Genomic DNA, 55620 nt, shown 5'->3' with positions numbered 1-55620 from the left:
CGATGGCGCTGACACCGCTCAGTTCCGCGCTTGCGAAGCGGCTGGTGAAGGGTGACACGCAGGAGGAGCTGGACGAGGATTTCGAGGGCGCCGGCTCCGACGTGCTGATGATCGGCTTTTCGCGTTTCGGCCAGATCGCCGCGCAGATCCTGCTCGCCAGCGGCCGCGACGTCACCGTCATCGACTTCTCCGCCGACCGCATCCGCCAGGCGTCGAGCTTCGGCTTCCGCATCTATTTCGGCGACGGAACCCGCAAGGACGTGCTGCGCTCCGCCGGCATCGATCGCGCCAAGATCGTCGTCGTCAGCACGCATCAGCGTGAGGTGACCGACAAGATCGTCGAGCTCGTGCAGACGGACTACCCGCATGCGCGCATCTTCGTGCGCTCGTACGACCGCATCCATTCGATCGACCTGCGCCGCAAGGGCGTGGACTACGAGCTGCGCGAGACGCTGGAATCCGGTCTGCTGTTCGGCCGCCGCACCTTGGAGGCGCTCGGTGTCGGCGAGGCGCAGGCCTACGAGATCGGCGAGGATATTCGCAAGCGCGACGAGCAGCGGCTGGTGCTGCAGGTGAGCGAAGGGCTGCAGGCCGGCACCGACATGCTCTATTCGCGACCGGTCAAGCCGGAACCGCTGGTCAAGCCGAAGCGATCGGCCGAGACCTACAGCGACGCCGACGATCTCGTTGCCCTGCCACAGGAAGAGCCCGAGCGGGTATGATCCCGATCGGTCCTACGGCCCGATGCGAAAGCCGCACGTCTGCTGTCCCGGGATTGTCTAGTTTCTTGCCGTGATGACGCGGTCGAGGGCGAATTTCAGCTCGTCCTTGACGCCGGCCGACATGGCGAGAATGTCGCGCGCCTTGAGGAAATCGAGCACGCCCGTGCGACCGACGGCCGGGCGCAGGAAGATCTGCGGCGCCTGCAGCCGCAGCTTGAGCGCGATGTTGGACTGCATGGTGAGCTGGCCGGCGCCGAACAGGCTCTCGATCCGGTTCGGAATGTGCCGGCCGTCGCCTTCCGGACCGCCGACGACATCGATGCCGATGATGACGTCGGCAAGCCCGGCAAGATGTTCGTAGGGAACCGGGTTCATGATGCCGCCGTCGATCATCACGCGATTTCCGAGCTTGACGGGCATGAAGACCGCAGGGATGGCGGCCGATGCGGCGAGCACCGGATAAAGCTCGCCCTTTTCGATCACGACCTCGGCCTGATCGTAGTAGTCGGTCGTCACCACTTTCAGCGGGATATGCAGGTCCGCGAAATTCTCCGGAATGGCCGGCGGCAGGAAGGTGCGCAGGATGCGTTCGAGGTTGAACTGGCCGAAGCGAATGCTGCGCATGCTGACGGGCCGCAAGCTCCAGATCTTGTTGAGGACGGCCGGGCGATTGCCGACTGTCGCGAGCGTATGGTCGCGAATTTCCGCGCCGCTCATGCCGCCTGCCATGGCCGCGCCCATGATCGAGCCGATCGATGCGCCCGCTATGGCGACCGGGCGGATGCCGAGTTCGTCCAACGCCTCGATGATGTGGATATGGGCGAGACCGCGTGCGCCGCCGCAGCCGAACGCCACCGCGACGCTCGGCATGCCGGAGGCGGCAAGCGGATAGTCGCTGCCGACGAAATCAGCATAGTCGCCCATATATATGCCTCTCCGTCCTCCGTCAGGCCGTCCGCGGCTGATAACGGAAGAAATGCATCTTGCTGTCGCCGAAGGTCCGTTCCTCCAGAAACAGGAAATCCGATGGTGCGGCAACCGTTACGTCGGCGCGCTCCTCGATGATCGCCAGGGCACCCGGCACCAGCCAGCCACCGGCAGCGGCGGCGGCAAACGCCTTCTCGCCCAAACCCTTGCCATAGGGCGGATCGGCGAAGAGAAAATCGAAAGGCTCGAGATTGCCGACGCTGCCGAGATCCGTCGCATCCCGCCGCAGCATGCGCGTACGGCCATGAAGGCCGAGCGCATCGATGTTTTCCCAGAGAAGACCCCTGCCCTCGACGCTGCTTTCCACGAAGAGCACATGACGGCAGCCGCGCGAGGCCGCCTCCAGCCCGACAGCGCCGGTGCCGGCAAACACGTCCATCATCCGGGTGCCGTCGATGGCTTCCGGATAGGCGTGGCTCAGGATGTTGAACAGGCTCTCGCGCGTGCGATCCGCCGTCGGACGAATATCGTTCGACTTCGGCGTTGCAAGCGAGCGACCGCGAAACTCACCGCCGACGATCCTCACCGCGCGTCAACCCCTGCCGCCCTTGGGGCCGCCCCTGCCCGGACCACCTCGGCCGGAACCACCGCGCGGACCGCCGGACGGGCGGCCTGCGCCGCCAGGCTTGCCACCGAAGCCACGCGAGCCGCCGGGCTTTCCACCCGGCTTGCCGCCGAAGGATTTGCCGCCGCCCGGCTTCTTGCCAAAGGGCTTGCCGGCCGGACGATCACCAAAGGAACGTTCGCCTTGCGGGCGATCGCCGAAGGGCCGGTCACCACGCGGCGGACGATCACCGAACGGGCGGTCGCCGCGGGGACGCTCCGAGCGCTGTTCGCCATCGAAAGATCTGGCGCGAGGACGCTCGTCCCCTTCGGCGCGGGGCCGGCGATCACCATAGGGACGATCGCCACGGGGCTTGTCATTGAAAGGCCTGTCGCCACGCGGCGGACGATCGCCGAACGGGCGATCGCCACGGGGACGTTCGGAACGGGCCTCGGCATCGAAAGACTTGGCGCGAGGGCGATCACCGCCCGCCGGCCGCGCACCGCGAGGCTTGTCGCCATAGGGACGATCACTGCGGGGCTTGTCGCCAAAAGGCCGGTCGCCGCGTGGAGGACGATCGCCGAACGGCCGGTCGCCACGGGGGCGATCGGAACGCTTGCGGTCGGACCCCTGGTCATCGCCGCGCGCCTTGCGCGGTGCTTCCTCGCTCGAACGGATCCATTCGCCATCCGCCTCGTCGACGCGATTGACGCGAACGCGGGGGCCTTCGTCAGCACGGTCGAAGCCGCCGCCGCGCTGCGGACGGTCGGTCTCGCCGCGCCTCGTGGCTGTCTTTGCGTTCTTGGCAGCCTTCAGTGCCGCCTTTTCCCCAAGCGGACGGGCGCCGGGCGCCATCCAGACATTGGCGTTGCGGCGCGCGCCGAGCGGCGGGCGCTTCGGCCGGTCATCCTCTTTGCGGCCACCTTCGCGGCGTCCCTCGTCACGACGATCGTCGCGCTTGGTGTCGAGACGGCTCAAGGCGCGCTCGCGCTTGTCCTCGGGGCGCTCGCGGTCGCGCCTCGGGCGCACTTCCTTAGCCACCTGAGCTGGTTTGGCATCCGCCTCTTCGGCGTCGGCAACGGCCGGGGCATTATAGAGCGGTGCATCGAAATTCGCCTTGGCATCTTCGACCAGGCGCGGGCCGAGCTGATCGCGCAGCGTGCGGCCGCGCACTTCCAGGACGTGACCTTCCGGCAGCTCTCCAAGCTGGAACGGGCCGTAGGAGATGCGGATCAGTCGATTGACCTCCAGGCCGAGCGCGCCGAGCACGTTCTTGATTTCGCGGTTCTTGCCCTCGCGCAGGCCCATGGTGATCCAGACGTTGGACCCTTGCGTGCGGTCGAGCGTCGCCTCGATCGAGCCGTAGAGCACGCCGTCGACGGCAATGCCTTCCTTCAGCTTGTCGAGCGCTTCCTGATCGATCTCGCCATGGGCGCGGACGCGATAGCGGCGCAGCCAGCCGGTCGTCGGCAGCTCCAGAACGCGTGCCAGGCCGCCGTCGTTGGTCAGCAGCAGCAAACCTTCGGTGTTGATGTCGAGACGGCCGATCGACATGACGCGCGGCAGCTCTTCCGGCAGATTGTCGAAAACGGTCGGGCGCCCTTCCGGATCGGCATTGGTGGTCACCAGGCCGGCCGGCTTGTGATAGAGCCACATGCGCGTACGCTCGATGCCGCGGATCGGCATGCCGTCGACTTCGATCTTGTCGGAAAGGGTCACGTTGACCACGGGCGTATCGAGCAGCACGCCGTTCAGCTTGACGCGGCCATCCATGATCATGCGCTCGATATCGCGGCGCGAAGCCACGCCGGCGCGCGCCATCACCTTGGAAATGCGCTCGGCCTTTCCATCCTCGACCGCGGATTCCCCCGCAGCTTTGACCGCCGCGGCCTTCGCAGGCTTGGCGTCATCGCGTTTCGTCGTCTGCTTGTCGCGAGCAAAGGGTTTAGACCCAGGCCGCGTGGGCTTGTCATTCATCGTCATTTGTTGTTTGCCTGAATTTTTAACGCGTGTTCCTATCAGGTCACGCCCTTGCGGTTAAGTGGAAATCTCGAATGGCGGCTACAAATCAATTCATGGAGCTTGCTTTGACCGAAGCACGCCGCGCCGGAGAGCGCGGCGAAGTGCCGATCGGCGCCGTTCTCGTGTTCGACGGCAAGGTCATCGCCACATCAGGCAACCGCACCCGCGAACTCAACGACGTCACTGCCCATGCCGAAATCGTCGCCATCCGCCTGGCCTGCGAGGAACTGGGGCAGGAGCGTCTTGCAGGCGCCGATCTCTACGTCACGCTGGAACCCTGTACCATGTGCGCCGCGGCCATTTCGTTCGCGCGCATCCGCCGTCTCTACTATGGCGCCGAGGATCCGAAAGGCGGCGGTGTCGACAACGGCGTGCGCTTCTATCGTCAACCGACCTGTCATCATGCGCCGGAGGTCTATTCCGGCTTCGGCGAGACCGCATCCGCCGACATCCTCAGAGGCTTCTTTCAAGCGAAACGCTCCGAGGATTGAAAAAGCGGCGGTTGGGACCGCCGCTTCGAAAACTTCTTATTGGAAGGGCTTCCACCAGCTGCTGTTGTTGGACTGCTGCGCAGCCTCCGCATCCTTCTTGCGCTTCTTTTCCTTCTTCGACTCGGGGGTGCCGAGATCGTTCAAGGCGTTCGGATCGGACACCTGGCGATATCCCTGCGGCGGATCGATGAGGTAGCGGCGCTGGTCGATATAGGTGCCTGCCTGATCCTGGCGCGCGGCGCGATATGCTGCCGTCTGCTGCGCTTCGGTCGTGCGGTTTCTGCTGCTGTCGGCCTGCGCCAGCGGCGAACGATAGTTGACGTCGTTCTTCTTCTGGTCGGCTTCATCGGCGAGGCGCTTGCGCGCGTCTTCCGGCGATTCGAGCCAGGCCGGATTGTCCTTGTTTGCCAGGGACTGCTGCGGCGACGTCAGATTTTCGCGATCCTTGTCGGCGGGCAAGACGAGGCCCGGACGGCTCGGATACTTCACACCCTTTTCCTTCGGCGTCATGGCCGAAACGGAAGCGATATCGCCAAGGTCATCCAGAAGCTGCACGCCTGCCGTCTTGTCGGTGCCGTAAGTCGGGCTGCTAAGGCAACCGGACATCGCGCCGCAGCCAACCACAAGTGCCGCCAAGCTGACGCCGACACGAACCTTATGCATCGCTCTCATGAATACCCTTCCCAGCCATGCCGGAACAAACGTAACAGGACCCCATTTCACGGCAACTGCCGTAAAAATCAGGCCATTTTCAGGCAGCTTTTACCGGATGAACGCCACAAAGGCAATTCACCCGGTAACTTTCTTCAGTTGACAGCCGTCAGTTCGCGCAATGCGGCTGCATCGCGCGCCGAGACGTCGGGGTATTCCGGATCCGCGCCGACATCGGTCGTGATGCGCCAGGACCGGGCACATTTACGGCCTTCGGCAAGCTTCGGAACCACGCTGACCTTGGCGTCGTCGTCGAGGCGGAAGGCATCGACAGGGCCTTGCTCGCCCAGAACGGTGATATCGGAGGTGATGCAGATCTCGGCGAGATCCTGTCCTTCGAGCACCTTCAGCAACTCCGGATCGGCGACGTAAACCACCGGCGCGGCCTCCAGCGAGGAGCCGATGCGCTTGTCCTTGCGTTCGATTTCCAGGGCGCCGGTGACGACGCTGCGCACGGAGCGGATCTTCTTCCACTTTTCGGCCAAGGCTTCGTTCTTCCATTCCGTCGGAACGGTGACGAACTGCTCGAGATGAACCGAAACCGCGGACGGATTGCGCGACAGCCATGCCTCTTCCGTGGTGAACGGCAACATCGGCGCCAGCCACGTCACCATGCAATCGAAGATCGAGCGGATGACGGCAAGCGAAGCGCGGCGGCGCAGGCTCGACGGTGCATCGCAGTAAAGCGCATCCTTGCGGACGTCGAAGTAGAAGGCCGAAAGCTCGACATTGGCGAAATCGATGAGGGCGCGGGCGATGCGCTTGAAATCGAAGGCGTCGTAGCTTTCGCGCACCAGCTCGTCGAGCTCGGCGAGACGATGCAGCATCAGCCGCTCCAGCTCCGGCATATCGGCATAGGCGATGACCTCGCCCTTGTCATGGGCCAGCGTGCCAAGCATCCAGCGGATGGTGTTGCGCAGCTTGCGGTAGGCGTCGACATTGGTCTGGATGATGGCCTTGCCGAGGCGCTGGTCTTCCCAATAGTCCGTGGTCATGACCCAGAGGCGCAGGATATCGGCGCCGGCGTCCTTCATCACGTCCTGCGGGGCGACGACGTTGCCGAGCGACTTCGACTGCTTGCGGCCCTGCTCATCCATGGTGAAGCCATGGGTGACGACCGTGTCGTAGGGCGCGCGGCCACGCGTCGCCGCACTTTCGAGCAGCGACGAATGGAACCAGCCGCGATGCTGGTCGGAGCCCTCGAGATAGACGTCGGCCGGCCACTTCAGGTCCGGGCGGTCCTCCAGCGTGAAGGAATGGGTCGAACCGGAATCGAACCACACGTCGAGAATATCCATGACCTGCGTCCAGGGCTCGTTGGCCTTGTCGCCCAGGAAGCGCTCGCGTGCGCCCTCAGCAAACCAGGCGTCGGCGCCCTCCTGCTCGAAAGCATCGAGGATGCGGGCGTTCACGCCATCATCCTGCAGGATGTTGCCCTGCTCGTCGACGAAGATGCAGATCGGCACGCCCCAGGCGCGCTGGCGCGACAGGACCCAATCCGGGCGCTGCTCGATCATGGCGCGCAGGCGGTTCTGGCCGGCAGCAGGCACGAAGCGTGTATCGTCGATCGCCTTCAGGGCGCGAGACCGCAGCGTCGAGCCATCCGCAAAGTCCTTGTCCATGTAGACGAACCACTGCGGCGTGTTGCGGAAGATGACCGGCTTCTTCGAGCGCCAGGAATGCGGATAGGAATGCTTCAGCCTTCCGCGCGCGAACAGCGTGTTCGTCTCGATTAGCGCCTTGATGACGAGGTCGTTGGCGTTGCCCTTCTTGCCGTTGTCGTCCATGACGCGGCCACCTTCGAAACCGGGGGCATCGGCGGTGTAGAAGCCGGCGTCGTCAACCGGGAACGGGATGGTCGACGAGATTCCGCGCGTTTCGAGCGCGCGGGCATGCGACATCCAGGCGTCAAAGTCCTCGCGGCCGTGGCTGGGCGCGGTGTGCACGAAGCCCGTACCGGCGTCGTCGGTGACGTGATCGCCATCGAGCAGCGGCACCTTGAAGCCGTAGCCGAGCGAAGCCAGCGGATGGGCGCAGGTGAGCGCGGCCAGATCATCGGACGTAACGTCGCCGAGGCGCTTGTACTGAAGCTTCGCCTTGGCGAAGGATTCTTCCGCAAGCTTGTCGGCGAAGATCAGCTTCTCGCCGGGGCGCGGGCCGAAATCGTTGGCGGCTTCCGTCACTTCGTAAAGGCCATAGGCGACGCGCGACGAATAGGCGATCGCGCGGTTGCCGGGGATCGTCCAGGGCGTCGTCGTCCAGATGACGACAAAGGTTCCGGCCAATGCAGCCGGACCTTCGGAGACCGGGAACTTCACCCAGATCATGTCGCTTTCGACATCGGCATATTCGACTTCGGCTTCGGCGAGCGCCGTGCGCTCGACCACCGACCACATGACCGGCTTGGAGCCGCGGTAGAGCTGGCCGGTGCGGGCGATCTTCAACAGCTCGCCGGCGATGCGGGATTCCGCATGGAAGTTCATCGTCAGATAGGGATTGTCGAAATCGCCGGTGATGCCGAGGCGCTTGAATTCCTCGGACTGGATCTTGATCCAGCCGGCGGCAAAGTCACGGCATTCCTGGCGAAACTCGTTCACCGGAACCTCGTCCTTGTTCTTGCCCTTCTCGCGGTATTTTTCCTCGATCTTCCATTCGATCGGCAGGCCGTGGCAGTCCCAGCCCGGAACATAGTTGCTGTCATAGCCGCGCATCTGGAACGAGCGAGTGATGACGTCCTTGAGGATCTTGTTGAGGGCATGGCCGATGTGGATGTGGCCGTTGGCGTAGGGAGGCCCGTCATGCAGCACGAACTTGTCGCGGCCGGCGGCGGAGGCGCGCAGCTTCTTGTAGAGATCCATCTCCTGCCAGCGGCTCACCAGCTCCGGCTCCTTCTGCGGCAACCCGGCGCGCATCGGGAAATCGGTTTCCGGCAGGTAAAGGGTCTTGGAGTAGTCCATCTTTTCAGCGGTATCGGTCATAGTTCTGACAATTGCCTCGGTGTCTCGGGCGTCTTGCGCCGAAGGGGCGCAGCCATATGGGGATTTTTCGGCGGCGGAAAGCGCCTCGGGAACGGGCGCCAAAAACCCGGACCTTCCGGCAGCTTACAGCGCGCGGAAGGCCGGGCCAATAATTCGTATCGATGGGCTCAGCCGAAATTGGGTCATGGTCGCCGGTTCATAGGCGTTTTTTCCAAGGAAAGGAAGAGGAAACAATCCCGGCAAGGCACAGAAAAGCCGCGGACGTTTCCATCCGCGGCCAAAGGTGTTCGGCGGGATCAGGTCCTGGCGACAGCTCTGGCGGGCACCACCAGATTGACGACGACGGCGACGACGATATTGGCGATCAGGGCCAATATGCCGATGTAGACCGTGAACGGCGCTCCGCCCAGGCTGATCGCGTGCAACGGCTTCAGCCCATTGAGCCAGACCAGATAGGTGCCGCCGAAGAAGCCGACGATCCAGCCCGCCAGCAGGCCCGGCGCCTTGAACCAGTTGGAATAAAGGCCGAAGACCAGCGCCGGCAGCGTCTGCAGGATCCAGATGCCGCCGAGCAGCTGCAGATCGAGCGCGAACTGCGTCGGCAGCAGGATGATGACCAGCAGCGCGCCGATCTTGACGACCAGCGACGTCCTCTTGGCCACCTTGTATTCACCTTCGTCGGTCACGTTCGGATTGACGTAGGCCTTCCAGAAATTGCGGGTGAAAAGATTGGCGGCGCCAATGCTCATCACCGCGGCCGGAACCAGCGCGCCGATGGCGATCGCGGCAAAGGCGAAGCCGGCAAACCAGCTCGGGAACAAGGTCTGGAACAGGGCCGGCACCACGTCGTTGGCGCTGTCGAGCTTCAGATGGGCGGCATGACCCATATAGCCGAGCAGGGCCAGAAGGCCGAGCAGCAGCGTATAGGCCGGCAGCAGAATGGCGTTCTTGCGGATTGTGTTGCCGCTGCTGGAGGCGAAGATGCCGGTCAGCGTATGCGGATACATGAAGGCGGCCAGCGCCGAGCCGAGCGCCAGCGTCGCATAGGCGACATACTGATTGCCGGCAAGCACCAGGCTTCCTGCTCCCTTGGCCTGGAAATCCGCATCGGCCGCGGCAAAGACGTTGGCATAGCCGCCGAGCTTCGTCGGAATGAGGGCGATGGCGGCAATCACCACGATATAGATCATGATGTCCTTGACGAAGGCGATCAGAGCCGGAGCGCGCAGACCGGCCGAGTAGGTATAGAGCGCCAGGATGATGAAGGCGACCGCCAGCGGCAGCTCCCCATGCAGGCCGAGGGACTTGAAAACGGCCGTCATGCCGACGAGCTGGAGCGCGATATAGGGCATGGTGGCGATGACGCCGGTCAGCGCGATCGCCAGTTCCAGCGCGCGGGAACCATACTGGCCATGCACGACGTCGGCCGCGGTCACGTAGCCATTCTCCTTCGCCCGCTTCCAGAGCACCGGCATGACCATGAAGACGAAGGGATAGACCACGATCGTATAGGGCAGCGCGAAGAAGCCGTAGGCGCCGACCGTATAGACCAGGGCCGGCACGGCGATCACGGTATAGGCCGTGTAGAAATCGCCGCCGACGAGGAACCAGGTGATCCAGGTGCCGAACTTGCGGCCTCCAAGGCCCCATTCGTCGATATGGGCGAGGTTTTCCGGCCGGCGCCAGCGCGCGGCGACGAACCCCATCACCGTGACGAGGGCAAAGAAGAAGATGAAAATGGCAAGGGCTGTCGGATCGATCTCAGTCGTCATGGCGCATGCTCCGATAGGCGATCCACGTCAGGATGGCTGTGATCGGCACCCAGGCCAGCTGATACCAGTAGAAGAATGGAAATCCGAGCAAGACCGGATCGTGGCTGTTATAAAAGGGGACCCAAAGCAAACCAATATAAGGAATGACGAGCAGCCAGCAGGCCGCCGTTCCGAAACGTTTATCCATCTCGTGCGCCTTTCGGAAAGCGGGCGCGGCGACTCGCGCCCTGCCATATGAGCATTGCAGCATCCTTCTACCCGCTCAAGGCAAAAAGATACTGCACTGCCGCAATCCCTGCGCGCAGTCCGGCTGATAAAATCAGGTGAAGGCGATGACGCGGTCGAGCTCGCCGAGCGGCTGGACGCCGGCGAGCAGCGCGCGCGCCTCATCCTCGTCCTTGCGGATCTGCGCAACCAGCGGATCGAGACCATCGAACTTCAGTTCGGGGCGGAGATAGCCGAAGAAGGAAACCGAACAGATCTGGCCATAGAGATCGCCGCTGAAATCGAAGACGAAGGTCTCGAGCAGCGGGGCTCCATTGTCGGTCACCGTCGGACGACGGCCGTAGCTGGCGACCGCGTCCCGGATGGCACCATCGGCCGTGCGGAAGCGCACGGCATAGATGCCGGCCCTCAGCGATATTTCCGGCGGAAGCTGCATGTTTGCCGTGGGGAAGCCGAGCGTGCGGCCGAGCTTTTCGCCGCCGATGACCGGAGCCTGAACGGTATAGCGATAGCCGAGCAGGCCGGCGGCCTGCGCCACCTCGCCTTCGGCCAGCAGCGAGCGGATACGGCTCGACGAGATGACCTCGGTGTTTTCGTCGCGGAAGGCATCGATCAGCGTTACGCCGAAGCCATTGTGGCTGCCGGCATTCATGAGGAAGGCCGGGCCGCCCTGGCGATCGTGACCGAAATGGAAATCGAAGCCGGTGACGACTTCGGAGGCATGCAGCCAGTCGATTAGGATCGAATGGACGAATTCATCCGCCGAACGCTGCGAGAAGGCGCGGTCAAAGGGATATTCGATGACGGCGTTGAAACCGAGCGCTTCCAGCAAGCGTGCGCGCAGCGGCGCGGGAGTGAGGCGGAAGACCGGTTGATCCGGCTTGAATACGGTGCGCGGATGCGGCTCGAAGGTCAGCACCAGAGCGGGAACGCCGCGTTCCCTGGCGATCTCCAATGCACGCTTCAATACGGACTGATGGCCGCGATGCACGCCGTCGAAATTGCCGATGGCGACCACGCCGCCCTTCAGGGCATCGGGAAGCGGTTCGCGGGTTTCGTTGCGATGGAAAACGGTCATCGTCTACCACTCTCCTCAGACAAGGCGGGGCATCCACCACTTCGGCGAAGCCTGCTCGCGTGCCAGGAAGGCGCCGAGCGCGGCTTCATCCGTATGCCCTTCGACGACATATTCGCGAGCGTGGATGCCATGGCTGATATAAAGAAGATCGAGGCCATAATCGAGCGCACCGCGCACATCGGTCGGCATGCCGTCGCCGATCGCCACCACGCGCGACAGGGGAAATTCGCTCTTCACCTCGCGCGCTGCGGCAAGTGCGGCATCATAGATCGGCTGGTGCGGCTTGCCGGCGATGCGCGTCTGACCGCCGAGGCGTTCGTAGTAAGCGGCCATGGCGCCGGCGCAGGGGATCATGCGGTGGCCGCGCTCGACCACGAGATCGGGATTGGCACAGATCAGCGGCACGTTGCGGGCCGACCAGGCTGTCAGCATATCGGTATAGTCTTCGGGCGTTTCGGTCTCGTCATCGAAGAAACCGGTGCAGACGATGCTTTCCGCCTCGCCGGCTTCTACACGCTGCACGTCGAGCCCCTCGAGGATGCCGATGTCGCGCTCCGGGCCGAGCAGGAAGACCTTCTTCGGCCCCTCGGCGATCAGCCTGCGCGTCACATCGCCCGAGGTGATGATGCGATCATAGACGCTATCGGGAACTCCGATCGCCCGCAGCTGCTCGACAACCTTCGGCGCGACGCGCGGGGAGTTGGTGATGAGGACGACGGCCACGCCTTCGGCGCGGGCCGCCTCAAGGGCGATCGAGGCTTCCTCATAGGCAGTGACGCCGTTGTGAAGCACGCCCCAGACGTCGCAGAGCGCCACATCATAAAGTCCGCCGATCTCGCGAAAGCTTTCGATCCGTTTGCCCATGCCGTCCTCGCATCAAATAAATCACGGGCTGACATCGCAAACCGGCCGGCAAATTACAAGAGCGGCGGCCAAGGTTTTTGCGGCGCACAAGGCTCAACCGGCAAGTCGCAGCAACGAGCCGACGGCGGCAGATACGGCGAGCACGGTGGCAACGCCGGCGCGCTGGCGAAAGACGAGCACCGCCGCCAGCAGGAAGAGCAGGAAGGCCGAGACGTCGAGGCTGCTCCAGTCCGGCCACGCCATGCCGGCGATCGGCAAATCGACGAATTCGCCGCCTTGCAGCCCGACACGACGGCTCAGCAGCACCAGCCGCTCGACATTCGCGAACAGCACATGCAGCCCGAACCAGATCGACAGATTGGCCATGACGCCGACGATGGCTGCGGTTATGGCGGCGAGCGCCGCGGAAAGTCCGGCGTGGCCACGCAGTCTTTCGATATAGGGCGCACCGGCGAAGATAAACAGGAAGCTCGGCACGAAGGTTGCCCATGCCGCCAGGCTTGCCCCGACAACGCCGCCGAACAGCGGAGCGAAACCGAACGGATTGCGGAAGCCCGCCATGAAGCCGACGAAGCACAGGACCAGAACGAGCGGCCCGGGCGTCGTCTCGGCAAGCGCGAGGCCATCCAGCATCTCGCCCGGCTTCAGCCATGCATAGTGCTGCACCGCCGTCTGCGCCACATAGGCGAGAACGGCATAGGCGCCGCCGAAGGTCACGACAGCCATGCGCGAGAAGAAGGAGAAGATGGCGCCGAACACGCTCGCCTGCCCGCTGAGCGTTTCCGCCACGATATCCGGCGGACCACGCAAGCCATGCACCAACAGCAACGGCGCCTGCCAGATCAGTATCCAGCCCAGGATCGTCAGGACGGACCTGCGAAGCCGAGGGCTCGCAAGCCAGCCGAAGCGAAGCTCCGATGCCGGCTGGAGCGACAATCGCGGCCGCCATCGCTCCCGGTGCCATGCCCGATGGAGAACCTGCCCGTAGCCCGCCAGACCGGCCAGCAAGACGACCAGCGGGAACGGCAGGTCGAAAACGAAGAGACAAACGAAGCTGGCAATCGCCATCCCTATGTGAAACCGGCTCCTGAGCGCGCGATTGCTCAACCGGATCAAAGCCTGAAGCACGATCGCCAGCACACCCACCTTGATACCGAAGAAGACGGTGGCGAGCAGGCCGGTATCATGGAAAAGCGCATAGAAGGCGGAAAGCGCGAGAATGACGGCGAAGCCCGGCAGGATGAAGAGCAGACCCGCGATCAATCCGCCACGCCAGCCATGCAGCAGCCAGCCTATATAGGTCGCGAGCTGCTGCGCTTCGGGACCGGGCAGAAGCATGCAATAGCTCAAGGCATGAAGAAAACGCTCTTCGTCGACCCAGCGCTTCTCCTCCACGATCATTCGATGCATGAGAGCGATCTGCCCGGCCGGGCCGCCGAAGCTCAGCAAGCCTATCCTGGTCCAGACACCCGTGGCTTCGGAAAGCGACGGTTTTCCGGCAAGATCGAAGGCCGAAACGGAACCGTCCTGCCCGTTTCCTTCCTCTGCGATCCGCAAAGCTGCCACTCCCCATGCTTGTCGGCGGATCGCGCCGGACATAATCTTGTCGCTTCCCTGCTCTAAGCCAGCTGCGAGCGATATCGGCCGACGATATGCCCAGGCCAGGCCCGCGGCCATTAATCATCTGCGAAACAAGCGGATGGGCGCCGCAAAAAATTCACAGTGCCGTCCTTGACTCGTCCTGAAGCCACCCCTAAATCACGGTCGCTGGCACTCGCCGAGGCTGAGTGCTAACAATAGCCCATACGGATCCCCCGCAGATCCGTGAATGTCATTTGATCGAGGGATTAGACAATGGCAAGCACCAATTTCCGCCCCCTTCATGACCGTGTCGTCGTTCGTCGCGTCGAGTCGGAAGAAAAGACCAAGGGTGGCATCATCATTCCCGATACCGCCAAGGAAAAGCCGCAGGAAGGCGAAATCGTCGCCGTCGGTTCCGGCGCTCGCGATGAATCCGGCAAGGTCGTGGCACTCGACGTCAAGGTTGGCGATCGCGTTCTGTTCGGCAAGTGGTCCGGCACCGAAGTAAAGCTCAACGGCGAAGACCTTCTGATCATGAAGGAAGCCGACATCATGGGCATCATCGGCTAATTTAGCCGGTTCCCTTTCCGATACAGCTGACGGGCCTTAAAGCCCGGAAAACGCGAATTCAGGAGTTTCAAACATGGCAGCTAAAGAAGTAAAATTCGGCCGCAGCGCCCGCGAAAAGATGCTTCGTGGCGTCGACATCCTCGCTGACGCAGTGAAGGTCACGCTCGGCCCGAAGGGTCGTAATGTCGTTATCGACAAGTCCTTCGGCGCTCCGCGCATCACCAAGGACGGCGTCACCGTCGCCAAGGAAATCGAACTCGAAGACAAGTTCGAAAACATGGGCGCCCAGATGGTCCGCGAAGTTGCTTCGAAGACCAACGACATCGCCGGCGACGGCACCACGACCGCAACGGTTCTCGCCCAGGCCATCGTTCGCGAAGGCGCCAAGGCTGTTGCAGCCGGCATGAACCCGATGGACCTGAAGCGCGGCATCGATCTCGCCGTTGCCGAAGTCGTCAAGGATCTCCAGGCCAAGGCCAAGAAGATCAACACGTCGGAAGAAGTCGCTCAGGTCGGCACGATCTCGGCAAACGGCGAAAAGCAGATCGGTCTCGATATTGCTGAAGCCATGCAGAAGGTCGGCAACGAAGGCGTCATCACGGTTGAAGAAGCCAAGACCGCCGAAACCGAACTCGAAGTCGTCGAAGGCATGCAGTTCGACCGCGGCTACCTCAGCCCCTACTTCGTGACCAACCCGGAAAAGATGATCGCCGACCTCGAAGACGCGTTCATCCTGCTCCACGAGAAGAAGCTCTCGAACCTGCAGGCCATGCTTCCGGTTCTCGAAGCCGTCGTTCAGACCGGCAAGCCGCTCCTCATCATCGCTGAAGACGTCGAAGGCGAAGCTCTTGCTACGCTCGTCGTCAACAAGCTGCGCGGCGGCCTGAAGATCGCTGCCGTCAAGGCTCCGGGCTTCGGCGATCGCCGCAAGGCCATGCTGGAAGACATCGCCATCCTGACGGGCGGCACTGTCATCTCCGAAGACCTCGGCATCAAGCTCGAGTCGGTTACGCTCGACATGCTCGGCCGTTCCAAGAAGGTTTCGATCTCCAAGGAAAACACCACGATCGTCGACGGCGCCGGCGCCAAGTCCGACATCGAAGGCCGCGTTGCCCAGATCAAGGCCCAGATCGAAGAAACCACTTCCGACTACGACCGCGAGAAGCTGCAGGAACGTCTTGCCAAGCTCGCTGGCGGCGTTGCCGTTATCCGCGTTGGCGGCTCGACGGAAGTCGAAGTGAAGGAAAAGAAGGACCGCATCGACGACGCTCTCAACGCGACGCGCGCTGCTGTTCAGGAAGGCATCGTACCGGGCGGCGGTACCGCTCTGCTGCGTTCTTCCACGAAGATCACCGTCAAGGGTGAGAACGACGACCAGGAAGCCGGTGTCAACATCGTTCGCCGCGCTCTGCAGGCTCCTTGCCGCCAGATCGCTGAAAACGCTGGTGATGAAGCCTCCATCGTTGTCGGCAAGATCCTCGACAAGAACGAAGACAACTGGGGCTACAACGCTCAGACGGGCGTCTACGGCGACATGATCGCCATGGGCATCGTCGACCCGGTCAAGGTCGTTCGCACGGCTCTGCAGGACGCAGCTTCGGTTGCCTCGCTGCTGATCACCACCGAAGCCATGATCGCCGAGCTGCCGAAGAAGGACGCTCCGGCTATGCCGGGCGGCATGGGCGGCATGGGCGGCATGGACATGATGTGATAGGGCCTTAGCCTTATTACGACTGTTCAATCCGGCATCCGGAATTGATGAAGGGCGGCCCTCGGGCCGCCCTTTTTAATTGTGCAGAAATGGTACAACCGCAACTGCACGCAAGTTTTCGTGATGTTGCAAATTTTGCAACTTGCCCATTGCTGTTTTCAAAAAAGCCCCTATAACTCCCAGCGCAGCGATTTTGGAGAGTTAGCTGCAATACACGTAATTTTTACTTCTTTTGGACACGCTTAACCTGCGGCTTGGCATGATCATGACCTTGGGCATCGGCGCTATCCGGATTTATTACTTGAAATGACTTCATAGACTGGAGCGCCACCCCGAAAGCATCGTCGACAGCGGATCAGCAGAGCTACGGCTCCGCGTTTTCGTGGCGGCGGAACATGCAGGGAGACCTTCCATCCGAAGATATAAGGAATTCGAGTGAAGCGCGCGGGGGGGCCATGCGCTCATGTGGGGATTATCTTGTTCAAGATTGCCAAGGCCAATTTTTCCGTACCCTTCGCACCCGGCTCGCTGGAGTTCGACGGCAATGATCCCGACTTCCTGGCGCAGTTCTGCATTTCCGAGGGTTGGACCGGCGATCTTTCCAGCGGCATCATCAAGCTCGGACGTGGAGCACGATGCTGCATGGCCTGAATGCGTCGGAATGCGGCCTATTGAGCCTGATGCATTGTTACGACATGCACGATCGGGTGCGTATTCTCGATCTTTTCGAACAGGCGGCGGCCGCCAATTCCTGCTTTTGCTATTCCACGACGACGCTTGGCGCCAACGGCCACCGCCAGCCGATCGTTTGCGTCGGTGAATCCGTTGCCGCCGACAAGCAGCACGTCGGCAGCATGGTCGGCGTCTTCCTGTTTCCCCGCTTCAAGCTGGAACCGGGCAGCCAGATCGCCATCCGGCAGTAGGCCGAACCGCGATAACGGCGGCCCGAGCCGCCGCCAACACGCCATGGCACCTTCAATCACGCTTCGGAATATTGAGGCCGCGCTGGCTTGCCGGGCGCGCCAGAGCACGGTCCAGCCAGGCCATGACTAAGGGGAAGCTTTCGAGTTCGAGAGCCTCCCTGCCGCCATAGAAGACGTCGACACCGCGGACCCAGGGGAACGTCGTGATGTCGGCAATGGTATACTCTTCTCCCATGATCCACTGACGCCCCGCCAGGCGGCTTTCGAGCACGCTCAACAAGCGCTTGGCTTCGTCGCGATAGCGCTCGACCGGATAGGGGTTGTTGGCGACCTTCTCGGCAGCGAATTTGAAGAAATGACCGAACTGGCCGAACATCGGCCCGACGCCGGCCATCTGGAAAAAGACCCATTCCAGCGTCTCGTAACGCCCGGCGGCATCGCCGGGAATGAGCTTGCCGGTCTTCTCCGCGAGATAGACCAGGATCGCGCCCGATTCGAACAGGCCGATCGGCTTCCCATCGGGGCCGTTGGGATCGATGATCGCCGGGATGCGGCCGTTCGGATTGAGCGAAACGAATTCGGGCGATTTCTGATCGTTGGTGCCGAAGGAGATCAGGTGCGGCTCGTAGGGCAGACCGAGTTCTTCCAGCGCGATCGATACTTTCACGCCGTTCGGCGTCGGCAGCGAATAGAGCTGGATGATGTCAGGATTGCTGGCGGGCCAGCGTTGCGTGATCGGAAAGGACGACAGATCGGCCATGGTCTTGCTCCTGAAGGCTATGATTTGGCGATTGAATTGGCGTCACCATAACCGATACGGCCCATATGGGAAGAGCGATCGCAGCGCATCACTGTTCAATATTTGTGAACTAATTGTGCGCAGTTGTTTATCTTTTCAATTGCCTGAAAATCACGAATATCTGGCTCCAGAAATTGTCGCCACTCGATCCGAACCGAATTCACTGGAGATCGTCATGTCCAATACCAATAATGTCATCATCCTTGTGGCGCGCATCCTGCTCGCCTTCATGTTCATCTTCGCCGGCTTCGGCAAGCTGACCGACCCGGCAAGCACCGCCGGCATGATCGCCGGCGCCGGCCTGCCCGCCTCGACGCTGCTGACCTACGCCGCCGGCGCTTTTGAGTTCATCACCGGCGTCTGCGTGCTGATCGGCTTCCAGGTCCGCATCGTCGGCTGGCTGCTTGCCGCATTCTGCGTCTTCACCGGCGTCGTCTTCCACCTGCCGACCGTCAACGTTCCGGACTTCCCGGCTGCGGCCAACGGCTGGATCAACGGCCTGAACTTCGTCAACTTCCTGAAGAACATCACGCTTGCCGGCGCCTACATCATGCTCGCCATCAACGGCGCAGGCGTCTACTCGGTCGACGCACGCCGCGGCGCTTACGCAGCCGCCTGATCGACGGATACCCCCGAAGGCAAAAGGCCCGCCGATATCCCGGCGGGCCTTTTTGCGTGAATAACGGAACCGAGAAATCAGAGCGCGTTGCGCACGGCCGAAACGATGCGCTGGACCATCGGGTCGCCGTCGTGGCTCTGCTTGCGGGCGCGCACCAGGCAAGCTTCCGAGCGCAGGATGATGCCATCCGACAGGATCTTCAGATGGTTCGCCCGCAGGGTCGAGCCGGTGGAGGTGATGTCGACGATGATATCGGCGGAGCCCGCAGCCGGCGCCCCTTCGGTGGCGCCGAGGCTTTCGACGATGCGATAGAGCTGGATGCCGTGCTGGCTGGAGAAGAACTGCTGCGTCAGCCGCCAGTATTTCGTGGCGACGGTCAGTCTGTGGCCATGACGGGTGCGAAAATCGGCAGCGACGTCGCCGAGGTCGGCCATGGTATCGACATCGAGCCAGATCTCCGGCACCGCGACGACGACATCGGCATGGCCGAAGCCGAGCCTTGCGCAGAATTCGACGCGGCGGTCGGCCTCCGCCATGCCCTCGCGCACGAGGTCTTCGCCGGTAATGCCGAAATCGACGCTGCCATTGCCGATCTCGCGCGAGATTTCCGAGGCCGACAGGAAAGCAATCTCGACGCCATCCCAGCCTTCGACGCGGCCGCGATAGGAGCGGTCATTGCCGACGGCGACGATGGGCATGCCGGCCCGCTCGAAGACGGCCGCGCAATCGTCCTTCATCCGGCCCTTGGAGGGCAGCGCTATGGTGATGGTCATCGGGCAGCCCTCGCGGTTTCGATGCGATCGAGCCAGAGCGCGAAGCCGACGGCAGGAATACGGTCCCTGGCGCCGAGCAGGGTCATCAGCCGGTCGAAGCGGCCGCCGCCGGCCAGCACCGCGCTCGATCCTTCCACCGTCACCTCGAAGACGAGGCCGGTATAATAGTCGAGCGGGCGGCCGAAGGCGGCGCGATAGTCGATCTTGGAGGCATCGACGCCGGCTTTGGCCAATGCCGCGACCCGCGCATCGAAGCTTTCCAGGGCGCTGCCCAGCTTCAGGCCCGCGGCATCGGCAAAGCCTGCCAGTGCGGCAGAGGCGTCCGCCAGGGGCACGCTCAGGGACAGAAACTCCTCCAGCACGAGGAAGGCGGCGTCATCGAGCCGCGTTTCCGACAGGACCAGCTTCTCGCGGAGACGACGGGCGATTTCCTGCGGCGAGCGGCTGGCGTTGGTGGAATAGCCAGTTGCCTGCATGGTGGCGTCGATGTGCTTGACCAGCCCCTGTTCGTCGCCGCGGTTGAGAAAATCAAGAACATGCGCATCGAGGCCGGTGACCGGCTGCGGGCTTGCCAGACGCGCCAGAAGGGTTTCGAGCTGCATCATGTTGCCGAAGGCGTGGATCAGCCGCTTCTGCCAGCCGGACGGCAGCCCCAGTGCCTGGACGACTGCTTCGAACACGGCCTGATCGCCCAGCGTCACGGAAAGCGGTTTTCCCGGGACGAGCCGGTTCAGGATGCCGATGGCGTCGCCGATGGCGCGGGCGTCGGCGCTTGCCGTATCGCCGTCGCCCAGATCCTCGATGCCGGCCTGATAGAACTCATGGCCTCCTTCGCGGCGCTGGCGAAAGATCTCGCCGAGATAGGAATAGCGCTTCGGCGTGCCGGTGGCGGTTTCGATATGGCGCAGGCAGACCGGGATGGTGAATTCCGGGCGCAGGCAGAGGCTGGCGCCGGTCTCGCTTTCGGTCATGAAGATGCGGCGGCGAAGATCCTCGCCGGCCATGTCGAGAAAGGGCTCGGCCGGCTGGATGATGGGCGTATCCACCCTCTCCGTCCGGCGGCCGATAAACTCGTCCAGCAGATCGCCGGCAAAATCCGGGAGGTTGATCAGGGGCATGGGATCAGACCTCTACCAGAGTCCCTCATCCGGCCTGTCGGCCACCTTCTCCCCGTTTGGACGGGGAGAAGGGGATGGGCGCGCTTTCCGTCATCCCGAACCTTTGCGAGAATCGATGGGCTACGGCGAAAAAGGTCGTTCCCACTCCCCGCCAGCGGGGAGTGGGCTAGGGTGAGGGGCAAAGCCACGCACTCAGACATTCCCGAGCGCCCTCTTCCGGTCTTCCGCCTGTGCCGCCAGTATTTCCAGTACCTTGGCGACCAATTCTGCCTCCGGCACGACATCCTGCGCAACGCGGGCCTCGCGCCAGCTGGCATTGTCCTCGATCTCGCCGGAGAGGCGCTTGCCCTCGATCAGGTCCTTGAGCTGGACGACACCTTGGGCGCGCTCGTCGCCACCCTGGATGATGGCGATCGGGCAGCCGCGGCGATCGGCATATTTCAGCTGGTTGCCGAACTTCTTCCAGTTGCCCTGGAACATTTCCGCACGGATGCCGGCAGCGCGCAATTGCTGCGTGAAGCGCTGGTAGCGCCCCATGGCGTCGACATCGCCGTCCATGACGGTGACGAGGACCGGCTCGATCACCTCTTCCACGCCAAGCTTGCCGAGGTTCTTCAGCGCCGTCATCAGGCGCGAGACGCCGATGGAGAAGCCGGTGGCCGGCACAGGCTGGCCCATGAAGCGCGAGACGAGCCCGTCGTAACGACCGCCGCCGCCGACCGAGCCGAAGACGACCTTTTCGCCCTTCTCGTTGGTGACGTCGAACAGCAGTTCCGCCTCGTAGACCGGGCCGGTGTAATATTCGAGGCCACGCACGACCGACGGATCGATCTTGATGCGATCCGCCTGGTAGCCGGCGCTGGTGACGAGGCTGCCGATGAAATTCAGCTCGTCGACGCCCTCGACACCCTTGGACGTGCCGGCAACCAGCTCGGCGAGCCGGACGGCATTTTCGGCATAGTCCTTGATGCCGACGAGGAAGAGCACCTTGTCGATCTGATCGGCGTCGAGGCCGGCGCCCTTGGTGAAGTCGCCGGACTCGTCCTTGCGGCCGGGGCCGAGCAGCAGCGCCACCCCTTGCGGACCGAACTTATCGAGCTTGTCGATGGCGCGCAGCACGTTGAGCCGCTGGGCGGCCTTGTCATCGCCGCCGAGGCCGATCGCCTCCAGAACGCCGTCGAGAACCTTGCGGTTGTTGACGCGGATCACATAGTCGCCGCGCTTGATGCCGAGGGCTTCAAGCGTATCGGCCATCATCATGCACATCTCGGCATCGGCCTGCACGCCCGGCGCGCCGACGGTATCGGCATCGAACTGCATGAACTGGCGGAAGCGGCCCGGGCCCGGCTTCTCGTTGCGGAAGACGTAGCCGGCGCGATAGGTGCGGTAGGGTAGCTGGATCTCGTTGAAATTCTCGGCGACATGGCGGGCCAGCGGCGCCGTCAGATCGTAGCGCAGCGACATCCACTGCTCGTCGTCGTCCTGAAGCGAGAACACGCCTTCGTTCGGCCGGTCGCTGTCGGGCAGGAACTTGCCGAGCGCATCGGTATATTCGAACAGCGGCGTTTCGACGGGATCGAAACCATAATGCTCATAAACTGCCCGGATCTTTGCGGTCATCTCGTTGACGGCGCGAATATCGCTGGCCGAACGATCGACAAAGCCACGCGGCAGGCGGGCCTTGAGCTTCTGCGGTTTCTTTTGTTTGTCGCTCATCTGTAGGGTAATCCGGTACGGGAACAGTGGCGGTTAACTAGCGGATTGGGCGGAATGCGGCAAGGATTGTTATATGTTAGCGACCGACAAAACCGACAAAAGCCAGCGAAGGCGGCATAGAGACCATGCCATATGCGATCGTTTTGAAATGCACTGATAGCAGCGCCGCTCCGGTTTTGAATCTCTGGCAGGAGGCCAGCAGGTTCGAAACCTCTCCGTCGATGCAGGCTTTGAACTATCCGCCGCATCTGACGCTGGCCGTCTATCAGGACATCGCCTTGCCCTCACTGTTCGCCGCGGCACGGAACGTCTTCGACAAGATGCCGCCCCTGTCGATCGAATTTTCCGGTATCGGCCATTTTCCAAACGAGATGCTGGTGCTTTGGGCACGCCCCGCGAACGATCGCGTCTTGAGGCGGATACACAGCGCCATTCACGATGAGATCGACCCTGCCCTTTGCCACGAGCATTCCCGTCCGGATCGCTGGCAGCCGCATTGCACCATTGCAATGAAAATTCCCGCCGGCGCCACGGAGGAGGCGTTGAAATGGGCGGCGGGAACGCCGGCGCGATTTACGCTCGCCTTCGACGCGGTGGATTGCCTGAGCTTTCCTCCGGTTGAAATCTTGCAAGAAGTCAAACTGCTGCCCTGATCGGCCGCCAGTGTCCAGACGACGCAGTTTGCACTTGCCTTCGCGGGCTGCGCGGCTAGGTTTCTTTTCATGCGCTTGCTTGCGATCCTGACAATGCTGGTTGCCTGGTTGCTCTACGGTGCCATGCCGGCGCTGGCGAATTGTCCTGTCTGCGATTCCGCCGCGGCGATGCCTGCGACTGCGACCATGAACATGCATCAAGGCATGGCGGATATGCCCGGAATGGCTGGCCATGGCGATATGGCCGAACATCGGGGGAAGAAGCCGGAAAACCCCTGTGCCGGCGGGATGGCGCATGTGGCCTCCTGCGCTGCCTGTCTCGCCTTGACGCCGGCACTTACTGCGGCAGGCGGCAAGCAAACATTCTCCTATCCGGCGCCCATGCAGGGGCAACATCTTGCCGGCTCGCGTCCGCAGCCGATGGCACCCCCTCCCCGTTTCGCCTGAGGATTATTTGCATCCATCCAGCGAGCGGCCTCCCGCTCGGATTCAGATACCGTCCAGAAATGGAAAGGATACCCATGTCTAGTTCTAAATCGCTGATCATCGCCGGCCTATTTGCCTTCAGCCTCACCCTTCCTGCCTTGGCCGACGACATGTCGGGCATGGATATGAGCAAGCCGATGGGCGACCAGGGCGCTTCGAGCAAGGCTTACAACGATGCCATGAGCAAGATGCACAAGGACATGATGCTCACCTACAGCGGCGATGCCGACGCCGATTTCGTCCGCGGCATGATCCCGCACCATCAAGGCGCGATCGACATGGCCAAGATCGAGCTGAAATATGGCAAGGACCCCGAACTGCGCAAACTGGCCCAAGGCGTCATCACCGCGCAGGAAGCCGAGATCAAGGAGATGAAAGCCTGGCTGAAGAAGCACGGCAAGTAATTCATCGAAAGACGAGAGGCGGCGTCTGCGTCGCCTCTCTCACCGCCCGGAAACGGCCGGGAGAAGAGCCTGTCCTGCCGGTCTGAAACGGCGCTGTATTGGCAAGGCAGAGCCGTGTATTCGCCGAGGCGCCCGCATCCGGGACGGCCCCAATTGTCATACGCTCAATCCATGACCTCGGGCAGGCGCGCGGCCAGCAGGTCGATCACTGCGCGCATCTTCAATGAAAGCTGCGGCGTCTGCGGCCAGACGGCATAGACGTTGACCTCGCGGCTGGAAACAGTCTTCAGCGCCGGCGCGAGCGTGCCGGCGGCCACGTAGTCGCGCACCAGCCAGCAGGGCAGCCACGCGATTCCCATTCCCGATGCCGCCGCGTCCGCGATGACCTCCAGATCGTCAAGGCGCAGCCGCGTCTCCGGAAAATAATCGACCGCCGTGCCGTCATTCTCCAGCAGAGCCCATCTCTTCGTCTCGCCCGATCTCGCATAGACGATCAGGTCGTGACCATCGAGATCGGCAATGGTTCGCGGCGCACCTCTCGCGGCAAGATAATCCAGCGATGCGCACAGCATCATGCGATGAATGGCGATCTTGCGCGCGGCGAGGCCGGCTTCGTCGCGCAGCACGCCGTTGCGGATGGCAAGATCGAAACCTTCGTCGAAAAGATCGACCACGCGATCGCTGAAGGAGAGATCCAGTTCGAGCTTGGGGTGCATGCGGGCAAGCTCCAGCAGCAGCGGCGCCGCGCAGCGCCGGCCGAAGAGCACAGGCATGGAGATGCGCAGGCGTCCCGTAACCTCGCGTTTGCCCGATTCCAGCATGGCCTCGCCCGATTGTATCTCGTCCAGCGCCCGGCGGCAGCGCTCGTAGAAGGCCTGACCTTCGTCCGTCAGGCTCTGCATGCGGGTGGTGCGGTGAAACAGGCGCACGTTCAGACGCCTCTCCAGCTTCGCGATGGTCTTGCCGATCGCCGAGCGCGACAGGTTCAGGCGTGCCGCCGCCGACGAAAAACCGCCGGCCTCGACCGCCTCTACAAATTCCGGAATGCCGCTGAACATGTCATTCATGACGATTGCTTCCTTCGGGGAACCAGTTAGCGGAAATAATATCGCCACTGGCGATGCGGAGGCAACGATATAGTGGGCCCATTGCTTCCTATTCCTCTCAGGAGATCATGATGACGCAAACCATGAAGCGTTGGACCCTCGATACGATCGCCGTCGGCGCTCCCTTGAACCTTACGGAAACGGCGGTTCCCACGCCTGCGCGCGGCGAAGTCCTCGTGCGGGTCAAGGCCGCCTCGCTGAATTATCGCGACAAGCTCGTTCGCGAGACCGGCATGGGGCTGCCGATCCAGTTTCCCTTCGTTCCGGCCTCCGACATGGCAGGCCTGGTCGAAGCGGTGGGAGACGATGTCACCAGATTTTCGGTCGGCGATCGGGTCATTTCCACTTTCCATCCCGGCTGGATCGACGGCAAGCCGCTCGGCGACGCTCGAAACCCTCCCTACAAGACGCTAGGCGGGATCTATCCGGGCGTGCTCTCCGAATATATCGCCATGCCGCAGGATTGGTTCGTGCCGGCGCCGAAGAGCCTCGATTATGCCGAGGCAAGCACGCTGCCCTGCGCCGGCCTGACGGCATGGTTCGCGCTGGTCGAGCGCGGCAAGATCAAGCCAGGTGACAGCGTATTGGTGCAGGGAACCGGCGGCGTGGCGCTGTTCGGCCTGCAGATCGCCGCCGCGCAGGGAGCCGAGGTCTTCGTAACCTCATCGGGACCGGAAAAGCTTGCGCGGGCCAAGGCGCTCGGTGCCCATCACGGCATCGACCGCAACAAAAGCGACTGGGTGGAGGAGGTCTATCGCCTTACCAACGATCGCGGCATCGACCACATTTTCGAAATCGCCGGCGGGCCGAACTTCGCCCAGTCGCTGAAGGCGGTGGCGCCTCATGGCCGGATTTCCGTCATCGGTGTCCTCGAGGGCTTCGACATCACCGGCCCGTCGGCGCCGCTGCTGCTGAAATCGCCGGTCGTGCAGGGCATCGGCGTCGGCCATCGCCGCGCGCTGGAAGATTTCGTACACGCGGTCGACGGCATCGGCCTGAAGCCCGTCATCGACCACCGCTATGCGCTCGACGAGGTTCCGGCGGCCTTCGACCATCTCGATCGCGGCCCCTTCGGCAAGATCGTCATCGAGCTCTGATAGCAGCCGGGCCGCCACGACGAGCGGCGGCCCGGCCTTTGCATGACATCAGGCCTTCGGCTCGAACGGCTGCGGCACACGCTGGGCGCCCTGGCGGGCCAGCATCCAGCCGGGATATTCGGCCGGAAGCGCGCTGACCTGATCCAGCTTCGCGATGTCGTCGCCATCGAGCTTCAGCTTGACGGCGGCGAGATTCTGATCGAGCTGGTCGAGACGCTTGGCGCCGATGATGATGCTGGTGACGAAGGGCTTCGCCAGGATCCAGGCCAGCGCCACGGTGGCGACGTTTGAGCCGTGCTTTTCCGCCACTTCGCGCATGGCCGCGACGCAGGCCCACGCACGGTCCTTATCGACGGGCGGGAAATCGAAGCTCGCGCGACGACCCTCGCCATTGCCGGGTGCGCCCGGACCGTACTTGCCAGACAGCAGGCCGCCGGCGAGCGGCGACCAGACCATGAGGCCGAGCTTTTCCTCCGCCATCAGCGGCACGATATCGCGTTCCAGATCGCGGCCGGCGATGGAGTAATAGGCCTGCACCGTTTCGAAGCGGGCAAAGCCGCGGCGTTCGGAAATGCCCAGCGCCTTGGCGATGCGCCAGGCCTGCCAGTTGGAAACGCCAACATAGCGCACCAGACCGCGCGAAACGAGATCGTCCATGGCCCGCAGCGTCTCTTCGATGGGCGTTACGGTGTCCGTGGCATGGATCTGATAAAGGTCGATATGATCGGTCTGCAGGCGATCGAGGCTTGCCTGCACGGAGTCCATGATATGGCCGCGAGACGCGCCGCGGTCGTTCGGCTTGTCGCCCATGACGCCATAGACCTTGGTGGCGATGACGACATCCTTGCGGGGAACGCCGAGGTTCTTCAGGGCCTGGCCGAGCAGCTTTTCGGAGTTGCCGAAGGAATAGACGTCGGCGGTGTCGATGAAGTTGACGCCGGCGGCAAGCGAGCTTTCGACGATCTTATCGGCCGTGGCCTGGTCGACGTCGGCGATGGCCCCCCATGGGCTGCCGGGATTGGCTTCGCCGAAGGTCATCGTGCCCAGGCAGAGTTCGGAAACGAACAGGCCGGTATTGCCGAGTTGATTGTAACGCATAGGAAAAATTCCCTTTTGGTCAGCCGGAAGAATGCTTCCGGCCGGTGGACTCTTATTCTCTTGGCTATAATTTGGCCTCGGCACGGCAGCCGCTGTCGGCGCCACCGCGGAGAGGTCATAAGACAGTCGTCGAGACGCGGCTCTGGCTCCGCGTCGATCGAGACAACAACGACATAATGCACCGAAATCCGATTTCAACGCGAGACCCATGATCGATCACGATGCGGTTACCGGTGCCTGCTCTTGCTTCCGCTTCGTTGCGGGATAGACTCGGGGCTTTATGTCATGCGCAGAACGGACATACCGATGACGCAACGCCCCCTGACCACGATCGGCTTCGACGCCGACGACACGCTATGGCAGAACGAGCAATTCTACCGGCTGACGGAACTGCAGTTTACCACCCTTCTCACCGATCACGCCGCCAGCGACGTCATTACCGCGCGGCTGCTGGAGGCGGAGAAACGCAACCTCCGCCACTATGGCTTCGGCATCAAAGGCTTCACGCTCTCGATGATCGAGACGGCCATCGAGATCACCGAAGGAAACGTGCCTGCCAACGTCATCGCGCAGATTCTCGATATAGGCCGCGATCTTCTCGCCCATCCCGTCGAAACCCTGCCGCACGTCCGCCAGACGCTGGAGGCGCTCTCGGGCAAATACCTGCTGGTGCTGATTACCAAGGGCGATCTCTTCGACCAGGAGCGCAAGCTTGCCCAGTCCGGGCTCGGCGATCTCTTCGATGCGGTCGAAATCGTCTCGGACAAGAACGCCTCCACCTATCGCCGCATCTTCTCCAAGGTGGGCGATGGGCCGGAACGGGCGATGATGATCGGTAATTCGCTGAAATCGGACATCGTGCCGGCGCTGGCCGCCGGAAGCTACGGCGTCTTCGTGCCGCACGAGCTGACCTGGTCGTTCGAACATGTCGAGGAGCCGACCGAAGCGCCGCGTTTCCGCAATATCGGCCATCTCGGCGAGCTGTACAGCGTGATCGAGGCGCTCTCGTAAGCCCTATTGCCCCTGCTTCGAACGCGGCGGGAAGAGCATCGGCCCCTGGTCCTTCTGCTGGTCGGCAGGCGCCTGCTGCGCGGCCGGCGGATTGGGGTCGATAAGGATCTCGTAAGGGGCGCCGAGACCGCGGCGACGGGTGACGCGCGAATAATACGGCTTGATCAGCCAGGTCGTATCCTCGTTGACGGTGACATCGGCCGTATTGCCATCCTCATCCGTGCCGAAGAAGGATTCGTCATCGTTCGAGGAAAGATCGAAGATCGCCATATAGGCGTATTTGCTTTTGGAGCTGAAGGTGACCCGCACATGCTGGCCCTTCTTGAGCGGCAGCGTATAGACCTTGCCCTTGCCGAACTTCGTCCAGCCCGTCAGCTTCTCGAGAACGGCCGGAAAGCCGATCTTCTCGATTTTCTCGCCGCGGTCGAGCTGCGGCAGCTGCTGTTGCTGTGTGTCGCTTTGAGCCTGGGCGGCCGCGGTGCCGAACAGTACGAGCGTCGCCAATGAAAAGCCGAGAAGCGCGCCTCTCATGGCCGCACCAATGCGCAGCGCATCGCCTCCACCTCTTTCCGGCAATAGCAGCCTTCGATGTGATCGTTGACGAGGCCCATGGCCTGCATGAATGCATAGACGGTGGTCGGGCCGACGAACGTCCAGCCGCGCTTCTTCAAATCCTTCGAGATCCGCACGGAGACGGGCGTCGTCGGGTTGGCGCGCAGATGCGCAAGGTCGAGGATCTCGGGCCGTTCGGCAGCAGCCGGCTCATAGCTCCAGAAATAGCGGGCAAGCGATCCGAATTCGTCACGCAGCGCGATAGCCCTCCGGGCATTGTTGATGGTCGAGACGATCTTGCCGCGATGGCGGATGATGCCGGCGTCGCCGACACAGCGCTCGATATCCGCCTCATCGAACCTGGCGACCTTCTCGAAATCGAAGCCGGCAAAGGCGGCGCGGAAATTCTCGCGCTTGCGCAGGATGGTCAGCCAGGAGAGGCCCGACTGAAAGCCCTCCAGGCAGATCTTCTCGAAGAGCCTGATGTCGTCGACGACCGGACGGCCCCATTCCTCGTCATGGTAGCGCTGGTATTCCGGCAGGTTGCCGTGCCAGAAGCAACGGTCCCTGCCGTCTTCCCCGGTGATGATGCCCGTTTCGGCCATTTTTGCGATTCGTCCCCTATTTCGGCGTGCGCTACCGGAAACCGGTATGCAGATATCGGATAAAACCAGATCAATCAAACGCTTAAAATCATAGGCGCATTTGGGCGATCGCGCATTCCGATTCCAGATTTACCACTTGCAAACCATCTTTCCAAACCAGGCGGTAACCCTGACAAAGCTTTATCGGCTTCGCGGCATTTTGATGAATAGATGTTTACCATTCGCTCGCGTGCAAGTGGCACCATGGTTTCGACCGGGTGCTGTCGCACCCATCCTCGGCCCATGTGTAGAGAGTTTGTCCGATGATGAAACATGCCATTTTCTGTGCCGCCGGCGCTCTGAGCCTGCTTGCCTCCACCGCCTTTGCCAACGACCGCTATCAGTCGCGGCCGCCCGTCATCGTCAGCCCCGACTTGACCGCTCCCTGGGTGACGCAGCTTGGCGGCGGCAGCGTACAGCCGGTCGTCTACCCCCGCCCGATGGCGCGGCGCGTGGCCGATCCCAGAATGGAACAGCAGGCCAATCCGCAAGTGCGCCAGGTGGTTCAGCCGCGCGGCCTGTTTTCGCGCCCGATCGTTCAGCAGGTCGCCGTCGTCCGTCCGCAATATCCGGCCATCCGCGGCCAGCTCGATCCGCAGTTCCTGCCTCAGGTGGTCGACTACCAGACCAAGGAAAAGCCCGGCACCATCGTCATCGATACCAACAACCGCTTCCTCTATCTGGTGATGGACGGCGGCAAGGCGCGGCGCTATGGTGTCGGCGTCGGCAAGCCCGGTTTCGAATGGGCCGGTGCCCATACCGTGACCCGCAAGCAGGAATGGCCGGACTGGACGCCACCTGCCGAAATGGTCTCCCGCGAAGCCGCCAAGGGTCACTATCTCCCGGCTCACATGGAAGGCGGCGAAGCCAATCCGCTCGGCGCCCGCGCCATGTATCTCGGCTCCACGCTCTATCGCATCCACGGCACCAACGCGCCCTGGACGATCGGCAACGCCGTCTCCTCCGGCTGCATCCGCCTGCGCAACGAGGATGTCACCGACCTCTACAACCGCGTAAAGGTCGGCACCCGCGTCATCGTGATGTGATTTGCAAGCAAATCGAAAGAGGCGCGGCGAGCATTGGCGATCAAAGCCTACGAGCCGCCGCGCCTTCGATTGGACGCTCAGCGTAAGCAGTAAGGCTCAAGCATAAATTTGAGGACAGGCTTATATCTAGCGAGTATAGATAAGTTGAACGTAGGCGGCCGATGTCCACCGCCGACGCCGGATAACAGAACTCAAGCTCCAGATCATCGGAAAGAGTTGCGCCCCAGCGAGAGCAATTTTCCCTGCGACTCGGCTACCTGGGGCTGTACTCAACCTTCCGTTTCGTTGACGTATGGGCTCGACGCGGTCGCGAAAACCGATGCCCCGTGAGAGGTCATACGCATTTCCGCGACCTTCAGCAGACTGCTACAGTCAAACCCGTAAAACGCATATCGGATGGTAGGCTGAATACTCACCCTGCAAACTTACATTACAGTATAATTGTTAACTTTACAGTGCCAACGCGGAAGCGGTAGTGTCGCTACATGTTAACAATGGCGAGTTCATCATTTGATGATGGTGTCGAATAGCTTGCAAAAATACCTCCTTACTTTCCTCATCGCGCTGATTTTCAGTGTTTCCTATGCAAGAGCCGGAACGATCGGCGCTGACAACCGGCGCGCTATCGATAACTATGCTGCTTCGCATGGCATGTCGTCGGATGAGGCTCGCAAGAAGTTTGGTGCGAGCGGTCGGATTATGTGCCCATTCAATGAGGCCAGTGCCTTCCTTCTCTACAAGTCAAATATCGTTGTCACGGCGCGGCATGCTCTTTATCCCAAAAACAGCATGATAAAATATGCAGGGGCAATGTCGATTATGCGATGTGCGTTTGAAGTGAGCGACGGCAAGGGATCGACCTGGCACAAAGTCGATGTCGAGTCTTTCGTTCATCCCAGCGAGAGTCGCGCGTCTTGGGACGATCCGTTCGATTGGGTGGTGATGCGCCTATCTGAACCGGTGACCGAGTTTGAGCCATATCATTTGCCTTCAAAACCGGCTTCCGTGGGCGATAGGATCACGACGGCGTCTATTCGACAGGCCAACTTTTTGCCCGATGACTGGAATGAGCGTGTCCTCGGCGACTGTCGTATACGATCGGTCGAAAACACGGATGGAGTCACCGCAGGAGGCATACGCACAGATTGTTCTGCTGACATAGGATCGTCGGGTAGTCCATTGCTTCGTGAGGGGACTGACGGGTTGGAGGTCGTCGGCATCACCACATCAGGCACCGGTTCATGCCGGAAGTTTAATCGCACTCGTTGTTATACATTCGCCGTGGGTTTGGAGCCCGAACTTATCGAAGCGGTGCATAAACTTGCGGGAAAATAGGTAAGGTAGTGGATCGATATCCAGGCTGAGCGAAGCCTAAAACTTCATGGTACCAATGAACCCTTCATCCACACTATTGCATCGACTATAGCTGACCCGAAGATAGAAGAGTTACCCGCTCCACCCGACCATTCTTCGTATCGGGCATTTTGATCTTGATCCCCTCGTCGGTTCCGGTAGTTTCCTACTGAATTCAACGAGGGGAATGCCATATGAAAGCAGCATTATCGGTCGTGGCGACAGGCGTCGTTGCGGCGTGTCTACTTGCAGCGTCGAATGCAGCAGCCTTCACCGCCTCCGCACCCTATACGGCACCGGCCACACGCGGCGACGTGATCCGGGTCGCGATGGAGCCGCAGGGGCAGGTCAAGCCGCAGTTCCAGCGCCGCATGGTGCGGCTGGCGACAAGCGAGGCACCGGGGACGGTCATCGTCGACACCAACAACAAGTATCTCTATCTCGTCGAAGGCAACAATCGCGCAAGACGCTATGGCATCGGCGTCGGCCGCGACGGCTTCGGCTGGTCGGGCGTCGTCAAGGTCGGCCGCAAGGCGGAATGGCCGGGCTGGACGCCGCCGCCGGAAATGCGGGTGCGCGAAGCCAAGAAGGGCCACAAGCTGCCGGCCTTCCAGGAAGGCGGCGAGGACAATCCGCTCGGCGCGCGCGCCATGTATCTCTATCGCAACGGCAACGACACCGCCTTCCGCATCCATGGCACCAACCAGCCGTGGAGCATCGGCCTGAACATGTCTTCCGGCTGCATCCGCATGATGAACAAGGATGTGATCGATCTTTACGAGCGGGTCCCCGTCGGCACCAAGGTCATCGTCGTCGGCCCCGGCAACAAGCAGGGCGAAGTCAGTTTCCAGGATCGCGGCATCGACATATTGAGAACGATGTTCGGCAGCTGAGCGAGGCAATTAGCGCCTCGTTCCCGCATCGGTCCGCCTGCATCCAGGGGCGCGCCGAACTTCGGCATGGCATCGGCCATGCGGGTTCGGGCGTCCGGCCGGCCGGCGATGCGTCTCTCCCCATACCCCCGCACGCGGAGAATACACTGTTGCGCCTGCGTTACAGCCTGAAGCTTATCGCTCCGGGCCGCAGCAAGATCGCCCCTTCCCTTCAGCTGACCGTCAGTTTTCCCGCTTAGGCCATGCCTGCCGACCGGTGACCGCAATAGTAGTGTCACGGAAGCGCGCTTAGATAGCAGCACTGTGCCATCCGGGGATCTCATATGCATCGTGCATTCCGCATCAAGCAGCCGGCCCTTGCCGCGTTTGCCATTTCAGCATTGGTATTTGCCGCCGGCTCTGCTTCGGCGGAAATGCAATTTTCCGCCTATGGCGGCGTACAGGGCGCGACGGGCAGCAACGTCACCACATCCGACGGCGCCGATTTCGACCCCAACTGGTCGGGCAAGTCCTTCAAGATGCCGCCCTATTTCGGCTTCCGCGGCATCTGGTGGCTCGACCAGTTCGACAAGCCGAACTGGGGCGTGTCGCTGGACTACTCGCATGCGAAGGTCTACGGCGATCTCGGCAATACGCCCGGCTGGTCGCATTTCGAATTTACCGACGGCCTGAACATGCTGACGCTGAACGCGCTCTACCGCTTCCAGGATCCGAGCCGCAACTGGACACCCTATGTCGGCCTCGGCGCCGGTATCAACGTGCCGCATGTCGAAGTCACCCGCGCGTCCGGCCGCACCTTCGACTACGAATTCGGCGGCGCTTCGCTGCAGGCGCAGGCCGGCGTCAGCTATCAGTTCGCCAAGCACTGGTCGACCTTCGTCGAATACAAGGGCAACTACAATTTCGTAAACGACGTCTCCATCGACAGCGGCGATACGCTGAAGACGAAGGTTTTCACCCACGCCCTCAACTTCGGTGTCTCGTTCAACTTCTAGAAACAGCTTTCTCGACGTCGCCGGGACCTCCAAACCGGTTCAGGCCCGGGGGATAATGTGCTAGGCTACGGCACATGAGCTTTCACTATTACCGCTGCGACTGGATCCATCCGGAAAGCGAGGAGCCGGTCATCGTCTACTACGAGGTCGATGTCGCCGGCGACGTCCCGCGGCTCATCGACGTGTTTGCCGATGGCCGCCGCCAATGCATGTCGGTCGCCGATCTTGCCTTGCGCGGACGAGACATGCAGCGCCTTACCAGCCTTGTGGAAGGCTCGTTTTACGATGGCATCGCCGGCCTGGCCGACGGTATTTTCTTTGAAGAGGGGCAGGAGCGCATCAGCATGACGCGCATTGCAGCCGATCGGTTCGAGGTCGAGTGGCAAGCGCACTGGTCGCCGCTGTCGGGCGGACTTCATTAAGCGGCGGCTGGCTGCAGCCCTCTCAGCTTTGCCGGCATATCGCCGCCATAGGCCCAATCCAGCAGTTCCACCGTATGCAGGATGGGAATGGCGGTTCCCGTGGCGATCTGCGTGATGCAGCCGATATTGCCCGTAGCGATGATGTCGGCCTTTGTCGCTTCGATGTTCCTGACCTTGCGCGCCTTCAGCTCGGCCGAAATCTCCGGCTGCATGATGTTGTAGGTGCCGGCGGAGCCGCAGCAGAGATGCCCTTCCGCCGGGTCGCGCACGGTAAAGCCCGCAGCCTTCAAGAGCAACTTCGGCGCCATGGTGATCTTCTGCCCATGCTGCATGGAACAGGCGGAATGATAGGCGACCGTGACGCCGCGCGGCATATGCGACGGCAGGTCGAGGCTTGCGAGATATTCGGTGATGTCCCTGGCAAGGGCCGAAACCTTTGCCGCCTTTTCGGCATAGGCCGGATCGAGGCGCAGCATGTGCCCGTAATCCTTGATCGTCGTGCCGCAGCCGGAGGCGGTGATGACGATGGCGTCCAGCCCCCCGGCCTCGATCTCGCGTATCCACACATCGACATTGGCGCGGGCGGCGGCAAGCGCCTGTTCCTCGCGCCCCATGTGATGCACCAGCGAACCGCAGCAGACCTCGCCTTCCGGCGCCACCACCTCGACGCCGAGGCGGGTGAGCAGACGGATGGTCGCAGCGTTGATCTCCGGATCGAGCACAGGCTGGGCGCAGCCGGTCAGTATCGCCACGCGACCGCGCCGCTCCGCCTGCGGCTCATATCGGCCGGGCTTGGCGAAGGGTGACGGCGCCGGGACGTTGCGGGGCGCAAGATCGAGCATGGCGGCAAAGGCCTTCAACGCCGGAACACGCTTCAACATGCCCTTGAACGGCCGGCCGAGGCGCGCCAGCCGAAGAGCCAGCCGGAAGCGGCCGGGATAGGGAAGCACGGCAGCCAGCACATTGCGGGTCAGTCTATCCATCAGCGGACGCTTGTAGGTGTTCTCGACATGAGCGCGGGCATGGTCGATCAGATGCATGTAGTCGACGCCCGAAGGACAGGTTGTCGTGCAGGCGAGACAGGAAAGACAGCGATCGATGTGCGTGACCACTTCGGCATCGGCGGGCCGGCCGTTTTCCAGCATGTCCTTGATGAGGTAGATGCGGCCACGCGGACTGTCGAGCTCGTTGCCGAGCGTGACATAGGTCGGACAGGTGGCGGTGCAGAAGCCGCAATGCACGCATTTGCGCAGAATCGCCTCGGATTCCGCCACATGCGGATCGGCAAGCTGTTCGGGAGTGAAATTGGTTTGCATCTTATATACATCCCCACTCGAGCAAGATCTTGCCCCTCATCCGGCCTCCTGAGTTTTTGCCGAAGGGCGGCCACCTTCTCCCCGTATGGACGGGGAGAAGAGGATGGGCGCACCCTCCGTCATCCCTCAGCCTCTTTTGAGCCGATACAGTCCCGCAAACAAGGTCATCCCCTCTCCCCGCCTGCGGGGAGAGGGCTAGGATGAGGGGCAATCGTAGACAATGCGCCATCACCCCATCTTCCCCGGATTGAAGATTCCCGCCGGATCGAACTTTTCCTTTACGCGCGCCGAAAGCAGCGCCACCGCTTCGGGCTGAGGCTGGAAGGCGGCAGTTTCGGCGCGGGCGGCGGGGGTGGCGCGCAGCAAGGTCGCGTGTCCGCCGCCAAGGGCATGAATGTAGCGGCGCAGCAAGTCGCCTTCCGGCTCCGCTTCCATGCGCATCCAGACAAGGCCGCCCTGCCAATCGTAATAGGCGTCCACGCCTGCTTCCAGGCGAAGGGCCGCGACGAGCTGGTGGCCGACGCCGGGCGCCACCGACACACGCCAGATCGGGCGCGACGTGCCATCGGCATACGGCTTCACCTCGCGGATTTCCCGCCAGAGCCTGCGGCTGTCCTCCTCTTCGAGCCGCGTCACGGAACCGAGCCGGCCCATCGCTGCGGCGAGCTTCTCCCCCCGGACCGCGACGGAGCCGGGAAGACCTTCCAGGCGCAGCACCGTCGCCTCGCCCCGCGGCAGCTTGCCGTCGAGAAAAGACCAGGCGACCGTGAGCGGAAGGTGGGCGGCACCCGACACTTCAAGCGGCAAGGCCATGACCGCCGCCATTGCATTGGCCGCTTCCGCATCGTTGAGACCGGATACGACGACGGTTTCTTCCGTCTTCGGTTTGGGCGGAACGCGGAAGGTCACCTCCGTCAGCAGCCCCAGGGTGCCGTGCGAACCGGCCATCAGCTTGACCAGATCGAGACCGGTGACGTTCTTCATCACCCGCCCGCCGGCCTTGACGATCTCGCCCCGGCCATTGACGAAGCGGACGCCGAGCAGGCTGTCGCGCGCGGCACCGCTGACGAAACGGCGCGGACCGGAGACATTGGCTGCGAAAATGCCGCCGATTGTCGGCTCGCCTTCCGTCCCCATCAGCGGCCGATGATCCATCGGCTCGAACGCCATCATCTGGCCACCCTCGGCAAGGGCGGCTGCAATCTCCGCCACCGGCGTCCCGGCCCGGGCAGTCATCACCATCTCGCCCGGATTATAGGCGACAATGCCGGCAAGATCGCGCGACGACAGCAGCGCGTCGGATGCGACCGCATTGCCGAAACCGGACCGCGTGTTGCCGCCGACGATCGCAAGAGCCGCGCCCCGCGCCGTATGATCGCTGATGATGGAGGCCGCTTCCGTCTCCGTCTCGGGATGGAATTCGTTCATGCGGCGTTGCGCCCATCGAGAGGAAAGACCTTGGAGGGATTGAGGATCCAGTCCGGATCGAAGGCCGCACGGACCGACATCATCTGGGCAAGATCGACATCCGCATATTGATGCCGCATCAGGTCGCGCTTTTCGATGCCGACGCCGTGCTCGCCGGTGAGACAGCCGCCGGCATCGACACAGAGCCGCAGAATATCGTTGCCGGCTGCCTCCGCCTTGGCGGCGTCCTCGGGATCGTTGGCATTGAACAGGATCAGCGGATGCATGTTGCCGTCGCCGGCATGAAAAACATTGGCGACGCGCAGACCATAGCCGTCGATGATCTCGGCCGTCTTCTTCAGCACGTAGGAAAGCTGGCTGAGCGGCACGGTGCCATCCATGCAGATATAATCGGCAATGCGGCCGGTGGCGCCGAAGGCGGACTTCCGGCCCTTCCAGATCAAGGCAGCCTCCGTCGCCGACTGGCACTCGCGGACCGTCTTGACCTCATGCTTGCGGGCGATATCGACGATGCTTTTCAGCATGTCGTCCATTTCCGCCTCGGAACCCTCCACCTCGACGATCAGGAGAGCGCCGACATCGAGCGGATAGCCTGCCTTTGCAAAGGCTTCGCAGATATCGATCGCCGGCTTGTCCATGAACTCGATGGCGACCGGAATGATGCCGGCTGCGATGACATCGGCCACGCAGGCGCCCGCCTCCTCGGAGGTATCGAAGCCGAACAGCACCGGCCGGGCGCCCTCCGGCTTCGCGATCAGCCGCACCGTCGCCTCGGTGACGATGCCGAGCTGGCCTTCCGAGCCGCAGACGAGGCCGAGCAGATCGTAACCGGAGGCGTCCAGCGCCTTGCCGCCGAGATCGACGACGGTGCCGTCGGTCAGCACCAGCTTGACGCCGAGCAGATTATTCGTGGTGACCCCGTATTTCAGACAGTGCGCACCGCCGGAATTCATGCCGATATTGCCGCCGATGGTGCAGGCAAGCTGAGAGCTCGGGTCCGGCGCATAGAAGAAGCCATCGGCCGAAACGCTTTCTGAAACATGCAGGTTCGTCACCCCTGCCTGCACGGTCGCGGTGCGATTGGCGTAATCGATGTCGAGGATACGGTTCATCTTCGAGAGACCGAGAACGACGGCATCTTCCTGCGGGATGGCGCCACCGGAAAGCGAGGTGCCGGCGCCGCGCGGAACGACGGGGACGCCGTAGCGATGGCAGTATTTCATGACGGCGGCCACTTCCGCCGTCGAGCGCGGCAAGGCGACCGCCAGCGGCAGGCGGCGGTAGGAGATGAAGGCATCGGTTTCGAAGGGCACGAGCTCGCGCGCCTCGTGGATCAGGCATTCCGGCGCCAGGAGATCGGCCAGGTCCGCCACGATGGCGCTACGGCGAGCCAGAACATCCGCACGTGGTTCCAGAAATGAAATGGCCTCGGCCATGCCGTCCTCCTCCTGCATCCGATTTCGGGCGCTGCCTCCTTTTAGCGCATAACAGGCTTAGCGCTTTCCAAAATTCGGCGCAAATGATAAGCATTTATTCCAAAATAGGAAATAATTGTGCATGACCAATTTAGGGGATCTCGAAATCTTCGCCAGCGTCGTCGTGACTGGCAGCATGTCTTTGACCGGCCGCGCGCTCGGGTTCTCGCCCGCCGTCATTTCCAAGCGCATCAAACGCCTGGAAGACAGGCTCGGCACCCGCCTTTTACAGCGCACGACGCGGCAGATTTCGCTGACGGAGGCCGGCCAGGGTTTCTACGACCGCGTGCTTGCCATTCTGGCCGGGCTGGAGGAAGCGGAAGCCTATATTGCCGGGCGATCCTCGCAGATGTACGGCACGCTGAAGATCTCGGCGCCGACGTCCTTCGGGCGGCTGCATATCGCGCCGCATCTGAAATCCTTCATGCAAGCCCACTCGGAGCTGGCGATCAATCTCGTGCTCAGCGACGAATTCGTCGATATCGTCGGCGGCGGCTTCGACCTTGCCATCCGCATTGCCGAGCTTACCGATTCCAGCCTCGTCGCCCGCAGGCTCGCGCCGGTGCGCCGGGTGCTCTGCGCATCGCCGGCCTACATCGATTCCCATGGGATGCCGCAGGATATCGAAGATCTGCGCCGGCATGTCTGCCTGCCGGCGCACAATCATGATCCGTGGCGGCTGGACGGGCCGAAGGGAAGCCTGGTCTTCCGGCCGGAGGGCAGGCTCATCACCAATTCCAGCGAGGTGGTTCGCGAAGCCGTCATCGCCGGCCTCGGCATCGCGTTGCGGTCCACCTGGGATGTCGGCCCGGAACTGCGCGACGGCCGCCTCGTTCAAGTGCTGCCGGTCTATGAAGGGTCGCATAATGTGACGCTTTCGGCGGTTTACCCTAGTCGACAGTTCCTGCCGGCGAAAGTGCGCGTCTTCATCGACTTTCTTGCGGAACTTTACGGGCCCGTTCCCTATTGGGAGCGTTAGAAGGCCCGTTCCAGGTTCGAGGAGATCATCATGTCTGCGCCCGAAATCATTCGTTCCGATCTTGCCGCCGGTGCGAAGACGCGCTTTACCGTGGTTCTCGGCGACATCACACGGCTTCCGGTCGATGCCATCGTCAATGCGGCCAATAGCAGCCTGCTTGGCGGTGGCGGCGTGGACGGCGCCATCCATCGCGCCGCGGGTCCCGACCTTGTCGCCGAATGCAGGACGTTGAACGGCTGCAAGATCGGGCAAGCGAAGATGACAGGCGGATATCGCCTGCCGGCGAAGCATGTGATCCACACTGTCGGCCCCGTCTGGAACGGCGGCGACCATGGCGAAGAGGCATTGCTCGCCGGCTGTTATCGCAACAGCCTCGGCCTTGCCCGGCGGAATGGGCTCGGCACCATCGCCTTCCCCGCCATCTCCACGGGCATATATCGTTTTCCCGCAGCACCGGCGGCGGAGATCGCAATCGGAACCGCTCTTGCCGAAAGCAAGGATGGAGCCTTCGACGAGATCATTTTCTGCTGCTTCGCCGACGAGATGGCCGCGCTCTACGATCGATTGCTGCCGCGGGCGCTGGCCGGAGCCTGATTGCTCACCGCGCCAGATCGAGGTAGGCGGAGGCGACCAGGGCATCGATGTCACCCGGAACGGGGATGACGCAGGACTCCGCGCCGAGACCGCCCCTGGCGACCCGCTCCAGGCAACGGGCCTGCAGCGCGAAACCGAGATCCATGGATTCGACGGTATTGCCGAGCGGACGCGGGCCGGCGAGATTGGCCATATGACCGCCGCCAAGGATGTGGAAGGCGCGGCCATCCCGCATGCGAACCGTCTCGATCTGCTCGGCCTCGTAGCGATCGATACCCGCGACGTCGGGACTGTTGCGGAAGCCTTCGACATCGATTTCATGCGGGAAGTGGCCACCGTTCATCAGAATTGCGCCATCCTTGATGAAAGGCAGATCGGCGACCGTGACGATGTCGGCATAGCCGGTGACGGTAACAAGGATATCGGCCGAGCGGATCGCCGCCTCGCGCAGCGGCGTCGAGAAGCCGTCGAGATGCGCCTCCAGCGTCGTGACCGGGTCGATATCCACGACACTGACAGTGGAAAATGCGTTGCGGAAGCAGGCCGCCGTGCCCTTGCCGCAGGCGCCGTAACCGAAGACGGTGACGCGTTTGCCATTGGTGGAGCGATTTGTGAAACGCAGATAGCTTTCGAACATGCTCTGCCCGACAGCGTGCTTGTTTTCGGCAAATTGCTTGATCGGGCTGTCATTGATGACGAGGATCGGCATGTTGAGCCTGTCGCGCATCGGCAGCAGCCGCGTGCGGCCGGATGTCGTTTCCTCGGTGCCGCCCAGGAGATTGGCATAGGGGCGTTCGGCGGCGCGGGCAAAGAGATCGCCGCCATTGTCGAGCAGCAGGTCCGGCTTTTCCGCAAGGATCGCGTCGAGGCTCGCGCCATGCTCATCGGCGTTGCGGGTCTGCGTGGCGAAAACCTTTATCCCCTGAGCGCGCAGGTAGTCCACCGTCTCCGGCTGCGTGCTGTTGAGATTGCCGGTGCAGACGAGGCCCGCGCCGCCGGCCCGTAGCGTCATCAGCAGCGCGACCGTTTTCGGCTCCAGATGGATGCCGGTGCCGATGGTCAGGCCTGCAAAGGGCTTCGTATCGCGGAACTCCGCGGCGGTGGCGGCCAGCAGCCGGCAGCTGCGCGCCACCCAGTCAATGCGGGAAAGAGAAGAAGACTGATCCATGATGCGCTCCTGCCGGCTGGTTCGATGCCGTGATCTGGCATGATGGCAAAGGGCCTGTCGATGGACATTGCATTGCGTTGCATGGCAGAAAATCTGCCATGCCGATGCCTGGCTAAACCAGTTCGGCTCCTGCCACGCTCAGCCAGTCTGCGAGCCGGACGAGCGCCGGGTCTTTCACATCGCTGCTGCGGATGCTGAGGCTGTAGCCCGCCGGCCTTCGGATGAAGCCGTAAGGCGCGACCAGGACGCGGCGATCGATGTCGTCGCCGATGGCTGTGCGCGGCGCAATGGCAACCCCCAGGCCGGAGCGGGCAGCGCCGATCGCCAGCAGCAGGTCCTCGAATTCTCGATTGCCGGCAAAGCGCACGGAGGCATGGCCGCTTTCCGCAAACCAGTCGTTCCAGAGACTCGGAGCCGACCGGCTGGAGAGGGCGACGGCCGCGGCGAGCGCCGAGACGCCGGCGGAAAGGCCAAGCCGGCCAGCGACATCAGGCGCGGCGACCGGGCCGAATTCATCCTCCATGAAGCGAATCGCGGTGATATCGCGCGTCGGCCTGTATTCACCGCCCATGATCACCGCTTCCAGATCGGCGCGCTTGGCCAAAGGCTCCACCGTTGCCATCGGCACGATGTCTATATCGACATCCTGCAGGGTTGCCTGCAGATCTGCGACGCGGGGCATCAGCCACCAGACGGCGAAGGCCGAGGGAACGCCGAGCCGGATGGACCGGCGGCTTCCAATCGAAAGCTCCGCCGAGGCCCGCGTCAGGATACCGAAGGCGACACCGACGGAATCGGCAAATGCCCTGCCCTTCGCGGTCAGCACCAGCCTGCCGTTTTCCCGATCGAACAGTGCGATGCCGAAATGGGCTTCCAGCAGGTTCAACTGCTGCCTGACGGCGCCGCGCACCACCCCGAGCTCATCGGCCGCCTTCAGAATGCTGCCGCGCCGCGCCACGGCATCGAAGGCGCGCAGCGCGTTCAAAGGCGGCAGGCGTCGGGATGAAACGGGTTCGGACGGCAAGGTTTTATCTTTCTATCCAGTGTGATGACGGCCGTTTTCAAGCAGCTACGTCATCTGCGGCATGAAAATGCTGTTCAATGTCGCTTTCAGTACAGTGGCTGGCGAATATCAGAAGACAAATCGTCGCCTTTTTACATACTCAGCACTCAATAAATTTGTGGGGAAATACCATATGGCATTCTGTGGAGCGCAAATTTTTTCCACAGAATGGTAATATAGAATCAATCCTTCACTCCAACCTCTAAAAGGTGATCCGACAATTGGCCTTTCTCAGCCGTATAGCAAATGATGTGCAACTTATGTTTCGGCGTCCGCCGCGACAGCAATATGCTGCGCTCTGTTATCGGGTGAAGAAGAAAACGGGTGACCTCGAGGTGCTGCTGCTGACCAGCCGCGACACCGGGCGCTGGGTCATTCCCAAAGGGTGGCCGATGCCGGGCAAGCTCTCCCACGAGGTCGCCGCGCGGGAGGCCTATGAGGAAGCCGGCGTGCGCGGCACGGTGGAAACCGAGCCGCTGGGCTCGTTCGGCTACGACAAACTGCTGAAGGACGGCATCGAGATACCGTGCCGCGTGCAGGTCTATGCGCTTGAGGTCAGCGAACTCGCCAAGAATTTCAAGGAAAAGGGCGAACGCTCCCTTGAATGGGTTTCCTGCAAGGAAGCGGCCGAGCGCGTGCGCGAACCGGAACTGAGCGGCATCATTCTCGGCTTCGCCCAGCGGATGGTCAAACCGGCCGCCGCGGCGCAGGCGAAGTAAGCCACATTACTCACAAGAAACTGTGCCAGGATACGAGGCAGATGTTGCGTGCCGCATCGGGCAGCGCAATACGAGAGTTTTAATCCAGAGAATTGCATGCCCGACCGACCGGCCACGCCAGAAAAACGGACGCTCGACAAGGACCTCGACAAGTTCACCTATGTCGAGGACGCGACCTATCACGTCGCGAGGCGTCTGGTGGCACCGGGCATCGGCCTGATCTTCCTCGGCTTGGCCATGGTCTTCGCCGGCATCTACGTGCTCGACCTGCCGCGGGCGACATTGATCTTTGCCGCCGTCGCCCTTGCCGGCTACATGGCCATGAACATCGGTGCCAAGGACGTGGCCAACAATGTCGGCGCGGCGGTCGGCGCCCGCGCGATCACGATGACGCAGGCGCTGGTCATGGCGGCCGTCTTCGAAATCCTCGGTGCAATGATTGCCGGCGGCCCGGTCATCAACACGATCTCGACGCATATCGTCGACACGAACCGCATCATCAGCATCGGCAAGCTCGCCTGGCTGATGATGGCCGCGCTTCTGGCAGCCGCTCTCTGGATCAATTTCGCCACCTGGCTGAAAGCACCGGTTTCGACCACGCATACGATCGTCGGCGCCGTCGTCGGTGCCGGGGCGGCGGCCGTCGGCCCGGAACTGGTAAACTGGAACATACTGGCGGCCATCTCCGCCGGATGGGTCGTGACACCCTTCCTCGGCGGGGCCATCGCGGCCGGCATCCTGTTCTTCATCGAAACCTTCATCATCTATCGCGACGACAAGATCGCGGCCGCAAGGTACTGGATTCCGATCCTGATCGGGCTGATGGCCGGCGCGTTTGCGGGCTATCTCGTCGTCCAGCTCGAGCCCAAGGACGCGATACCGCCGCTGCTGAACCTCGCAATCGGCATCGGCGTCGGCCTCATCGCCTGGCTCGTCGCGCGGCCGCTGGTGGTAGCGCAATCCGCCGGGCTGGAAAACAAAAACAGCTCGCTGCGCAAGCTCTTCCGCCTGCCGTTGATCTGCTCGGCGGCGCTGATGTCCTTTGCCCATGGCGCCAATGACGTCGCCAACGCCATCGGCCCGCTGGCGGCGATCGTTCGCGATATCGGCCTCGGCGGCTCGCTCGGCGTGGTGGCCGAGGCGACCACGCAGAGGGCTCCCTTCTGGGTGGTCATGATCGGCGCGTGCGGCATCTCCGTGGGCGTGCTTTTGTATGGCCCGCGACTCATTCGCCTGCTCGGCGAGCAGATCACCAAGCTCAATCCAATGCGGGCCTATTGCGTTGCCGTGTCGGCGGCGCTCACCGTCATCGTCGCAGCCTGGTTCGGTTTTCCCGTGAGCTCGACCCATATCGCCGTCGGAGCTGTCTTCGGGGTCGGCTTCTTCCGCGAATGGTCCACCAGCCGCTCCAGGCGGCGTCTCGACTATATGCGCAAGAGAGCCGAAGCCGCCGGCATCCCCTGGCACGAACCGGACAATGCGGACGAGCGCAATCCGGACGAGGCCTATCGCCGCCGCCTGGTGCGCCGCTCGCATTTCATGACCATCATCGCCGCCTGGGCGATCACCGTGCCGGCCGCGGCCCTGCTTGCCGCCGCCGTATATTGGGTTATGGTCGCGCTCTTCATTTAGAGCGGTTCAGCTTTCCCATGGAATCCGAATGGCTCTATCTCTTTGTTTTTACGCAATTCCGGACGGAAAACCGCTGCGCACTTTTCCTGGGAATCGCTTTAGGGGGTAATCCATGCGCGCCAATTTCCGCATGCAGCGGCTGTTCGTGACGGCAGACATCAAGGCAGGCATCGCCATCGAGGCCGACCAGGACCAGTTCAACTATCTCGCCAATGTGCTGCGCATGGAGGACGGCGCCGAACTGCTTGTGTTCAACGGCCGCGACGGCGAATGGAAGGTCGGCGTCTCCTTTCCGTCCCGCAAGCGTATCCTGCTGACGCCGGTCGGGGAAACGCGGCCGCAGCCGGCTCCCTCCGACCTGCATTATCTTTTCGCACCGCTGAAGGTCGGGCGGCTGGACTATCTTGTCCAGAAGGCTGTCGAGATGGGTGCGGGCTTGCTGCAGCCGGTCATGACGCAGCATGTGCAGGGCAAGATCACCAATCTGGACAAGGTCAGGGCCAACGTCATCGAGGCGGCCGAGCAATGCGGCATCCTCGGCATTCCCGATGTGGCGGAGCCGGTGAAGCTCACCGATCTGCTGGCCGGCTGGCCGCGCGACCGGCGCATCATCTATTGCGACGAAGGCGATGCCGGCCAGAATCCGCTGCCGCTGCTGACGCAGGTGAAGGAGAAGCATCTGGCGCTCTTGGTCGGCCCTGAAGGCGGCTTCTCCGAAGAGGAGCGCGCTCTGCTGCGCAGCCTCGATTTCGTCACCGCCATTCCGCTGGGCCCGCGCATCCTGCGCGCCGACACGGCCGCCGTTGCCGCCATGGCGGTGATCCAGGCGGCCATCGGCGACTGGAACTGAGCCTTCACTCCACAACGGCGACGACGGTCGCAACGATCAGCAGGATCGCCAACGAGACGTTGACGATCCGCGAGATCCTCGGATTTTGAAGAAACCGGGATAGGGAAGCGCCGACGAGAAGCCATAGCATGTGAATGGCGACGATCATTGCCGTCAGCAGCGCGATCTTGAGGGCGGCGTCGAGTAGACGCCGATCCTGAAACAGGCTGGCGCCGGCAAAGACGGCGGCGATCGCCAGATAGGCTTTCGGATTGGCGACGGCCAGCAGAAAGCCGCCGGAAAAGGCCGGAGCCGCGACCTGGTCGCCACGGCGCGACAGGGGCGGCGCGGTCGCGATCCTAAAGGCAAGGTAAAGGATATAGACGGCCGACACGATCGTCAGCACCAGGGCGCCGTGCGGGATGGACAGCAAGATGGCAACGACGCCGGCTGCCACGGCCAGCAATACCGCCACGGTGCCGATAATAAGGCCGGAGACGTAGCCGAGCGACCGCCTAAACCCATAGGCCGCGCCCATTGCCGTGGCGCTGACTGTCGAAGGGCCGGGACTGCCCATGATGACCAGCGAGGTCAGAAGCAATGTCAGAATAGAATAGTAAAGGCCATTCGGAACGACCATCGATATGCTCCGGCGGTTGTCTGTCGAAGCGAAACTACTAATGAAAATGAGCCGACGTCTTGAACGCTTGTGCAAATGTGCCGGCGGCTGTCACGCCCCTGACGCACTTGCGAGACATAAAATCCTATTTTTTTGAACGACCCTTGAAAGAAATTCACTTGCACCGTACCTCAATCCGCGTCAATCACCCTCCTGTTGACCTGCGGCTGGCGCGGGTTCTCCTCCGAGATCTAAGGTAATACCATGGCGCGCGATACTACCGACCAGACTCCGCTCTCCTCGGTCTCGGAAATGACGGCCTATCTGGCCGCCGGCAACAAGCCGAAGGAAAAATTCCGCATCGGCACGGAGCATGAAAAATTCGTGTTCTTCCGCGCCGACAACAGCCCCGTGCCCTATTTCGGCGATGCCAGCATTTCCGCGCTCCTCACGGGGTTGCAGGCGAAATGCGGCTGGGACCCGATCATGGATGGCGACAACATCATCGGGCTCGGCGAACCATCCGGCATGGGCGCCATCTCGATCGAGCCGGGCGGCCAGTTCGAACTGTCGGGCGCGCCGCTCGAGACCATCCACGAGACCTGCAAGGAATCGAACAACCATCTGGCGACGGTGCGCGAGATCGCAGAACCGCTGGGCATTCGCTTCCTCGGCATCGGCGGCAGCCCGAAATGGACCCTGGCCGAAACACCACGCATGCCCAAATCGCGCTACGATATCATGAGCCGCTACATGCCGAAGGTCGGCACCAAGGGTCTCGACATGATGTACCGCACCTGCACGATCCAGGTGAACCTCGACTTTTCGTCGGAAGCGGACATGCGCCGGAAGATGCGCGTATCGATGAAGCTGCAGTCGCTGGCAACCGCGCTCTTCGCCTCCTCCCCCTTCACCGAAGGCAAGCCGAACGGACTCTCCTCCTGGCGCGGCGACATCTGGCGCGATACCGACAACCGCCGCAGCGGTCTGCTCGACTTCACCTTCCGCGACGACTTCGGCTTTGAAGACTATGTGAAATGGGCGCTCGACGTGCCCATGTATTTCGTCGTCCGCGACGGCCGCTATCACGACTGTACGCATGTCACCTTCCGCCAGTTCATGGATGGCGCGCTGAAGGGCGAGATTGCCGACTGGGAGCCGACGATGGGCGACTGGACGAACCATCTCTCCACGCTGTTTCCCGACGTGCGCCTCAAGCGCTTCCTGGAAATGCGCGGCGCCGACGGCGGCCCCTGGCGTCGCATCTGCGCGCTGCCGGCCTTCTGGGTCGGCCTGCTCTATGACGACGCGGCGCTGACGGCTGCCGACGAGCTGACCAGGGACTGGAGTTTCGACGAGGTCAACGCGCTGCGTGACGTCGTGCCGGTCGAGGGCCTGAAGGCTGCGATCAAGGGCCATAGCCTGCTGGATGTTGCGCGCGAAGTGGTCGGCATTTCCCGTATCGGCCTGAAGAATCGCGCCCGCCTGAACGGCGACGGACAGGACGAAACCGTCTTCCTTGCGCCGCTCGACGAAGTGCTTGCCAAGAAGGGCACGCTCGCCGACGATCTGCTGATGCTCTACAACGGCCGCTGGAACCAGTCGGTCGAGCCGATCTTCGAGGAATATCAATACTGATAGCGGACTGCCCGTCGTCGAAACCTGATGGTGCGACGGCAGAAACCGGTATGCGCTCCCTTTTTTCCCGCTATACTGCGACAAGCAAGAGCCGCCTGATTCCGAAGCGGCCTCATAGCGGGGAAAGGGACTTCGATGCTGCCACTCTTCGACATGATGATGCAGGCACAAAATGGCGCCGCCACGGAGGCCATGGCCAAGCAGTTCAACCTGGCGCAGGAGCAGGCAACCAAGGCGATGGCCGCGCTGATGCCGGCCTTCTCTTCCGGCTTCAAGCGCAGTGCGACCGACCCCTATAACTTCATGGGCGTGATGCAGGACATCGCGTCCGGCAACTATGCCAAATATTTCGAGGATATGGGCAAGGCCTTCACGCCCGAGGGCATTGCCGACGGCAATGCGGTGCTGGGGAGACTCTTCGGCTCCAAGGACGTCTCGCGCGCGATCGCGGCGCAGGCCGCGCAAATGACCGGTATCGGTCAGGAAATCTACAAGCGCATGCTGCCCGCCATGGCCGACACGCTGATGGGCGGCCTGTTCAAGGAAACGAGCGGCCAGATCCCGCAGATGGCCAATCCCTTCCTCAACACGGCCATGGGCGAAATGATGCAGGGCTGGCTGCAGAGCATCGGCTTTGCGCCGAAGCAGCAGCCGACACCGCAGGCGAGCATCTTCGACAATCCCTTTACCCAGGCGATGGAACTGATGTTCGGCGCCGACAGCATCAAGCACGAGAAGCCGGCGCAGACCAATCCGTTCCTCGACAATCCCTTTGCCAAGGCCTTTCAGGACATGATGCGCAACTTCCCCGTGGCGGCTGCACCGCCGAAGGAAGCGCCGAAGGCCAAGCCTGCCCCCGGGGTCGACATGGCCGCCTATACGGACATGTTCAACGCCATGTTCGACAGTGGCCTGGAAGTGCAGAAGAACTATCAAAAGAACATGGAAGCGATCTTCGACAACTATCTGAAGACGCAGGACAAGCCGGCGCAGAATCAAGAATGAGGTCGCCCCTCGCACTTGACCGACGCCGATTGTTCGTAATTCCGTACAGCCCGTGCACATTGCACCCGGTTATCACACACCGAGACACGGCCTATTTCTGCTTTCATCTTGAAAGGAGATAGCCATGTCCAGCATCGATCAATCCGGCAGCTTTACCCTCGGGGACCTTGAGGTCAAACGGCTCGGCTACGGCGCCATGCAGCTTGCGGGGCCCGGTGTGTTCGGCCCGCCGAAGGACCGCGAAACCGCGCTTGCAGTCCTGCGCGAAGCCATCGCCTCCGGCGTCAACCATATCGACACCAGCGATTTCTATGGTCCGCATGTGACCAACCAGCTGATCCGCGAGGCGCTCCACCCCTATCGCGACGATCTCGTCATCGTCACCAAGATCGGCGCGCGGCGTGGCGCGGATGCATCCTGGCTGCCGGCTTTCTCCACCGAGGAACTGAAGCAGGCGGTGCACGACAATCTGCGCAACCTGCGGCTCGACGTGCTCGATGTCGTCAATCTCCGTGTCATGCTCAACCCGCATCACCCGAGCGAAGGCTCGATCGAGGCGCCGCTGGCCATCCTTGCGGAGCTGCAGCGGCAAGGTCTGGTGCGTCACATCGGACTGAGCAACGTGACGCGCGACCAGGTCGCCGAAGGCCGCAGGATCACGAACATCGTCTGCGTGCAGAACCTCTACAATCTGGCGCAGCGCACCGATGACGCGCTGATCGACGAGCTGGGTCGCGATGGCATCGCCTATGTGCCATTCTTCCCGCTCGGCGGATTCACGCCGCTGCAATCCTCGGCGCTTTCCGATGTTGCCACGCGGCTGAACGCGACGCCCATGCAGGTGGCACTTGCCTGGCTGCTGCATCGCGCGCCGAACATCCTGCTCATCCCGGGCACGTCATCGCCTGCCCATCTCCAGCAGAATATAGCGGCTGCCGAGCTGACGCTCCCGAAGGATGCAATCGCCGAACTCGATCGCATCGCCGGCGCCGGCCACGCCTGACGCTATCAACCGGACGTCGAGGCGGCTCGGGCAGGCATCTCTATTCGCCTCGTTATTCCGATGTTGCCGAGAAACACGTCATCGTGGCTGACGACCAGAAGCGCTCCGTCATAGGCGCGCAGCCCGGCTTCGACCGCCGCGATGGAATCGATATCGAGATGGTTGGTCGGCTCGTCGAGAACAAGCAGAGAAGGCGGCACCGAGCCGCCAAGAACGCAGGCAAGCCCGGCGCGCAGAAGCTGGCCGCCGCTGAGGCTTGAAACGATCTGCAGCGCGGCATCGGCCCTGAACATGAAGCGCGCCAGGGCAGCGCGGCAGGCGTTCTCATCGGCTTCCGGGTTGATCCTGCGGAAATTGTCGCGGATCGAAAGCGATGGGTCGAGGAGGCTGACCCTCTGGTCCAGCAGCGCCGAAGAGACGACCCGCACCGTTCCGCTCCAGGGCTTCAGCACGCCGGAAACCAGCGCCAGCAGCGTGGTCTTGCCCGAGCCGTTCGGTCCGGTGACAGCAACGCGCTCCGGCCCCGTGATGACGAGGTCGAGGTCGCGCAAGATCGGCCGTTCGGGCTCATAGCCGGCGCTGATGCCGTCCATCCTCAGGATGACCCTGTTCGCAGGCAATCCCGATGTCGGCAGCTTCACGGTCAGCGGCTGCAGGATCTCGATCTTTTCGCGGGCGGCGGCTGCCTCCTGCAGGGCCTGGGCGCGGCGTCGTTCGGCAAGCCGGGTGTTCCCCCCGCCCGTCATCTCGCTTCTCTCCTTCAACCCGCCAAGCATGATGCGCGGAATGCCACCCTTGGCCGCCATCTTCCGGCCGGCCTTGTCCCGCCGGGCCTGCCGCTCAACTGTCGCCTGCGCGCTTCGTTCCACCTCGGCGACACGCTTCTCCGCTTCGGCGAAGTCATGTTCGGCGGCCGAAAGCTCCAGCGCCTTGCGCTCACGATACTGGCTCCAGTTGCCGCCATAGCGCGATGCGCCGAGCGATGTCAGCTCCACGATCGCGTCCATGGTATCGAGCAGTTCCCGGTCATGGCTGATGACGAGGGCGCCGGCCTTCCAGCTCGCGAGGAGATCGATGACGGCGGCACGGCCCTCTCTGTCGAGATTGTTGGTGGGTTCGTCGAGAATCAGGAAATCGGGATCGTCGACGATGAGGGCGGCAAGCCCGCAGCGCGTCCGCTGCCCGCCGGACAGCGTCACGAGAGGCGCCTCCGGGGTGACATCGAGCCCGACCCGATCGAGCGCCGAGGCGATGCGCGATTCGAGCGTCCAATCGGCCGTGGCGAGTTCTTCATTCGTCGCCTCGCCGGCCTCCGCACGCTTCAAGACGGCAAGCGCCTCTGTCGCTCCGAAAAGATCGGCAACGGTTTTCCCGGCCTGCACCTGCACGCTCTGGCGCAGGATCCCGAGCCTGCCGTTGAAGGAGATGCTGCCGGATTGCGGCTGCAAGTCTCCGGCGACGAGCCTGACCAGCGTCGTCTTGCCGACGCCATTGCGGCCGACAAGACCGGTGCGCTCGGCGCCGAAGCTCAGATCGAGATGGGAAAGAAGCGGCCGGCCGTCAGGCGTGGACCACGAAAGATTGGATAGAACGATGGATATGGGCATGAGCAGGAATTTCCCCGATGGCAAGGCTGAGCGGCATTGCGGTCGAGGTGGAATCCATTGTTGCACACATCCTGTTGGTATCACTGATGCCTATAAACTAGGCGACAAGTTGCTTCAGTTCAAGTCTGGGCGTCGATGGCATCGAGGAAGCCGATGACACGCTTCCAGGTGAGATCGGCTGCCCTGGCGTCATAATCGGGCAGGCTGGCATCGGTGTAGAGATGGCCGCCACCGCCGGGATAGGTGAAGACCTCGGCCGATATCCCGGATCGGGAGGCTGCCAGCCGCCAAGCGGCGACGTCTTCCGCCGGCTCGAACGGGTCCGGATCGGCCAGATGAAGCTGCAGCGGCAAGCCCTTGCGCGCATTGTCGGCAATGGCGGCAAGTCCGTGCAGGAAAAGGATGCCGGCGGTCTTCTCCCGCTTGGGCCAGAGGCTTGCGGCAACGGCCGCCCCCATCGAAAACCCGGCAAGCACTGTCGAGCCCGGCAGGCCGGCAAGCGCCCATTCCGCCCGCTCGCAGATCGTCGGCCAGCCGATCTCGTCCTTGAATTCGAAGCCTTCCTCGATCGACCGGGCAATCAGCCCGTCATAGAGATCCGGAGCGAAAGCCTTGTGCCCGGCCGCCTGCACGCGCTCGACCGCTTCATGCTCGAGCGAGCGCAAGCCATAGACGGAGTGGAAGAAGATCACCGTTGCCATCGTCGCATCCCTGCTGTTTCGATCAGTCGGTAAGATAAGACAATTGCCGTTGGAGGCAGCTTTTCCGCGCGTGCCGCATGGCGGAAACACCATCTCCAAAAAGAAAAAACCCGGTGTTGGCCCTTGGGCCGAACACCGGGAAAGAGGCAGGGCTTATTGGCTATCACCCTGCGGGGAAACTGTTGTCCGGCGTCAGCCTCGGAAGCTGCTGAAGGCGGAGAGGCGCGTGCGGCGACGCGCGGAATTGGTCAGATGGCCGGACGGATCCTCGAAGAAGGTCGAGGTGGTCAGCGCGGCGTTCAGATCCTGCCTGCTGAGGCCGATGTCCCGCAGCTGGCTGTCGTTCAGCTCGTTCAGATAGCTGATCTCCTGGCGATTTCGGATTGCGCGCCAGACGGTAGCCACTTTGGCAAGAGCAAGCATCATGCGTGCCGTCAGCGACAGCGATGGTGTTGCCAGGCCGAGGTCAAGGGTCCGATCTGTCGTGCGCATTTCCGTATTCCTTTCCCTAGGGCACACGCCAGCCGAGCCCCTTTCCGATGAACCGGAAAAGGGGCGCAGGCCGGGGAGGAGTTCGACAGGAGTCTCTGTTCAATTGGTATGCTGAATTGCATTAGGAAGATGCCAAAGCCCTATTGATCAGTCCAACGAATGTTTCTAATGATAACTATCAAACTCCTTTATAGGTGAACTCATGTCCGCGCCGCTTGATATCGATCAGTTGCAGACCTTCATCGCAATCGTGGATTCCGGCAGCTTCACCAAGGCAGCCGACAGGGTGTTCAAGACGCAGTCGGCGGTTTCCATGCAGATGCGCCGGCTGGAAGAGCGTGTCGGCAAGCAGCTCTTCATCAAGGACGGCCGTGGCAACCGCCTGACGGCGGAGGGCGAAAAGCTGTTGAACTATGCCCGCCGCATCATTCGCCTGAACAACGAGGCGATGGCGGCGTTCGACGACAACCGGCTCGAAGGCACGCTGCGCATCGGCACGCCGGACGATTATGCCGACCGCTACATGCCCGAGATCATCGGCCGCTTCGCCAAGACGCATCCGAACGTCGAGCTTTATATCGTCTGCGAACCCTCGGTCGATCTTGGCGAGCGCATGCATCGCGGCGAACTCGATATAGCGCTCGTCACCCACAATCCGCGCGAGCGCATGTCGGATGTGGTGCGGACGGAGCCGCTCTGCTGGGTCGGCTCGGCCAACCATCCGCTGCGCGACGATGCGCCCATTCCGCTTGCCGTCGGCCGGCGCGATTGCCAGTGGCGCCAGCTTGCCTGCTCGGCGCTGGATGCCGGCGGCCGAGACTATCAGATCCTGTTCACCAGCTGGTCCTGCACGGTCGTTGCCGCAGCGGTGCTTGCCGGCATGGCCGTTTCGGTCATGCCGGAATCGGCGTTGCGCACCGGCATGAAGGTACTGACCCAGGCAGACGGCTTCCCGCCGCTGCCGCCGGTGCAGATCGGCATCATGAAGCGGGCCGGCCTATCGGCCTCCCTCATGAACGCGATCACCGCCCATATCTCGGCCTGTCTGGACAACATCACGCCGGCCGTGGTGGACGACGATCTCGATAGCGACGTGAAGACCTATGCGCGCTATCATTCAAGGCCGCGCGCCAGCCATATCCTGCCGGGTTGGTGAGCGGCAGGTTTCAACCGACCGCTTTCGACCTTTCCTAAGGTGCAGGCTCCGCCAGCAGGGTGACGCGAATCACCTGCTTCCATTCGTGAAGCATGCGCCTTGCCATCCCATCGTCGCTCATGACGGCAAAGCGAACCGATGCGCCGATCAGATGGCTGAAAAGCTGGGTCCGCGCTTTCAGGTCGATCCGGCTTTCGGCGGGAAGGAATGGCCGAACGCTCTCCAGGAATATATCGGCGACACGGCCGCTATGCGCTATGTTCAGCTGCAGGATATCCTTGTCGATCTCGGTTCCGAGCCATACACCGAGATAGGCGGGGTCGCTGCGAAATTCGCGGTAGTACCAATCGATCATGCCGCAGGCCAGTTCGATGGCGTGTTCGAGCGATGTCACGGCGGCAAAGGATTCCTCGACCTTCTGCTGGACGAGACCTGCGTGTCGCTCAAGCAAGGCCCTGACGATTGCCGCCTTGTCCGGGAAATACTGATAGACCGAGCCGATCGGGATGGCGGCGACCGCCGCCAGTTCCGTCATCTTCATGGCGCTGATCCCCTTCTCGGCGATCAGAGCGGCTGCCACCGTCAGGATGGCATCGACGCGCTGGATGCTTCGCTCCTGCTGTGGCTTTTTTCGGAACGTCACGCGGTCAGGGTTGTTCGAATTCATTCTTTACCCGTTTCATTGTCATACTGAACGGCGCTTAGGCGCGCAGACGCTATGACATTCGACGCGTTCAATGCGCGTAAACGGGAAAAGTCCAATTTTAATCATTACTTAGGAGCCGCAAGCAAACTCCGGAACAGGGGCCGGAACATGGTTTCGGCCCCGTCGTCAACCGCATCGCAGGCGACCCGGCGCCGGCTATCCGTATCGTTCTAGGACAGGTACTTCTTCAGGAATTCAACCGTCCTGCCCCAGGCAAGATCGGCCGCCTTCTTGTCATAGCGGGCAGCCGAGGTGTCATTGTTGAAGGCGTGATTGACCCCGTCGTAGACGAAGATCTCGAAGGTCTTGCCGCCTGCCTGCAGCTCCTTGCGATAGGCATCGATGCCGGCATTGATGCGATCGTCCAGCCCGGCATAGTGCAGCAGCAGAGCCGCCTTTATATCGGGCACAGCGCTTGCCGGCGGCTGCGGGCCGTAATAGGCGACGCCTGCCTTCAGCTCCGGCGAGATGGTCGCCAAACGGTTGACGAGGCCGCCGCCCCAGCAGAAGCCGACAGCCCCCACCTTGCCGTTGCTCCCGTCGAGCTTAGCAAGATAGGTCAGGCTTGCCTCGGCATTGTCAGCCGTCAATGCCGGATCGAGATTGGTGAACATGTCGCGCGCCTTGTCCTCGTCCTCCGGCGTGCCGCCAAGCAGAGAAAGGAAATCCGGCGCCAGAACCACGAATCCTTCCAGCGCCATGCGGCGGGCGATATCGCGGATGTGCGGATTGAGGCCGCGGTTTTCGTGGATGACGATGACGCCGCCGAGCTTGCCGGCCGCGTCTTTCGGGCGGACAAGATAGCCCTTCATCTCGCCCTTGCTGCCTGCAAAGGTCACATCCTTCGCTTCCAGCCTGTTGTCGTCGGCAGAAACGACTTCGGCGCTCGCCTTGTTGGCGGCAAGCAGCGGCGCGATCGCGGCGGCGGCGCCGGCCGAGCCTGCAAGCTTGGTCAGCTTTTCCATGAAACCCCGACGATCGAGCGTCAGATGCGTGTATTCGTCATAGGCGTTGATCATCGCCTGCGTCACAACGGGTTTTTCCGTGCTCATGGTCCTGTTCTCCCATTTTTCCCCGGCAGCCCGCATGGTGCGGCAGGCCACCCGCTGACAAGATAGGTCAGCCGGCGACCGCGGAACGGTAAAGGAAAAACACAAACACGTTACCGCAGGTTGCTTCCCGCAGCATCGCACGCGGCATCAGGAGAAGGCGAGCCAGATGCCGAGCCAGACCCACATGCCGGCAAGGACCAGAAAACCGACAGCAAAGAGCGGGCTGCGATAGCGCAGGTTGTTGCTGGTGACGTGCACGAACGCATGGGCATAGCGCGTGGCGACGAAGATCCAGGCAAGGATCACGGCCGGCAGATTATCGGCCTGGGTAACGTAAAGCACGATGCAGCAGGCGTGAAAGAGCAAGGGCAATTCGAACTGGTTGGCGATGCTGTTTCGCACCACTAGGCTTTCGGCCGGCTCGTTGGCCGCGTGGTTCTCGCGAAACTGTACGGGCTGGATGCGGCCGGCCTT

54 protein-coding genes and 1 pseudogene (2 of these 55 cut by a window edge) are annotated in these 55620 nt (G+C 62.3%); 25 read left to right on the top strand and 30 right to left on the bottom strand.

The genetic code is table 11. From position 1 onward, the window contains the following. A protein-coding gene (locus ACQZ6J_RS09700; protein WP_163984571.1) for a monovalent cation:proton antiporter-2 (CPA2) family protein crosses the window boundary here: on the top strand, positions 1–722 show its end. The gene continues 1099 nt to the left of window position 1, outside the view; 722 of the gene's 1821 nt are visible here — the last part of the coding sequence; its start codon lies off the left edge, out of view; its stop codon occupies positions 720–722. A 57-nt stretch (positions 723–779) separates the two neighbouring features. Here ACQZ6J_RS09700 and ACQZ6J_RS09695 read toward each other — a convergent pair whose 3' ends face one another. The 3 genes from ACQZ6J_RS09695 to ACQZ6J_RS09685 are packed head-to-tail and all read right to left on the bottom strand — an operon-like array spanning position 780 to position 4236. Beyond that, a complete protein-coding gene (locus ACQZ6J_RS09695; protein WP_163984572.1) occupies positions 780–1646 on the bottom strand; it encodes a patatin-like phospholipase family protein in 867 nt (288 codons plus the stop codon). A gap of 22 nt (positions 1647–1668) precedes the next feature. Continuing rightward, entirely contained in the window at positions 1669–2235 is a 567-nt protein-coding gene (gene rsmD, locus ACQZ6J_RS09690; protein WP_163984573.1) for a 16S rRNA (guanine(966)-N(2))-methyltransferase RsmD, read from the bottom strand. 6 nt (positions 2236–2241) lie between these two features. Further along, on the bottom strand, positions 2242–4236 hold the full coding sequence (locus ACQZ6J_RS09685) for a pseudouridine synthase (RefSeq protein WP_449083639.1): 1995 nt from the start codon (positions 4234–4236) through the stop codon (positions 2242–2244). Positions 4237–4307: 71 nt separating this feature from the next. Between ACQZ6J_RS09685 and ACQZ6J_RS09680 the strand changes: the two genes are divergently transcribed. Then, the gene (locus ACQZ6J_RS09680) at positions 4308–4766 is read left to right on the top strand and encodes a nucleoside deaminase (RefSeq protein WP_163984575.1); all 459 of its coding nucleotides are present in this window, start codon (positions 4308–4310) and stop codon (positions 4764–4766) included. Positions 4767–4802: 36 nt separating this feature from the next. Here ACQZ6J_RS09680 and ACQZ6J_RS09675 read toward each other — a convergent pair whose 3' ends face one another. The 7 genes from ACQZ6J_RS09675 to chrA all read right to left on the bottom strand — a co-directional run bounded on the left by ACQZ6J_RS09675 (position 4803) and on the right by chrA (position 13945). Continuing rightward, entirely contained in the window at positions 4803–5438 is a 636-nt protein-coding gene (locus ACQZ6J_RS09675) for a hypothetical protein (RefSeq protein ID WP_163984576.1), read from the bottom strand. A 134-nt stretch (positions 5439–5572) separates the two neighbouring features. Continuing rightward, the gene (gene ileS / locus ACQZ6J_RS09670) at positions 5573–8455 is read right to left on the bottom strand and encodes an isoleucine--tRNA ligase (RefSeq protein WP_449083636.1); all 2883 of its coding nucleotides are present in this window, start codon (positions 8453–8455) and stop codon (positions 5573–5575) included. Between the two features lie 296 nt (positions 8456–8751). After that, the gene (gene mctP / locus ACQZ6J_RS09665; RefSeq protein WP_163984578.1) at positions 8752–10227 is read right to left on the bottom strand and encodes a monocarboxylate uptake permease MctP; all 1476 of its coding nucleotides are present in this window, start codon (positions 10225–10227) and stop codon (positions 8752–8754) included. After that, a complete protein-coding gene (locus tag ACQZ6J_RS09660) occupies positions 10217–10414 on the bottom strand; it encodes a DUF3311 domain-containing protein (RefSeq protein WP_047627888.1) in 198 nt (65 codons plus the stop codon). The genes mctP and ACQZ6J_RS09660 overlap by 11 nt, the downstream gene beginning before the upstream one ends. Positions 10415–10546: 132 nt before the next feature. After that, entirely contained in the window at positions 10547–11530 is a 984-nt protein-coding gene (locus tag ACQZ6J_RS09655) for a bifunctional riboflavin kinase/FAD synthetase (protein ID WP_449083633.1), read from the bottom strand. 15 nt (positions 11531–11545) lie between these two features. Continuing rightward, on the bottom strand, positions 11546–12394 hold the full coding sequence (locus ACQZ6J_RS09650; RefSeq protein ID WP_449083631.1) for a TIGR01459 family HAD-type hydrolase: 849 nt from the start codon (positions 12392–12394) through the stop codon (positions 11546–11548). 93 nt (positions 12395–12487) lie between these two features. After that, the gene (gene chrA, locus ACQZ6J_RS09645; RefSeq protein WP_449084159.1) at positions 12488–13945 is read right to left on the bottom strand and encodes a chromate efflux transporter; all 1458 of its coding nucleotides are present in this window, start codon (positions 13943–13945) and stop codon (positions 12488–12490) included. Positions 13946–14248: 303 nt separating this feature from the next. Between chrA and groES the strand changes: the two genes are divergently transcribed. The 3 genes and pseudogenes from groES (at position 14249) to ACQZ6J_RS09630 (ending at position 17179) form a co-directional block, all read left to right on the top strand. After that, entirely contained in the window at positions 14249–14545 is a 297-nt protein-coding gene (groES, locus tag ACQZ6J_RS09640; protein ID WP_004109735.1) for a co-chaperone GroES, read from the top strand. A gap of 73 nt (positions 14546–14618) precedes the next feature. Next, entirely contained in the window at positions 14619–16256 is a 1638-nt protein-coding gene (gene groL / locus ACQZ6J_RS09635) for a chaperonin GroEL (protein ID WP_163984582.1), read from the top strand. 477 nt (positions 16257–16733) lie between these two features. Beyond that, a pseudogene (locus ACQZ6J_RS09630) lies at positions 16734–17179 on the top strand (hypothetical protein). A gap of 52 nt (positions 17180–17231) precedes the next feature. Here the strand turns inward: ACQZ6J_RS09630 and ACQZ6J_RS09625 are convergent. Beyond that, positions 17232–17939, bottom strand: coding sequence for a glutathione binding-like protein (locus ACQZ6J_RS09625; protein WP_449083629.1), 708 nt, complete (start codon positions 17937–17939; stop codon positions 17232–17234). Between the two features lie 214 nt (positions 17940–18153). On the opposite strand from ACQZ6J_RS09625, the gene ACQZ6J_RS09620 reads away from it, so the two are divergent. Then, entirely contained in the window at positions 18154–18597 is a 444-nt protein-coding gene (locus ACQZ6J_RS09620) for a DoxX family protein (RefSeq protein ID WP_163984584.1), read from the top strand. Positions 18598–18674: 77 nt separating this feature from the next. Here ACQZ6J_RS09620 and hisG read toward each other — a convergent pair whose 3' ends face one another. The 3 genes from hisG to hisS form a co-directional block, all read right to left on the bottom strand. Continuing rightward, the gene (gene hisG / locus ACQZ6J_RS09615) at positions 18675–19370 is read right to left on the bottom strand and encodes an ATP phosphoribosyltransferase (protein WP_449083626.1); all 696 of its coding nucleotides are present in this window, start codon (positions 19368–19370) and stop codon (positions 18675–18677) included. Next, complete coding sequence (locus ACQZ6J_RS09610) at positions 19367–20488, bottom strand: ATP phosphoribosyltransferase regulatory subunit (RefSeq protein ID WP_449083624.1); 1122 nt, start codon at positions 20486–20488, stop codon at positions 19367–19369. The genes hisG and ACQZ6J_RS09610 overlap by 4 nt, the downstream gene beginning before the upstream one ends. Before the next feature lie 192 nt (positions 20489–20680). After that, entirely contained in the window at positions 20681–22204 is a 1524-nt protein-coding gene (gene hisS / locus ACQZ6J_RS09605) for a histidine--tRNA ligase (protein WP_449083622.1), read from the bottom strand. Positions 22205–22329: 125 nt separating this feature from the next. On the opposite strand from hisS, the gene ACQZ6J_RS09600 reads away from it, so the two are divergent. From ACQZ6J_RS09600 to copM, 3 genes are all read left to right on the top strand, one after another. Further along, on the top strand, positions 22330–22857 hold the full coding sequence (locus tag ACQZ6J_RS09600) for a 2'-5' RNA ligase family protein (RefSeq protein WP_449083620.1): 528 nt from the start codon (positions 22330–22332) through the stop codon (positions 22855–22857). Between the two features lie 69 nt (positions 22858–22926). Then, positions 22927–23304: a hypothetical protein gene (locus ACQZ6J_RS09595; RefSeq protein ID WP_449083618.1), complete on the top strand. Its 378-nt coding sequence runs from the start codon at positions 22927–22929 to the stop codon at positions 23302–23304. A gap of 74 nt (positions 23305–23378) precedes the next feature. Beyond that, positions 23379–23747 (top strand): CopM family metallochaperone, encoded by a 369-nt coding sequence (gene copM / locus ACQZ6J_RS09590; protein ID WP_449083616.1) that lies wholly within the window; start codon positions 23379–23381, stop codon positions 23745–23747. Positions 23748–23911: 164 nt separating this feature from the next. On the opposite strand, the gene ACQZ6J_RS09585 is transcribed toward copM, so the two are convergent. Further along, a complete protein-coding gene (locus ACQZ6J_RS09585) occupies positions 23912–24814 on the bottom strand; it encodes a LysR family transcriptional regulator (RefSeq protein ID WP_449083614.1) in 903 nt (300 codons plus the stop codon). A gap of 110 nt (positions 24815–24924) precedes the next feature. Here ACQZ6J_RS09585 and ACQZ6J_RS09580 point away from each other — a divergent pair, with 110 nt between their 5' ends. Further along, positions 24925–25950, top strand: coding sequence for a zinc-dependent alcohol dehydrogenase family protein (locus ACQZ6J_RS09580; protein ID WP_449083612.1), 1026 nt, complete (start codon positions 24925–24927; stop codon positions 25948–25950). Between the two features lie 48 nt (positions 25951–25998). Here the strand turns inward: ACQZ6J_RS09580 and ACQZ6J_RS09575 are convergent, their stop codons facing one another. Further along, entirely contained in the window at positions 25999–27048 is a 1050-nt protein-coding gene (locus ACQZ6J_RS09575; RefSeq protein WP_449083610.1) for an aldo/keto reductase, read from the bottom strand. Between the two features lie 306 nt (positions 27049–27354). Between ACQZ6J_RS09575 and ACQZ6J_RS09570 the strand changes: the two genes are divergently transcribed. Then, a complete protein-coding gene (locus tag ACQZ6J_RS09570; RefSeq protein ID WP_449083608.1) occupies positions 27355–28059 on the top strand; it encodes an HAD family hydrolase in 705 nt (234 codons plus the stop codon). 3 nt (positions 28060–28062) lie between these two features. On the opposite strand, the gene ACQZ6J_RS09565 is transcribed toward ACQZ6J_RS09570, so the two are convergent. Both ACQZ6J_RS09565 and ACQZ6J_RS09560 read right to left on the bottom strand, forming a co-directional pair. After that, positions 28063–28590, bottom strand: coding sequence for a hypothetical protein (locus ACQZ6J_RS09565; protein ID WP_449083606.1), 528 nt, complete (start codon positions 28588–28590; stop codon positions 28063–28065). Beyond that, positions 28587–29216, bottom strand: coding sequence for a DNA-3-methyladenine glycosylase I (locus tag ACQZ6J_RS09560; protein WP_449083604.1), 630 nt, complete (start codon positions 29214–29216; stop codon positions 28587–28589). Before ACQZ6J_RS09560 ends, ACQZ6J_RS09565 begins: the two co-directional genes overlap by 4 nt. A 302-nt stretch (positions 29217–29518) precedes the next feature. Here ACQZ6J_RS09560 and ACQZ6J_RS09555 point away from each other — a divergent pair, with 302 nt between their 5' ends. From ACQZ6J_RS09555 to ACQZ6J_RS09535, 5 genes are all read left to right on the top strand, one after another. Further along, on the top strand, positions 29519–30301 hold the full coding sequence (locus ACQZ6J_RS09555) for a L,D-transpeptidase (RefSeq protein WP_449083602.1): 783 nt from the start codon (positions 29519–29521) through the stop codon (positions 30299–30301). Between the two features lie 513 nt (positions 30302–30814). Continuing rightward, complete coding sequence (locus tag ACQZ6J_RS09550; protein ID WP_449084158.1) at positions 30815–31636, top strand: trypsin-like serine peptidase; 822 nt, start codon at positions 30815–30817, stop codon at positions 31634–31636. A gap of 212 nt (positions 31637–31848) precedes the next feature. Next, positions 31849–32547 carry a L,D-transpeptidase gene (locus ACQZ6J_RS09545; protein ID WP_163984597.1) on the top strand — a complete coding sequence of 233 codons (699 nt, stop codon included), beginning with the start codon at positions 31849–31851 and terminating at the stop codon, positions 32545–32547. Positions 32548–32870: 323 nt separating this feature from the next. Further along, positions 32871–33542, top strand: coding sequence for an outer membrane protein (locus tag ACQZ6J_RS09540; RefSeq protein ID WP_449083600.1), 672 nt, complete (start codon positions 32871–32873; stop codon positions 33540–33542). A 74-nt stretch (positions 33543–33616) separates the two neighbouring features. Continuing rightward, positions 33617–33964, top strand: coding sequence for a DUF6881 domain-containing protein (locus tag ACQZ6J_RS09535; RefSeq protein WP_163984599.1), 348 nt, complete (start codon positions 33617–33619; stop codon positions 33962–33964). On the opposite strand, the gene glcF is transcribed toward ACQZ6J_RS09535, so the two are convergent. The 3 genes from glcF to ACQZ6J_RS09520 form a co-directional block, all read right to left on the bottom strand. After that, on the bottom strand, positions 33961–35280 hold the full coding sequence (gene glcF, locus ACQZ6J_RS09530; RefSeq protein WP_449083598.1) for a glycolate oxidase subunit GlcF: 1320 nt from the start codon (positions 35278–35280) through the stop codon (positions 33961–33963). The two genes, ACQZ6J_RS09535 and glcF, sit on opposite strands and share 4 nt — an antisense overlap. A 228-nt stretch (positions 35281–35508) precedes the next feature. Beyond that, a complete protein-coding gene (locus ACQZ6J_RS09525; RefSeq protein WP_449083596.1) occupies positions 35509–36708 on the bottom strand; it encodes an FAD-binding protein in 1200 nt (399 codons plus the stop codon). Continuing rightward, the gene (locus tag ACQZ6J_RS09520; RefSeq protein WP_449083594.1) at positions 36705–38144 is read right to left on the bottom strand and encodes an FAD-binding oxidoreductase; all 1440 of its coding nucleotides are present in this window, start codon (positions 38142–38144) and stop codon (positions 36705–36707) included. Before ACQZ6J_RS09520 ends, ACQZ6J_RS09525 begins: the two co-directional genes overlap by 4 nt. Positions 38145–38265: 121 nt before the next feature. Between ACQZ6J_RS09520 and ACQZ6J_RS09515 the strand changes: the two genes are divergently transcribed. Together ACQZ6J_RS09515 and ACQZ6J_RS09510 are read left to right on the top strand one after the other, a co-directional pair. After that, a complete protein-coding gene (locus ACQZ6J_RS09515) occupies positions 38266–39162 on the top strand; it encodes a LysR family transcriptional regulator (protein ID WP_449083592.1) in 897 nt (298 codons plus the stop codon). A 30-nt stretch (positions 39163–39192) separates the two neighbouring features. Continuing rightward, positions 39193–39756 (top strand): O-acetyl-ADP-ribose deacetylase, encoded by a 564-nt coding sequence (locus ACQZ6J_RS09510; RefSeq protein ID WP_449083590.1) that lies wholly within the window; start codon positions 39193–39195, stop codon positions 39754–39756. 4 nt (positions 39757–39760) lie between these two features. Here the strand turns inward: ACQZ6J_RS09510 and ACQZ6J_RS09505 are convergent, their stop codons facing one another. Both ACQZ6J_RS09505 and ACQZ6J_RS09500 read right to left on the bottom strand, forming a co-directional pair. Continuing rightward, positions 39761–40924, bottom strand: coding sequence for an adenosylhomocysteinase (locus tag ACQZ6J_RS09505; RefSeq protein WP_449083588.1), 1164 nt, complete (start codon positions 40922–40924; stop codon positions 39761–39763). A gap of 112 nt (positions 40925–41036) precedes the next feature. Further along, positions 41037–41948, bottom strand: a complete 912-nt coding sequence (locus tag ACQZ6J_RS09500; protein ID WP_449083586.1) for a LysR substrate-binding domain-containing protein — start codon at positions 41946–41948, stop codon at positions 41037–41039. 260 nt (positions 41949–42208) lie between these two features. Here ACQZ6J_RS09500 and ACQZ6J_RS09495 point away from each other — a divergent pair, with 260 nt between their 5' ends. The 3 genes from ACQZ6J_RS09495 to ACQZ6J_RS09485 all read left to right on the top strand — a co-directional run bounded on the left by ACQZ6J_RS09495 (position 42209) and on the right by ACQZ6J_RS09485 (position 45188). Beyond that, complete coding sequence (locus ACQZ6J_RS09495) at positions 42209–42706, top strand: NUDIX hydrolase (protein WP_204326241.1); 498 nt, start codon at positions 42209–42211, stop codon at positions 42704–42706. A 96-nt stretch (positions 42707–42802) separates the two neighbouring features. After that, positions 42803–44338 (top strand): inorganic phosphate transporter, encoded by a 1536-nt coding sequence (locus ACQZ6J_RS09490; protein ID WP_449083583.1) that lies wholly within the window; start codon positions 42803–42805, stop codon positions 44336–44338. 112 nt (positions 44339–44450) lie between these two features. Continuing rightward, positions 44451–45188, top strand: coding sequence for a 16S rRNA (uracil(1498)-N(3))-methyltransferase (locus tag ACQZ6J_RS09485; RefSeq protein ID WP_449083581.1), 738 nt, complete (start codon positions 44451–44453; stop codon positions 45186–45188). Between the two features lie 4 nt (positions 45189–45192). On the opposite strand, the gene ACQZ6J_RS09480 is transcribed toward ACQZ6J_RS09485, so the two are convergent. Beyond that, a complete protein-coding gene (locus tag ACQZ6J_RS09480) occupies positions 45193–45807 on the bottom strand; it encodes a LysE family translocator (protein ID WP_449083579.1) in 615 nt (204 codons plus the stop codon). 243 nt (positions 45808–46050) lie between these two features. Here ACQZ6J_RS09480 and ACQZ6J_RS09475 point away from each other — a divergent pair, with 243 nt between their 5' ends. From ACQZ6J_RS09475 to ACQZ6J_RS09465, 3 genes are all read left to right on the top strand, one after another. Next, entirely contained in the window at positions 46051–47424 is a 1374-nt protein-coding gene (locus tag ACQZ6J_RS09475) for a glutamate--cysteine ligase (RefSeq protein ID WP_449083577.1), read from the top strand. Between the two features lie 135 nt (positions 47425–47559). After that, a complete protein-coding gene (locus ACQZ6J_RS09470; protein ID WP_163984610.1) occupies positions 47560–48429 on the top strand; it encodes a DUF937 domain-containing protein in 870 nt (289 codons plus the stop codon). Positions 48430–48553: 124 nt separating this feature from the next. After that, positions 48554–49432, top strand: a complete 879-nt coding sequence (locus ACQZ6J_RS09465; protein ID WP_449083575.1) for an aldo/keto reductase family oxidoreductase — start codon at positions 48554–48556, stop codon at positions 49430–49432. Between the two features lie 5 nt (positions 49433–49437). On the opposite strand, the gene ACQZ6J_RS09460 is transcribed toward ACQZ6J_RS09465, so the two are convergent. The 3 genes from ACQZ6J_RS09460 to ACQZ6J_RS09450 all read right to left on the bottom strand — a co-directional run bounded on the left by ACQZ6J_RS09460 (position 49438) and on the right by ACQZ6J_RS09450 (position 52232). Beyond that, the gene (locus tag ACQZ6J_RS09460) at positions 49438–51039 is read right to left on the bottom strand and encodes an ABC-F family ATP-binding cassette domain-containing protein (RefSeq protein WP_449083573.1); all 1602 of its coding nucleotides are present in this window, start codon (positions 51037–51039) and stop codon (positions 49438–49440) included. A gap of 119 nt (positions 51040–51158) precedes the next feature. Then, on the bottom strand, positions 51159–51740 hold the full coding sequence (locus tag ACQZ6J_RS09455) for a dienelactone hydrolase family protein (protein WP_449083571.1): 582 nt from the start codon (positions 51738–51740) through the stop codon (positions 51159–51161). A 192-nt stretch (positions 51741–51932) separates the two neighbouring features. Then, positions 51933–52232: a DUF1127 domain-containing protein gene (locus ACQZ6J_RS09450; RefSeq protein WP_163984614.1), complete on the bottom strand. Its 300-nt coding sequence runs from the start codon at positions 52230–52232 to the stop codon at positions 51933–51935. A 202-nt stretch (positions 52233–52434) separates the two neighbouring features. Between ACQZ6J_RS09450 and ACQZ6J_RS09445 the strand changes: the two genes are divergently transcribed. Further along, a complete protein-coding gene (locus tag ACQZ6J_RS09445; RefSeq protein ID WP_163984615.1) occupies positions 52435–53388 on the top strand; it encodes a LysR substrate-binding domain-containing protein in 954 nt (317 codons plus the stop codon). A 34-nt stretch (positions 53389–53422) separates the two neighbouring features. Here the strand turns inward: ACQZ6J_RS09445 and ACQZ6J_RS09440 are convergent, their stop codons facing one another. The 3 genes from ACQZ6J_RS09440 to ACQZ6J_RS09430 form a co-directional block, all read right to left on the bottom strand. After that, positions 53423–54055: a TetR/AcrR family transcriptional regulator gene (locus tag ACQZ6J_RS09440; RefSeq protein ID WP_163984616.1), complete on the bottom strand. Its 633-nt coding sequence runs from the start codon at positions 54053–54055 to the stop codon at positions 53423–53425. 209 nt (positions 54056–54264) lie between these two features. Further along, positions 54265–55146: a dienelactone hydrolase family protein gene (locus ACQZ6J_RS09435; RefSeq protein WP_449083568.1), complete on the bottom strand. Its 882-nt coding sequence runs from the start codon at positions 55144–55146 to the stop codon at positions 54265–54267. 147 nt (positions 55147–55293) lie between these two features. Further along, positions 55294–55620 carry the 3' portion of an MAPEG family protein gene (locus ACQZ6J_RS09430; RefSeq protein WP_163984618.1) on the bottom strand. 96 nt of this gene lie beyond the right edge of the window, so only the last 327 of its 423 coding nucleotides appear in the window; the start codon falls outside the window, past its right edge — the gene reads right to left on this strand; its stop codon occupies positions 55294–55296.

The organism is Rhizobium sp. A37_96 (assembly GCF_053521765.1).
This window is presented reverse-complemented; position numbering and strand designations above follow the sequence as displayed.

Bases quoted from the DNA above. Each gene is read 5' to 3' on its own strand.
- ACQZ6J_RS09555 (WP_449083602.1), top strand. From the start codon at position 29,519: ATGATGAAACATGCCATTTTCTGTGCCGCCGGCGCTCTGAGCCTGCTT.
- ACQZ6J_RS09455 (WP_449083571.1), bottom strand. From the start codon at position 51,740: ATGGCAACGGTGATCTTCTTCCACTCCGTCTATGGCTTGCGCTCGCTC.
- ACQZ6J_RS09585 (WP_449083614.1), bottom strand. From the start codon at position 24,814: ATGAATGACATGTTCAGCGGCATTCCGGAATTTGTAGAGGCGGTCGAG.
- ACQZ6J_RS09540 (WP_449083600.1), top strand. From the start codon at position 32,871: ATGCATCGTGCATTCCGCATCAAGCAGCCGGCCCTTGCCGCGTTTGCC.
- ACQZ6J_RS09685 (WP_449083639.1), bottom strand. From the start codon at position 4,236: ATGACGATGAATGACAAGCCCACGCGGCCTGGGTCTAAACCCTTTGCT.
- hisS (WP_449083622.1), bottom strand. From the start codon at position 22,204: ATGAGCGACAAACAAAAGAAACCGCAGAAGCTCAAGGCCCGCCTGCCG.
- ACQZ6J_RS09565 (WP_449083606.1), bottom strand. From the start codon at position 28,590: ATGAGAGGCGCGCTTCTCGGCTTTTCATTGGCGACGCTCGTACTGTTC.
- ACQZ6J_RS09625 (WP_449083629.1), bottom strand. From the start codon at position 17,939: ATGGCCGATCTGTCGTCCTTTCCGATCACGCAACGCTGGCCCGCCAGC.
- ACQZ6J_RS09550 (WP_449084158.1), top strand. From the start codon at position 30,815: ATGATGGTGTCGAATAGCTTGCAAAAATACCTCCTTACTTTCCTCATC.
- ACQZ6J_RS09515 (WP_449083592.1), top strand. From the start codon at position 38,266: ATGACCAATTTAGGGGATCTCGAAATCTTCGCCAGCGTCGTCGTGACT.
- ACQZ6J_RS09545 (WP_163984597.1), top strand. From the start codon at position 31,849: ATGAAAGCAGCATTATCGGTCGTGGCGACAGGCGTCGTTGCGGCGTGT.
- ACQZ6J_RS09445 (WP_163984615.1), top strand. From the start codon at position 52,435: ATGTCCGCGCCGCTTGATATCGATCAGTTGCAGACCTTCATCGCAATC.
- ACQZ6J_RS09655 (WP_449083633.1), bottom strand. From the start codon at position 11,530: ATGACCGTTTTCCATCGCAACGAAACCCGCGAACCGCTTCCCGATGCC.
- ACQZ6J_RS09475 (WP_449083577.1), top strand. From the start codon at position 46,051: ATGGCGCGCGATACTACCGACCAGACTCCGCTCTCCTCGGTCTCGGAA.
- ACQZ6J_RS09600 (WP_449083620.1), top strand. From the start codon at position 22,330: ATGCCATATGCGATCGTTTTGAAATGCACTGATAGCAGCGCCGCTCCG.
- mctP (WP_163984578.1), bottom strand. From the start codon at position 10,227: ATGACGACTGAGATCGATCCGACAGCCCTTGCCATTTTCATCTTCTTC.
- groES (WP_004109735.1), top strand. From the start codon at position 14,249: ATGGCAAGCACCAATTTCCGCCCCCTTCATGACCGTGTCGTCGTTCGT.
- ACQZ6J_RS09660 (WP_047627888.1), bottom strand. From the start codon at position 10,414: ATGGATAAACGTTTCGGAACGGCGGCCTGCTGGCTGCTCGTCATTCCT.
- ACQZ6J_RS09435 (WP_449083568.1), bottom strand. From the start codon at position 55,146: ATGAGCACGGAAAAACCCGTTGTGACGCAGGCGATGATCAACGCCTAT.
- hisG (WP_449083626.1), bottom strand. From the start codon at position 19,370: ATGACCATCACCATAGCGCTGCCCTCCAAGGGCCGGATGAAGGACGAT.
- ACQZ6J_RS09675 (WP_163984576.1), bottom strand. From the start codon at position 5,438: ATGAGAGCGATGCATAAGGTTCGTGTCGGCGTCAGCTTGGCGGCACTT.
- ACQZ6J_RS09440 (WP_163984616.1), bottom strand. From the start codon at position 54,055: ATGAATTCGAACAACCCTGACCGCGTGACGTTCCGAAAAAAGCCACAG.
- ACQZ6J_RS09650 (WP_449083631.1), bottom strand. From the start codon at position 12,394: ATGGGCAAACGGATCGAAAGCTTTCGCGAGATCGGCGGACTTTATGAT.
- glcF (WP_449083598.1), bottom strand. From the start codon at position 35,280: ATGCAAACCAATTTCACTCCCGAACAGCTTGCCGATCCGCATGTGGCG.
- ACQZ6J_RS09570 (WP_449083608.1), top strand. From the start codon at position 27,355: ATGACGCAACGCCCCCTGACCACGATCGGCTTCGACGCCGACGACACG.
- ACQZ6J_RS09580 (WP_449083612.1), top strand. From the start codon at position 24,925: ATGACGCAAACCATGAAGCGTTGGACCCTCGATACGATCGCCGTCGGC.
- ileS (WP_449083636.1), bottom strand. From the start codon at position 8,455: ATGACCGATACCGCTGAAAAGATGGACTACTCCAAGACCCTTTACCTG.
- ACQZ6J_RS09470 (WP_163984610.1), top strand. From the start codon at position 47,560: ATGCTGCCACTCTTCGACATGATGATGCAGGCACAAAATGGCGCCGCC.
- ACQZ6J_RS09510 (WP_449083590.1), top strand. From the start codon at position 39,193: ATGTCTGCGCCCGAAATCATTCGTTCCGATCTTGCCGCCGGTGCGAAG.
- ACQZ6J_RS09535 (WP_163984599.1), top strand. From the start codon at position 33,617: ATGAGCTTTCACTATTACCGCTGCGACTGGATCCATCCGGAAAGCGAG.
- ACQZ6J_RS09595 (WP_449083618.1), top strand. From the start codon at position 22,927: ATGCGCTTGCTTGCGATCCTGACAATGCTGGTTGCCTGGTTGCTCTAC.
- ACQZ6J_RS09560 (WP_449083604.1), bottom strand. From the start codon at position 29,216: ATGGCCGAAACGGGCATCATCACCGGGGAAGACGGCAGGGACCGTTGC.
- ACQZ6J_RS09460 (WP_449083573.1), bottom strand. From the start codon at position 51,039: ATGCCCATATCCATCGTTCTATCCAATCTTTCGTGGTCCACGCCTGAC.
- ACQZ6J_RS09695 (WP_163984572.1), bottom strand. From the start codon at position 1,646: ATGGGCGACTATGCTGATTTCGTCGGCAGCGACTATCCGCTTGCCGCC.
- copM (WP_449083616.1), top strand. From the start codon at position 23,379: ATGTCTAGTTCTAAATCGCTGATCATCGCCGGCCTATTTGCCTTCAGC.
- groL (WP_163984582.1), top strand. From the start codon at position 14,619: ATGGCAGCTAAAGAAGTAAAATTCGGCCGCAGCGCCCGCGAAAAGATG.
- ACQZ6J_RS09485 (WP_449083581.1), top strand. From the start codon at position 44,451: ATGCGCGCCAATTTCCGCATGCAGCGGCTGTTCGTGACGGCAGACATC.
- ACQZ6J_RS09520 (WP_449083594.1), bottom strand. From the start codon at position 38,144: ATGGCCGAGGCCATTTCATTTCTGGAACCACGTGCGGATGTTCTGGCT.
- ACQZ6J_RS09525 (WP_449083596.1), bottom strand. From the start codon at position 36,708: ATGAACGAATTCCATCCCGAGACGGAGACGGAAGCGGCCTCCATCATC.
- ACQZ6J_RS09610 (WP_449083624.1), bottom strand. From the start codon at position 20,488: ATGCCCCTGATCAACCTCCCGGATTTTGCCGGCGATCTGCTGGACGAG.
- ACQZ6J_RS09620 (WP_163984584.1), top strand. From the start codon at position 18,154: ATGTCCAATACCAATAATGTCATCATCCTTGTGGCGCGCATCCTGCTC.
- ACQZ6J_RS09680 (WP_163984575.1), top strand. From the start codon at position 4,308: ATGGCGGCTACAAATCAATTCATGGAGCTTGCTTTGACCGAAGCACGC.
- ACQZ6J_RS09465 (WP_449083575.1), top strand. From the start codon at position 48,554: ATGTCCAGCATCGATCAATCCGGCAGCTTTACCCTCGGGGACCTTGAG.
- ACQZ6J_RS09490 (WP_449083583.1), top strand. From the start codon at position 42,803: ATGCCCGACCGACCGGCCACGCCAGAAAAACGGACGCTCGACAAGGAC.
- ACQZ6J_RS09450 (WP_163984614.1), bottom strand. From the start codon at position 52,232: ATGCGCACGACAGATCGGACCCTTGACCTCGGCCTGGCAACACCATCG.
- ACQZ6J_RS09575 (WP_449083610.1), bottom strand. From the start codon at position 27,048: ATGCGTTACAATCAACTCGGCAATACCGGCCTGTTCGTTTCCGAACTC.
- ACQZ6J_RS09505 (WP_449083588.1), bottom strand. From the start codon at position 40,924: ATGGATCAGTCTTCTTCTCTTTCCCGCATTGACTGGGTGGCGCGCAGC.
- ACQZ6J_RS09480 (WP_449083579.1), bottom strand. From the start codon at position 45,807: ATGGTCGTTCCGAATGGCCTTTACTATTCTATTCTGACATTGCTTCTG.